This is a genomic window from Streptomyces sp. NPDC054047 (assembly GCF_055585065.1).
Genome location: NZ_JBVJKV010000001.1, coordinates 1,010,049 through 1,066,501 on the forward strand (window position 1 = coordinate 1,010,049; position 56,453 = coordinate 1,066,501).

General features: G+C 70.5%; 47 protein-coding genes and 2 tRNA genes (1 of these 49 only partly in view). 20 read left to right on the top strand and 29 right to left on the bottom strand.

Annotation, left to right across the window (positions count from 1 at the left end):
• Positions 1-584 precede the first annotated feature (584 nt).
• A complete protein-coding gene (locus ACZ6ZP_RS04595; protein WP_351160546.1) occupies positions 585-1,745 on the bottom strand; it encodes a sensor histidine kinase in 1,161 nt (386 codons plus the stop codon).
• A 130-nt stretch (positions 1,746-1,875) separates the two neighbouring features.
• Between ACZ6ZP_RS04595 and ACZ6ZP_RS04600 the strand changes: the two genes are divergently transcribed.
• Entirely contained in the window at positions 1,876-2,541 is a 666-nt protein-coding gene (locus tag ACZ6ZP_RS04600) for a hypothetical protein (RefSeq protein WP_399977416.1), read from the top strand.
• Positions 2,542-2,549: 8 nt separating this feature from the next.
• Here the strand turns inward: ACZ6ZP_RS04600 and ACZ6ZP_RS04605 are convergent, their stop codons facing one another.
• On the bottom strand, positions 2,550-5,174 hold the full coding sequence (locus ACZ6ZP_RS04605; protein WP_351160550.1) for a valine--tRNA ligase: 2,625 nt from the start codon (positions 5,172-5,174) through the stop codon (positions 2,550-2,552).
• 136 nt (positions 5,175-5,310) lie between these two features.
• Here ACZ6ZP_RS04605 and ACZ6ZP_RS04610 point away from each other — a divergent pair, with 136 nt between their 5' ends.
• The 3 genes from ACZ6ZP_RS04610 to ACZ6ZP_RS04620 all read left to right on the top strand — a co-directional run bounded on the left by ACZ6ZP_RS04610 (position 5,311) and on the right by ACZ6ZP_RS04620 (position 8,277).
• Positions 5,311-6,246 carry a hypothetical protein gene (locus ACZ6ZP_RS04610; RefSeq protein WP_351160552.1) on the top strand — a complete coding sequence of 312 codons (936 nt, stop codon included), beginning with the start codon at positions 5,311-5,313 and terminating at the stop codon, positions 6,244-6,246.
• Between the two features lie 107 nt (positions 6,247-6,353).
• Positions 6,354-7,349, top strand: coding sequence for a hypothetical protein (locus tag ACZ6ZP_RS04615; protein WP_469405512.1), 996 nt, complete (start codon positions 6,354-6,356; stop codon positions 7,347-7,349).
• 37 nt (positions 7,350-7,386) lie between these two features.
• Complete coding sequence (locus tag ACZ6ZP_RS04620) at positions 7,387-8,277, top strand: hypothetical protein (RefSeq protein ID WP_366461953.1); 891 nt, start codon at positions 7,387-7,389, stop codon at positions 8,275-8,277.
• 99 nt (positions 8,278-8,376) lie between these two features.
• On the opposite strand, the gene clpX is transcribed toward ACZ6ZP_RS04620, so the two are convergent.
• The 5 genes from clpX to ACZ6ZP_RS04645 form a co-directional block, all read right to left on the bottom strand.
• On the bottom strand, positions 8,377-9,666 hold the full coding sequence (gene clpX / locus ACZ6ZP_RS04625) for an ATP-dependent Clp protease ATP-binding subunit ClpX (RefSeq protein WP_351160558.1): 1,290 nt from the start codon (positions 9,664-9,666) through the stop codon (positions 8,377-8,379).
• Between the two features lie 156 nt (positions 9,667-9,822).
• Entirely contained in the window at positions 9,823-10,503 is a 681-nt protein-coding gene (locus ACZ6ZP_RS04630) for an ATP-dependent Clp protease proteolytic subunit (protein ID WP_351160561.1), read from the bottom strand.
• 60 nt (positions 10,504-10,563) lie between these two features.
• On the bottom strand, positions 10,564-11,169 hold the full coding sequence (locus ACZ6ZP_RS04635; RefSeq protein WP_202122057.1) for an ATP-dependent Clp protease proteolytic subunit: 606 nt from the start codon (positions 11,167-11,169) through the stop codon (positions 10,564-10,566).
• Between the two features lie 432 nt (positions 11,170-11,601).
• Entirely contained in the window at positions 11,602-12,999 is a 1,398-nt protein-coding gene (gene tig / locus ACZ6ZP_RS04640; protein WP_351160564.1) for a trigger factor, read from the bottom strand.
• A gap of 126 nt (positions 13,000-13,125) precedes the next feature.
• A tRNA-Pro gene (locus ACZ6ZP_RS04645) sits at positions 13,126-13,202 on the bottom strand.
• A 171-nt stretch (positions 13,203-13,373) separates the two neighbouring features.
• Here ACZ6ZP_RS04645 and ACZ6ZP_RS04650 point away from each other — a divergent pair.
• Positions 13,374-13,444 (top strand) — tRNA-Gly (locus ACZ6ZP_RS04650).
• 180 nt (positions 13,445-13,624) lie between these two features.
• Here the strand turns inward: ACZ6ZP_RS04650 and ACZ6ZP_RS04655 are convergent.
• Positions 13,625-13,819: a hypothetical protein gene (locus tag ACZ6ZP_RS04655; RefSeq protein WP_351160566.1), complete on the bottom strand. Its 195-nt coding sequence runs from the start codon at positions 13,817-13,819 to the stop codon at positions 13,625-13,627.
• A gap of 641 nt (positions 13,820-14,460) precedes the next feature.
• Between ACZ6ZP_RS04655 and ACZ6ZP_RS04660 the strand changes: the two genes are divergently transcribed.
• Complete coding sequence (locus ACZ6ZP_RS04660; protein WP_469405515.1) at positions 14,461-15,726, top strand: acyltransferase family protein; 1,266 nt, start codon at positions 14,461-14,463, stop codon at positions 15,724-15,726.
• Positions 15,727-15,735: 9 nt separating this feature from the next.
• Here the strand turns inward: ACZ6ZP_RS04660 and ACZ6ZP_RS04665 are convergent, their stop codons facing one another.
• Genes ACZ6ZP_RS04665 through ACZ6ZP_RS04675 form a run of 3 tightly spaced genes read right to left on the bottom strand, consistent with a single transcriptional unit; the run spans position 15,736 to position 19,569 of the window.
• The gene (locus tag ACZ6ZP_RS04665; RefSeq protein ID WP_351160570.1) at positions 15,736-16,185 is read right to left on the bottom strand and encodes an HD domain-containing protein; all 450 of its coding nucleotides are present in this window, start codon (positions 16,183-16,185) and stop codon (positions 15,736-15,738) included.
• 36 nt (positions 16,186-16,221) lie between these two features.
• Complete coding sequence (locus ACZ6ZP_RS04670; RefSeq protein ID WP_469405516.1) at positions 16,222-18,687, bottom strand: ABC transporter permease; 2,466 nt, start codon at positions 18,685-18,687, stop codon at positions 16,222-16,224.
• A gap of 45 nt (positions 18,688-18,732) precedes the next feature.
• Positions 18,733-19,569: an ABC transporter ATP-binding protein gene (locus ACZ6ZP_RS04675; protein WP_469405517.1), complete on the bottom strand. Its 837-nt coding sequence runs from the start codon at positions 19,567-19,569 to the stop codon at positions 18,733-18,735.
• A gap of 259 nt (positions 19,570-19,828) precedes the next feature.
• Between ACZ6ZP_RS04675 and ACZ6ZP_RS04680 the strand changes: the two genes are divergently transcribed.
• Entirely contained in the window at positions 19,829-21,010 is a 1,182-nt protein-coding gene (locus ACZ6ZP_RS04680) for a cation:proton antiporter (protein WP_351160577.1), read from the top strand.
• Here the strand turns inward: ACZ6ZP_RS04680 and ACZ6ZP_RS04685 are convergent.
• Entirely contained in the window at positions 20,996-22,156 is a 1,161-nt protein-coding gene (locus ACZ6ZP_RS04685; protein WP_351160580.1) for a PP2C family protein-serine/threonine phosphatase, read from the bottom strand. The two genes, ACZ6ZP_RS04680 and ACZ6ZP_RS04685, sit on opposite strands and share 15 nt — an antisense overlap.
• A 129-nt stretch (positions 22,157-22,285) precedes the next feature.
• On the opposite strand from ACZ6ZP_RS04685, the gene ACZ6ZP_RS04690 reads away from it, so the two are divergent.
• Positions 22,286-23,515: a GNAT family N-acetyltransferase gene (locus ACZ6ZP_RS04690; protein WP_469405520.1), complete on the top strand. Its 1,230-nt coding sequence runs from the start codon at positions 22,286-22,288 to the stop codon at positions 23,513-23,515.
• A 9-nt stretch (positions 23,516-23,524) separates the two neighbouring features.
• On the opposite strand, the gene ACZ6ZP_RS04695 is transcribed toward ACZ6ZP_RS04690, so the two are convergent.
• The 3 genes from ACZ6ZP_RS04695 to ACZ6ZP_RS04705 form a co-directional block, all read right to left on the bottom strand.
• On the bottom strand, positions 23,525-23,758 hold the full coding sequence (locus tag ACZ6ZP_RS04695) for a superinfection immunity protein (RefSeq protein WP_351160586.1): 234 nt from the start codon (positions 23,756-23,758) through the stop codon (positions 23,525-23,527).
• Positions 23,759-23,824: 66 nt separating this feature from the next.
• Entirely contained in the window at positions 23,825-24,646 is an 822-nt protein-coding gene (locus ACZ6ZP_RS04700; protein ID WP_351160589.1) for an Fpg/Nei family DNA glycosylase, read from the bottom strand.
• Positions 24,647-24,794: 148 nt separating this feature from the next.
• Positions 24,795-25,280, bottom strand: coding sequence for a ribose-5-phosphate isomerase (locus ACZ6ZP_RS04705; RefSeq protein ID WP_351160591.1), 486 nt, complete (start codon positions 25,278-25,280; stop codon positions 24,795-24,797).
• 174 nt (positions 25,281-25,454) lie between these two features.
• On the opposite strand from ACZ6ZP_RS04705, the gene ACZ6ZP_RS04710 reads away from it, so the two are divergent.
• Positions 25,455-26,945, top strand: coding sequence for an amino acid permease (locus ACZ6ZP_RS04710; protein ID WP_469405523.1), 1,491 nt, complete (start codon positions 25,455-25,457; stop codon positions 26,943-26,945).
• On the opposite strand, the gene ACZ6ZP_RS04715 is transcribed toward ACZ6ZP_RS04710, so the two are convergent.
• Positions 26,942-27,991 carry a serine/threonine-protein kinase gene (locus tag ACZ6ZP_RS04715; protein WP_469405525.1) on the bottom strand — a complete coding sequence of 350 codons (1,050 nt, stop codon included), beginning with the start codon at positions 27,989-27,991 and terminating at the stop codon, positions 26,942-26,944. The two genes, ACZ6ZP_RS04710 and ACZ6ZP_RS04715, sit on opposite strands and share 4 nt — an antisense overlap.
• A gap of 142 nt (positions 27,992-28,133) precedes the next feature.
• Between ACZ6ZP_RS04715 and ACZ6ZP_RS04720 the strand changes: the two genes are divergently transcribed.
• On the top strand, positions 28,134-29,495 hold the full coding sequence (locus ACZ6ZP_RS04720; RefSeq protein ID WP_383818891.1) for an FAD-binding oxidoreductase: 1,362 nt from the start codon (positions 28,134-28,136) through the stop codon (positions 29,493-29,495).
• Positions 29,496-29,501: 6 nt separating this feature from the next.
• Here ACZ6ZP_RS04720 and ACZ6ZP_RS04725 read toward each other — a convergent pair whose 3' ends face one another.
• Positions 29,502-30,080: a biotin transporter BioY gene (locus ACZ6ZP_RS04725; protein ID WP_351160597.1), complete on the bottom strand. Its 579-nt coding sequence runs from the start codon at positions 30,078-30,080 to the stop codon at positions 29,502-29,504.
• A 268-nt stretch (positions 30,081-30,348) separates the two neighbouring features.
• Here ACZ6ZP_RS04725 and ACZ6ZP_RS04730 point away from each other — a divergent pair, with 268 nt between their 5' ends.
• The 4 genes from ACZ6ZP_RS04730 to ACZ6ZP_RS04745 all read left to right on the top strand — a co-directional run bounded on the left by ACZ6ZP_RS04730 (position 30,349) and on the right by ACZ6ZP_RS04745 (position 34,502).
• Positions 30,349-31,767: an amino acid permease gene (locus ACZ6ZP_RS04730; protein WP_383818894.1), complete on the top strand. Its 1,419-nt coding sequence runs from the start codon at positions 30,349-30,351 to the stop codon at positions 31,765-31,767.
• Positions 31,768-31,902: 135 nt separating this feature from the next.
• Positions 31,903-33,339, top strand: coding sequence for an amino acid permease (locus ACZ6ZP_RS04735; protein ID WP_351160602.1), 1,437 nt, complete (start codon positions 31,903-31,905; stop codon positions 33,337-33,339).
• A gap of 177 nt (positions 33,340-33,516) precedes the next feature.
• Positions 33,517-34,167, top strand: a complete 651-nt coding sequence (locus ACZ6ZP_RS04740) for a superoxide dismutase (RefSeq protein WP_361462309.1) — start codon at positions 33,517-33,519, stop codon at positions 34,165-34,167.
• A gap of 125 nt (positions 34,168-34,292) precedes the next feature.
• The gene (locus tag ACZ6ZP_RS04745; protein ID WP_351160608.1) at positions 34,293-34,502 is read left to right on the top strand and encodes a hypothetical protein; all 210 of its coding nucleotides are present in this window, start codon (positions 34,293-34,295) and stop codon (positions 34,500-34,502) included.
• A gap of 1 nt (position 34,503) precedes the next feature.
• Here ACZ6ZP_RS04745 and ACZ6ZP_RS04750 read toward each other — a convergent pair whose 3' ends face one another.
• Positions 34,504-35,142, bottom strand: coding sequence for a mycothiol-dependent nitroreductase Rv2466c family protein (locus ACZ6ZP_RS04750; RefSeq protein ID WP_351160611.1), 639 nt, complete (start codon positions 35,140-35,142; stop codon positions 34,504-34,506).
• A gap of 163 nt (positions 35,143-35,305) precedes the next feature.
• Between ACZ6ZP_RS04750 and pepN the strand changes: the two genes are divergently transcribed.
• Together pepN and ACZ6ZP_RS04760 are read left to right on the top strand one after the other, a co-directional pair.
• Positions 35,306-37,879 (top strand): aminopeptidase N, encoded by a 2,574-nt coding sequence (pepN, locus tag ACZ6ZP_RS04755; protein WP_351160614.1) that lies wholly within the window; start codon positions 35,306-35,308, stop codon positions 37,877-37,879.
• A gap of 189 nt (positions 37,880-38,068) precedes the next feature.
• Positions 38,069-39,124: a hypothetical protein gene (locus tag ACZ6ZP_RS04760; RefSeq protein ID WP_383818899.1), complete on the top strand. Its 1,056-nt coding sequence runs from the start codon at positions 38,069-38,071 to the stop codon at positions 39,122-39,124.
• A 49-nt stretch (positions 39,125-39,173) separates the two neighbouring features.
• Here the strand turns inward: ACZ6ZP_RS04760 and ACZ6ZP_RS04765 are convergent, their stop codons facing one another.
• The 5 genes from ACZ6ZP_RS04765 to ACZ6ZP_RS04785 form a co-directional block, all read right to left on the bottom strand.
• Positions 39,174-40,337, bottom strand: coding sequence for a serine hydrolase domain-containing protein (locus ACZ6ZP_RS04765; RefSeq protein WP_469405526.1), 1,164 nt, complete (start codon positions 40,335-40,337; stop codon positions 39,174-39,176).
• Positions 40,338-40,428: 91 nt separating this feature from the next.
• Entirely contained in the window at positions 40,429-42,219 is a 1,791-nt protein-coding gene (locus tag ACZ6ZP_RS04770) for a TIGR03767 family metallophosphoesterase (RefSeq protein WP_469405528.1), read from the bottom strand.
• Between the two features lie 248 nt (positions 42,220-42,467).
• Entirely contained in the window at positions 42,468-42,935 is a 468-nt protein-coding gene (locus ACZ6ZP_RS04775; protein ID WP_351160626.1) for an NUDIX hydrolase, read from the bottom strand.
• Between the two features lie 9 nt (positions 42,936-42,944).
• Positions 42,945-43,841, bottom strand: coding sequence for a pyridoxamine 5'-phosphate oxidase family protein (locus ACZ6ZP_RS04780; protein ID WP_469405529.1), 897 nt, complete (start codon positions 43,839-43,841; stop codon positions 42,945-42,947).
• Between the two features lie 51 nt (positions 43,842-43,892).
• A complete protein-coding gene (locus ACZ6ZP_RS04785; protein ID WP_399977367.1) occupies positions 43,893-44,351 on the bottom strand; it encodes a VOC family protein in 459 nt (152 codons plus the stop codon).
• Positions 44,352-44,493: 142 nt separating this feature from the next.
• Here ACZ6ZP_RS04785 and ACZ6ZP_RS04790 point away from each other — a divergent pair, with 142 nt between their 5' ends.
• Entirely contained in the window at positions 44,494-45,042 is a 549-nt protein-coding gene (locus ACZ6ZP_RS04790; RefSeq protein WP_361474542.1) for a CGNR zinc finger domain-containing protein, read from the top strand.
• Between the two features lie 165 nt (positions 45,043-45,207).
• On the top strand, positions 45,208-48,498 hold the full coding sequence (locus ACZ6ZP_RS04795; protein WP_469405531.1) for a S8 family serine peptidase: 3,291 nt from the start codon (positions 45,208-45,210) through the stop codon (positions 48,496-48,498).
• 131 nt (positions 48,499-48,629) lie between these two features.
• Here ACZ6ZP_RS04795 and ACZ6ZP_RS04800 read toward each other — a convergent pair whose 3' ends face one another.
• From ACZ6ZP_RS04800 to ACZ6ZP_RS04810, 3 genes are all read right to left on the bottom strand, one after another.
• Entirely contained in the window at positions 48,630-49,565 is a 936-nt protein-coding gene (locus ACZ6ZP_RS04800) for a molybdopterin-dependent oxidoreductase (RefSeq protein WP_351164497.1), read from the bottom strand.
• A gap of 107 nt (positions 49,566-49,672) precedes the next feature.
• On the bottom strand, positions 49,673-50,413 hold the full coding sequence (locus ACZ6ZP_RS04805) for a hypothetical protein (protein WP_351164499.1): 741 nt from the start codon (positions 50,411-50,413) through the stop codon (positions 49,673-49,675).
• A gap of 2 nt (positions 50,414-50,415) precedes the next feature.
• Positions 50,416-50,961 (bottom strand): sigma-70 family RNA polymerase sigma factor, encoded by a 546-nt coding sequence (locus tag ACZ6ZP_RS04810; protein WP_383826976.1) that lies wholly within the window; start codon positions 50,959-50,961, stop codon positions 50,416-50,418.
• Between the two features lie 195 nt (positions 50,962-51,156).
• Between ACZ6ZP_RS04810 and ACZ6ZP_RS04815 the strand changes: the two genes are divergently transcribed.
• Positions 51,157-52,173: an aspartate-semialdehyde dehydrogenase gene (locus tag ACZ6ZP_RS04815; protein ID WP_351164501.1), complete on the top strand. Its 1,017-nt coding sequence runs from the start codon at positions 51,157-51,159 to the stop codon at positions 52,171-52,173.
• Positions 52,174-52,225: 52 nt separating this feature from the next.
• Here ACZ6ZP_RS04815 and ACZ6ZP_RS04820 read toward each other — a convergent pair whose 3' ends face one another.
• The gene (locus ACZ6ZP_RS04820) at positions 52,226-53,416 is read right to left on the bottom strand and encodes an MFS transporter (protein WP_361470182.1); all 1,191 of its coding nucleotides are present in this window, start codon (positions 53,414-53,416) and stop codon (positions 52,226-52,228) included.
• A gap of 163 nt (positions 53,417-53,579) precedes the next feature.
• Between ACZ6ZP_RS04820 and ACZ6ZP_RS04825 the strand changes: the two genes are divergently transcribed.
• On the top strand, positions 53,580-54,482 hold the full coding sequence (locus ACZ6ZP_RS04825; protein WP_469405533.1) for a LysR family transcriptional regulator: 903 nt from the start codon (positions 53,580-53,582) through the stop codon (positions 54,480-54,482).
• Here ACZ6ZP_RS04825 and ACZ6ZP_RS04830 read toward each other — a convergent pair.
• Both ACZ6ZP_RS04830 and ACZ6ZP_RS04835 read right to left on the bottom strand, forming a co-directional pair.
• Positions 54,479-54,991: a DUF1203 domain-containing protein gene (locus tag ACZ6ZP_RS04830; protein WP_469405534.1), complete on the bottom strand. Its 513-nt coding sequence runs from the start codon at positions 54,989-54,991 to the stop codon at positions 54,479-54,481. The two genes, ACZ6ZP_RS04825 and ACZ6ZP_RS04830, sit on opposite strands and share 4 nt — an antisense overlap.
• 374 nt (positions 54,992-55,365) lie before the next feature.
• Positions 55,366-56,453: the 3' portion of a flavin-dependent oxidoreductase gene (locus ACZ6ZP_RS04835; protein ID WP_351164505.1), read on the bottom strand. Its footprint extends 160 nt past the window's final position; only the last 1,088 of its 1,248 coding nucleotides appear in the window; the start codon falls outside the window, past its right edge; it ends in the stop codon at positions 55,366-55,368.

Sequence of the window (56,453 nt, forward strand, 5' to 3'; positions counted from 1 at the left end):
CCCGCCATCGTCCGGTGGCCACGGGGCTGCTGCGAAACCGAAGCCGCCCCCTCGCGCGCGCTCCCGACTGCGGGTCGCGGGGCAGGCTGCGGGTCCCATCCGGCTGTGAATGCGGTGCCACGCCGGTATGTCCATCCTCGCCATCGTCCGGTGGCCACGGGGCTGCTGCGAAACCGAAGCCGCCCCCTCGCGCGCGCTCCCGACTGCGGGTCGCGGGGCAGGCTGCGGGTCCCGTCCGGCTGTGGGTGCGGTGCCACGCCGGTATGTTCGTCCTCGCCATCGTCCGGTGGCCCCATGGGTACTTCGGCACCGGAGCGCCGCGAACCGTGCTCCGGGCGGACATACCGGCACGTCCCCTCACGCGCGCTCCCGACTGCGGCTGCCGGGGCCATTCCCCACCAACCCCTAGGTTCTTCACCCACCCCGGTCCGTACGTCCCCCACCCACCCGCCCATCCCTTGGCACGCGGGGCAATCGGGCGGGTGGGCGGGAAAGGTCTGTTCGTCGCGGGCGAGGCTGCGGGGTGATCGGGCGCGTGGGTGGGAGAGGTTGTTCGTCCCGAGTGCCGCAGGGGGCGGTGGGGCTCAGGCCAGGTCCCCCGCGGGGAGCGTGGCCAGGACCTCGTACGCACCGGCCCGCGGGCCGGAGGCGAAGGTGCCGCCCACCGTGTGGACCCGCTCCGCCATACCGGCCGTGCCGGTCCCCGCGGAGACCGGTGACGGGGCGGAGCCTGCGGCGGGCAGCGCGTTGCGTACGGACACCCGCAGGCGCCCCGCGGCCACCTCCACCCGCACATCCACCCGCTCCCCCGGCGCATGCTTCGCCGCGTTCGTCAGACACTCCTGCACCACCCGGTGCACCGCCGCCTGGCGGATGGGCGACAGCCGGTGGGCCGCCCCGTCGATCAGGAGATCGACCGGCGTACCCGCCCGCTCGCTGCGCTCGGCCAGTTCGGGAAGCGCGTCGAGCCCCGGCGTGGGGGCGCCGTCCACGCCCCGCCGCACGATGATCTCGTTCAGCATCCGGTGCGCCGAGCGCGCCGTCTCGGAGAGCTCCTCGAAGCCGTCCTCGAAGGCCCCGCCCGTCGCCCGGCGAGCCAGCACCTGCGAGCGCACGCTCAGCAGCGTCAGCTCGCGCCCGACGAAGTCGTGCACGTCCCGCGCGATACGGGACCGCTCCTGCTGCACCGCGTGCAACGCGTCCGTCTCCGCCCGCTGCGCCTGCAGCGCACGGACCAGGTCCTGGCGGTTGGCCGCCACCCCCACCCCCGCGGCCAGCACCCCGATCGGCACGACCAGGCTGAGGAAGGAACTCAGGGTGTCCCCGCGGTGCACCGGCCAGCCGGGCAGGGTGAACATCACGTACGCGAAGGCCACATAGCCGATCACGCCGACCGTGCCGGCCAGACGGCCGCGGTACCTGCCCAGGGAGTACAGCGCGAACTGGGCCAGCGTCAGGTCGTGCAGCCATCCCACGAGCACGAGAGCCACCGCGTACGTCACCCAGGGAGCCCCGCGGCGCAGCAGCAGGGTCGCGGCGCCGCAGGTGAGGACCAGGGCCGCGAGCGGGCCGTTCAGGGAGTTGTCCGCCTCGGCCAGGCCGGGGATCTCCAGGCTCATCAGGGCCAGGCAGCTCAGGGCGGTGAGCGCGTCCTGTGCCCGGGGCGCACGTGCGCAGCGCCCGGCCAGCCGACGGCCCGCGGCCGTCGCCTCGCGGATCGCCTGGGCGACGGGCAGGTCGTGCATGCCCTCCATCATCCAAGGTCTTTCTGCCCGAATCATCGGACTTATGACCTTTATTTCGTGAAGTGTGACACGTCGACGCCCGTCGGCGTGGCTACCCCCGAAAGGCGGACTCCAGGGGTCAAATCAGACCATGTGGTATGCCCAGAACCCCGGCCGACGGACCCGCCAGCTCCTCGGCGACGGCGCGGTCCTGCTCTGGACCGCGCTGTGGACCGCCGCCGCCGTCGTCGCCTACCGGCTGGCCTGTCTGCTCACCCGCCCCGCACCGGAGACCCCCGCCCCGCCCCTGGGCGACCCGTCACGGCTGCCCCTGGTCGGTGAACGCGTCGACTCCGCGCTGCGGGCCGCCGCGGACGTCGCCGGAGCCGGGGACCCGGTGACCGTCCGCGCGGCGGTGATCGTGGGCGCCGTCGTCGTCTTCCTCGTACCCGTCGGTCTCCTGCTCAGCAGCTGGCTCCCCCGCCGCCTGCGCTGGATCCGGCAGGCGGCAGCCGCCCAGGAGCTCGCCGCGAGCGACGACGGCCGCGAACTGCTCGCCCTGCGCGCCCTGCTGCGTCCCCTGGACGAGGTCGCGCGGACCGCGTACGAACTCCCCGGCGCCACCGCGGGCAGCCTCGCCGAGGGCTGGCGCGGCGGCGACCCCGTCGTCATCGACGCGCTCGCCGAGGCGGAGCTGGTGCGCCTGGGGCTGCACATCCCCGAGCAGGTGTACATCCCCGTACAGGAGACGGGACCGGAAAACGGGGCAGGGCCCATGGAACCGGTCGGTTCCATGGGCCCTGTCTCCACCGCGTGACCAGCTGACTAGGCCGCCGGCAGCCCGTCCAGCTGGGCCTGCAGCCGGGTGATGTCGGCGTCCGCCTTGGTGAGGCGGCCGCGGATCTTGTCGACCACGTTGTCCGGCGCCTTCGCCAGGAACGCTTCGTTGCCGAGCTTCGCCGTGGCCTGCGCCTTCTCCTTCTCGGCCGCCGCGAGGTCCTTGGCGAGGCGCTTGCGCTCCGCCGCGACGTCGATCGTGCCGGACAGGTCGAGCGCCACCGTGGCGCCCGAGACCGGCAGCGTGGCGGTGGCCGCGAAGCTCTCGCCCTCAGGCTGGAGGCGCAGGAGCTGACGGATGGCCGCCTCGTGCGGGGCGAGTGCCGTGCCGTCCAGGGAGAGACGGGCCGGGACCTTCTGGCCCGGCTGAAGCCCCTGGTCGGCGCGGAAGCGGCGGACCTCGGTGATGACCTGCTGGAGGGTCTCGATCTCCCGCTCGGCTCCGGCGTCGCGGAAGCCACTGTCCTTCGGCCACTCGGCGATCACGAGGGACTCGCGGCCGGTGAGCGTCGTCCAGAGCGTCTCCGTCACGAACGGGACGATCGGGTGCAGCAGGCGCAGCGTCACGTCGAGGACCTCGCCCAGGACACGGCCCGAGACCTTCGCCGCGTCGCCGCCGCCCATGAACGTCGTCTTGGACAGCTCGACGTACCAGTCGAAGACCTCGTCCCACGCGAAGTGGAAGAGGGCGTCCGACAACTTGGCGAACTGGTAGTCGTCGTAGAGCGCGTCGACCTCGGCGACCGTCGCGTTCAGCCGGGACAGGATCCAGCGGTCCGTCGCCGAGAGCTGCTCCACGGGCGGCAGATCGCCCTCGATCGTGGCGCCGTTCATCAGCGCGAAGCGCGTGGCGTTCCAGATCTTGTTGGCGAAGTTCCGCGAGCCCTGGACCCAGTCCTCGCCGATCGGCACGTCCGTGCCGGGGTTGGCGCCGCGGGCCAGCGTGAAGCGGACGGCGTCCGAGCCGTACTTGTCCATCCAGTCCAGCGGGTTGACCGCGTTGCCGAACGACTTCGACATCTTCTTGCCGAACTGGTCGCGGACCATGCCGTGCAGCACGATCGTGTGGAACGGCGGGGTGCCGTCCATCGCGTACAGACCGAACATCATCATCCGGGCGACCCAGAAGAAGAGGATGTCGTAGCCGGTGACCAGGACGGAGTTCGGATAGAACTTCGCCAGGCTGTCGGTCTGCTCCGGCCAGCCGAGCGTGGAGAACGGCCACAGGCCGGAGGAGAACCACGTGTCGAGGACGTCGCTGTCCTGCGTCCAGCCCTCGCCGGTGGGCGCCTCGTCGTCCGGTCCGACGCAGACGACCTCGCCGTTCGGCCCGTACCAGACCGGGATGCGGTGGCCCCACCAGAGCTGACGCGAGATGCACCAGTCGTGGAGGTTGTCGACCCAGTCGAAGTAGCGCTTCTCCATCTCCTGCGGGTGGATCTTGACCTTGCCGTCGCGGACCGCGTCACCGGCGGCCTTGGCGAGCGGGCCGACCTTGACCCACCACTGCATCGACAGGCGCGGCTCGATGGTGGTCTTGCAGCGCGAGCAGTGGCCGACCGAGTGCGCGTACGGACGCTTCTCGGCGACGATGCGGCCCTCGGCGCGCAGCGCGCCGACGATGGCGCTGCGGGCCTCCAGGCGGTCCAGGCCCTGGAAGGGGCCGGGCACGGTGATCACGGCGTGCTCGTCCATGACCGCGATGTTCGGCAGGTCGTGGCGCTGGCCGATCTCGAAGTCGTTCGGGTCGTGCGCCGGGGTCACCTTGACGGCGCCGGTGCCGAACTCGGGGTCGACGTGCTCGTCGGCGACGACGGGGATCGTGCGGTCGGTCAGCGGCAGCTTGATCTGCTTGCCGACCAGGTGCTTGTACCGCTCGTCGTCGGGGTGGACCGCGACGGCGGTGTCACCGAGCATCGTCTCGGCACGGGTCGTGGCGACGACGATGGTCTCGTCCCCCTCGCCGTACTTCATCGAGACGAGCTCGCCGTCGTCGTCCTGGTACTCGACCTCGATGTCCGAGATCGCGGTCAGGCAGCGCGGGCACCAGTTGATGATGCGCTCGGCGCGGTAGATCAGCTCGTCGTCGTAGAGCTTCTTGAAGATGGTCTGGACGGACTGCGAGAGCCCCTCGTCCATCGTGAACCGCTCGCGGTCCCAGTCGACGCCGTCGCCGAGGCGGCGCATCTGCCCGGAGATCTGGCCGCCGGACTCGCCCTTCCACTTCCAGACGCGCTCGATGAACTCCTCGCGCCCCAGGTCGTGGCGGGACTTGCCCTCCTTGGCGAGCTCGCGCTCCACGACGTTCTGCGTGGCGATGCCGGCGTGGTCCATGCCCGGCTGCCACAGCGTCTCGAAGCCCTGCATGCGCTTGCGGCGGGTGAGGGCGTCGATGAGCGTGTGCTCGAAGGCGTGGCCCAGGTGCAGGGAGCCGGTGACGTTCGGCGGCGGGATGACGACGGTGTACGGGGGCTTCTCGCCGGCCGCGTCGGCGGAGAAGTAGCCGCGTTCTACCCAGCGCTCGTACAGCGTCCCCTCTACCTCGGCCGGCGCGTACTGGGTCGGCAGTTCGGTGATGGGCGCTGGATTCTGCTGCTGAGTGTTCTCGGTCACCGGGTCAGTTTAGAGGTGTCACAGACCCGTCCCGAAACCGGATTCTTCAGTAACGGTTGCGGCCCGACGCCCCATGGGGCTCCGCCTTCGGTCAGGATGTCGGCATCACATAAGCGTTCGGAGGGGAACCCACGCGATGAGCTACAACCAGCCTGGCCCGTACGGCGGGCAGCAGCCCCAGCAGCCCGGTCCCTACGGGCAGCAGCCGGGCCAGCCTGGACCCTACGGCCAGCCGCCGCAGGCACCCCAGCCCGGCTACGGCTATCCCCAGCAGGCTCCGCAGGGCGTCCCTCCGCAGCAGGGCGGCTACAGCCAGCCGCAGCAGCCGGGTCCGTACGACCACAACCAGCCGGGCGGCCCGTACGGGCAGGTGCCGCCGCCCCCGCCCGCAGGTGGCGGCAGCGGCAAGAAGACCGGGATCATCATCGGCGCGGTCGTGGCGCTCGTCGCGATCGGCGGCGGCATCTGGTGGTTCACGGCGGGCAAGGACGACAGCTCGTCGGCGGGCAACTCGGCCGTGGCGGACGACGGGGCGCACAAGCTGGTCACGCCCGAGACGGTGCTCTCCGATTACAAGAAGGGCGCGTCGACCGGCGAGGGCTTCGACGACGAGGACATGAAGAAGGCCGAGAAGGACGGCGTCAAGAACGGCACGCCCGTGGACGCCGAGTACCAGTCGGGCGACAAGAGCAACCCGCTGGCCCAGAAGATGATCAAGTTCATGGGCGTCTACGGCGAGATCGACGACCCGTCCAAGGTGGTCGACGGCATGTTCGACAAGATGAAGGAGCAGTCGACGACCGAGAAGACCGACACGGGGAAGCTCATCGGCAGCCCGAAGAGCTTCAACGCGGACGGCGCGGTCGTCAAGTGCCAGGAGACGGAGATCAAGAGCAACGGCGCCGGGCCGAAGTCGATCCGCATGCCGGTCTGCATCTGGGGCGACAACAGCACCGTCGGTGTCGTGATCCCGGTCGACATGGCGAGCGCCATGACCGGCAAGAGCGCCTCGCTCCAGGACGCCGCGGACACGACGACGAAGTTCCGCAAGGAAGTCCGCGTCAAGGCCTGATCGCCCTACGGCGTCACCTGGCACTCAGCAGCCCCGGTCGCTTCGGCCGGGGCTGCTTCCGTCAGGATGTCGGAATCACATAAGCGCACTCACGGGGGAACCCACTCATGAGCTACAACCAGCCCGGCCCGTACGGCGGCCAGCAGCCGCAGCAGCCAGGCCCGTACGGCCAGCAGCCCGGCCCCTACGGTCAGCAGCCGCCTGCCCCGCAGCCCGGCTACGGCTACCCTCCGCAGGCCCCGCAGGGCGTGCCCCCGCAGCAGGCCCCGTACGGCCAGCCCCAACAGCCGGGACCGTACGGCCAGCAGCCGCAGGCGCCCTACGGCCAGGTCCCGCCGCCTCCGCCCCCGCAGGGCGGCGGCAAGAAGACCGGCATCATCATCGCCGCGGTGGTCGCGGTCGCCGCGGTCGCGGTCGGTGGCTACTTCGTGCTCGCGGGCGGTGACGACAAGGACAGCGGCAAGAAGGGCGGCTCCTCGTCCGTTGCGGGCGGCGGCGACGACGCGGGCGTCAAGGACGACGGCGCGCACAAGCTGACGACGCCGGCGACGGTCCTCTCCGAGTACAAGCTCAGCAAGGAGGCCGGCAGCGGGAGCGGCATGACCTCGAACGACATCAGGGAAGCCGAGAAGCACGGCGTGAGCAACGCCAAGGACGTCGAGGGCCAGTACCAGTCGGGGACCGAGGACAACCCGCTGTCGCAGAAGATCCTGCAGTTCAACGGCGTCTACGGCGACATCGCGGACCCGGAGAAGGTCGTCGACGCGATGTTCGTCGAGGCGGAGAAGAACGCCAAGGAGGGCGACAGCGGCGGCGAGCCGATGACGATGGTCGGCAGCCCCCAGTCGTACAGCCCCGCCGGTCTCGACGGCGCGGTGATGAAGTGCCAGGAGATGAAGTTCGACCTGGGCTCGTCGACGGGCGGCAGCAGCGCGGGCCCGAGCAACATGTCGATGGCGACCTGCATCTGGGGCGACAAGAGCACGCTCGGCATCGTGATCACCACGGACGTGGCGAACGCGATGGCCGGCAAGAGCGCCGACCTCGACGAGGCCGCAGAGAAGACGGCCAAGTTCCGCAAGGAAGTCCGCGTCAAGCTCTGACCGTCAGCCCGACATCTTGCGGAGGGGAACCCGCTCAATGAGTTACAACCAGCCTGGCCCGTACGGCGGTCAGCCGCAGCAGCCACCGGCCCCGCAGCCCGGATACGGCTACCCCCAGCAGCCCCAGGGCCCGTACGGGCAGCAGCCCCAAGGGCCGTACGGGCAGCAGCCCCAGGGGCCGTACGGACAGATGCCCCAGGGCCCGTACGGGCAGATGCCGCCCTCGGCGCCGCCCGGCGGTGGTGGCAAGAAGGCCGGGGTCATCGTCGGTGTCGTCGTTGCCGTCGCCGCGATAGGCGCCGGCGTGTGGTGGTTCACCGCGGGCAACGGCAGCGGCTCCGTCGCCGATGACGGCAAGACGTACAAGCTGACGGCGCCCGCCTCCGTCCTCGGCGGTGAGTACAAGAAGGCCGACTCGTCCGGCGGCGGTGGCGGTATGTCGTCCAGCGACCTCAAGGACCTGGAGAAGCAGGGCGTCAGCAACCCCAAGGACGTCTTCGCCGCGTACAACTACGGCGAGGGATCGACCATGAAGTCCCTCAACTACTCCGGTGTGTACGGGGAGATCGACGACCCGGAGAAGGTCGTCGACGCCATGTTCGCCGAGATGGAGAAGAACGCCGCGAAGAACTCGGGCACCGGCATGAAGCTCATCGGCAGCCCCGAGGAGTTCACTCCGGACGGCTTCGAGAACGGCATCATGAAGTGCCAGGAGGCCGAGTTCAAGATGGGCGAGGTCGGCCCGGAGGACGAAGGCGTGCCGAACAGCTTCAAGACGCCCATGTGCGTCTGGGGCGACCACAGCACGGTCGCGTACGCCGCGTACTCCGATGTCGCCGCGACCGCGAGCGGCGCGGACATCAAGCTGGAGAACGTGGCCAGCCTGGTGACCAATCTCCGCGACGACGTGCGCGTCGAGGTCAAGTAGACGGCACCGCAAGGCCGTTCAGCGTAAGAGGCCGTTCAACGAGAAGGGGGGCCCGGCGATCACATCGCCGGGCGCCCCTCTCACGTACGTACTACATGCCTACGCCGACTTCTGCTCGCCGCCGGACCCCGGACCCCGCACATCGCGCGGCACCAGCGTCGGGTTGACGTTCGAGTGGACGACGTCCGCCGTGATGACCACGCGGGCCACGTCCTTGCGGGACGGGACCTCGTACATCACCGACTGGAGGACTTCCTCCATGATGGCGCGCAGGCCACGCGCGCCGGTCTGGCGCAGGATCGCCTGGTCGGCGATGGCCTCGAGCGCCTCGCGCTCGAAGTCAAGCTCCACGCCGTCGAGTTCGAACAGGCGCTGGTACTGCTTCACCAGTGCGTTGCGCGGCTCCACCAGGATCTGGAGCAGGGCCTCGCGGTCCAGGTTGTGGACCGAGGTGATCACGGGGAGGCGGCCGATGAACTCCGGGATCATCCCGAACTTCACCAGGTCCTCCGGCATGATGTCCTCGAACCGGTCCTTCTCCTGGAGCTCGCGCTTGGAGTGGATCGTGGCGCCGAAGCCGATGCCCTTGGCGCCCGCCCGCGACTCGATGATCTTCTCGAGGCCGGCGAAGGCGCCGCCCACGATGAAGAGCACGTTCGTCGTGTCGATCTGGATGAACTCCTGGTGCGGATGCTTGCGGCCGCCCTGCGGGGGAACCGACGCCGTCGTGCCTTCCAGGATCTTGAGCAGGGCCTGCTGGACGCCCTCGCCCGAGACATCGCGCGTGATCGAAGGATTCTCGCTCTTGCGGGCGACCTTGTCGATCTCGTCGATGTAGATGATGCCCGTCTCGGCCTTCTTGACGTCGTAGTCAGCGGCCTGGATGAGCTTCAGGAGGATGTTCTCGACGTCCTCGCCGACATAGCCCGCCTCCGTGAGCGCCGTCGCATCCGCGATGGCGAACGGGACGTTCAGCATGCGCGCGAGCGTCTGCGCGAGCAGCGTCTTGCCGGAGCCGGTCGGGCCGAGCAGCAGGATGTTGGACTTGGCGAGTTCGATCGCGTCGTCACGGCCCTGCGCGCCGCCGGTCTCGCCGGCCTGGACCCGCTTGTAGTGGTTGTAGACCGCTACCGAGAGGGCTTTCTTCGCGGGCTCCTGGCCCACGACATAGCCCTCGAGGAATTCGTAGATCTCGCGAGGCTTGGGGAGTTCCTCCCACCGCACCTCGCTCGTCTCCGCGAGCTCTTCCTCGATGATCTCGTTGCAGAGGTCGATGCACTCATCGCAGATGTACACACCGGGACCTGCGATGAGCTTCTTGACCTGCTTCTGACTCTTCCCGCAGAACGAGCACTTGAGCAGATCGCCGCCGTCACCGATGCGTGCCACGAGGTGCTTCCCCTTCGCCTGGGAGACGCCACGTTCAGCGACTCCTGGTGCCTCATATCCGACGGTACCTTGCCTGGCCCCCCGTTCGGGCCCCCCTTGGCACGGTTCACTTTGTCGTGGACCGTGCCAAGGAACGGCAGATGCTACAGCGCTGCGTCAGACGACCGACGAATTGTTCATCTTCCGGGTGGAGATGATCTGGTCGACCAGGCCGTACGCGAGCGCGTCCTCGGCCGTGAGGATCTTGTCGCGCTCGATGTCGTCGCGGATCTTCTCGATCGGCGTCGTGGAGTGCTTGGCCAGCATCTCCTCCAGCTGCGCACGCATCCGGAGGATCTCGTTCGCGGCGATCTCCAGGTCGGAGACCTGACCGCGGCCCGTCTCGCTGTAGGGCTGGTGGATCAGGACGCGCGCGTTCGGGAGCGCCATGCGCTTGCCCGGCGTACCGGCCGCGAGGAGCACGGCGGCGGCGGACGCGGCCTGGCCCATGCAGACCGTCTGCACGTCGGGCTTCACGAACTGCATCGTGTCGTAGATGGCCGTGAGCGCCGTGAAGGAGCCACCGGGGCTGTTGATGTAGATCGAGATGTCGCGGTCGGGGTCCATCGACTCCAGGCACAGGAGCTGCGCCATGACGTCGTTGGCGGACGCGTCGTCGATCTGCACGCCGAGGAAGATCACGCGCTCCTCGAAGAGCTTCGCGTACGGGTCGTACTCGCGCACGCCCTGCGAGGTGCGCTCGACGAAGCGCGGGATCACGTAGCGGGATTCGGCGGTCGGGCCGGTGTACTCGGCCTGGGTGGGCTCGTAGAGGCCGCTGCCGGGGTTGTTCTTCATCTCTGTAGGTCTCCTGAGGAGCGTGGGCTGGGTCGGCTTCGGAAGGGCTGAGCGGGCTGCTCAGGCTCCCGTGCCGCCGCCGCCCGGCATGCTGGCCGCGTTGGGCATGATGTCGTCGATGAGGCCGTACTCCTTGGCCTCCTGCGGGTCGAACCAGCGGTCGCGGTCCGAGTCGCGGGTGACCTGCTCGACGGTCTGGCCCGTGTGGAACGCGGTGAGGTCCGCCATCTTCTTCTTGGTGAGAAGCAGCCGCTCGGCGTGGATCTTGATGTCCGACGCGGAGCCCGCGAGTCCGGCGGAGGGCTGGTGGATCAGGATCTCGGCGTTCGGCAGCGCGAAGCGCTTGCCGGGGGTGCCGGCGCTGAGCAGGAACTGGCCCATCGAGGCCGCCATGCCCATCGCGATCGTCACCACGTCGTTCTGGATGTACTGCATGGTGTCGTAGATCGCCATGCCGGCCGTGATGGATCCACCAGGGCTGTTGATGTAAAGGAAGATGTCCTTGTCCGGCTCTGCGGCAAGGAGCAGCAACTGCGCGGTGATCTTGTTGGCGATGTCGTCGTCCACGGCCTGGCCGAGGAAGATGATCCGCTCGCCGAGCAGCCGGTTGTAGACCTGGTCGCCGAGGCCACCACCGATGGAGGGGTCGCCGGCGGCGGAGGGCATCAGATTCGTCACGTATCCACCTGCTCGTCTTACGACGGCGCCGGGCCGTCTCACGTCTTCTTCTGAGGCTTGGGACCCCGCGTGCTCGCCGCTCCGGGGCGGCTTCGGGGACTCCCCTGCCCTCGTATTCATGGACCCTAACGCTCAGCCCCGTCCGGGGAATCCCGCAAAGGTGACTGTTCGCTGTGAGCGCAGGTTCTGGCGGGGGCGCCTTGTCAGCTGACGGGGCGCCCCGTCAGGGGCGCGGGGTACTGCGCGAGCAACCCCCACAAGCCGCGGACGCGGCTGCCACCGGCGGTCGCACGGCGGGTGCGGCCCGTCGGGGGCTGGCCGCGCAGTTCCCCGCGCCCCTTTAGGGGCGCCCCTAAAGGGCCGGGCCCCGGGGACATGCGTCCCCGGGGCCCGGTCATGCGCTCAATGAAGCGAGGCTGCTCAGGCCTCGGTCTTCTTCTCCTCGGCCTCGGCCGGCTCGGCGGCCGCTTCCTCGGAGGAGGCCTCGACCGTCTCGGCGGTCTCGTCCTCGTCGTCGAGGTCCACGACCTCGCCGTTCGTGTCCTTGACCGTCGCGGCCTCCACGACGACCGCGAGGGCCTTGCCGCGGGCGACCTCGCCGACCAGCATCGGGACCTGGCCGCCTTCGACGACGGCCTGGGCGAACTGGTCCGGGCTCATGCCGGAGGACTGCGCGCGACGCATGAGGTGCTCGGTGAGCTCCTCCTGGTTCACGTTCAGCTTCTCCTTGTTGACGAGCTCGTCGAGGACGAACTGCGTCTTGATGCCCTTCTCGGCCTGCTCCTTGGTCTCGGCGTCGAACTCTTCCTCGGTCTTGCCCTGGATCTCCAGGTACTTCGCGAGGTCGAGGCCCATCTGGCCGAGCTGGTGGTTCACCAGGTTGTGCTTGCGGGTCTCGATCTCGTCCGCGAGGAGCTTCTCGGGGACGGGGACCTCGACCAGCTCGAGCAGCTTCTCCAGGACGCGCTCCTGGGCCTGCGTCGCCTGGTCGTACTGCTTCATGTTCTCGAGGCGCTTGCGGCTGTCCGCCTTGACCTCGTCCAGGGTGTCGAACTCCGACGCGAGCTGCGCGAAGTCGTCGTCCAGGGACGGGAGTTCACGGGCGGCGACCTGGGTGACCTTGACGGTCACCTCGGACTCCTTGCCCGCGGCGGAGCCGCCCTTGAGCTCGGAGGTGAAGGTGGCCTCGCCACCGGCCTCCAGGCCCTTGACGGCCTCGTCGATGCCCTCGAGGAGCTCGCCGGAGCCGATCGTGTAGGAGACGCCGGACGCGACGCCGTCCTCCAGGACCTCTCCGTCGACCTTGGCCTCCAGGTCGAGCGTCACGACGTCGCCGTCTTCGGCGGCGCGCTCGACCGGCGAGGTGGACGCGAAGCGCTCACGGAGCTCCTCGACGGCCTTCTCGACGTCTTCGTCGCTGACCTCGACCGCGTCGACCTCGACCTCGATGCCGGAGTAGTCCGGGATCTCGATCGCGGGACGGATGTCGACCTCAGCGGTGAAGTTGAGGGTCTCGTTGTCCTTCAGCTCGGTGATGTCCACCTCGGGCTGGCCCAGGACGTTGAGCTCGGCCTCGTTCACGGCCTCGGTGTAGAACTTCGGGAGCGCGTCGTTGACGGCCTCTTCGAGGACGGCGCCGCGGCCGAACCGCTGGTCGATGACTCGGGCAGGGATCTTGCCCTTGCGGAAGCCCTTCACCGTGACCTGCTGGTTGATCTTCTTGTAGGCCGCGTCGAGGCTGTCCTTGAGCTCCTCGAAGGGCACCTCAACAGTGAGCCGAACCCGGGTCGGGTTCAGGGTCTCCACGGCGCTCTTCACGGTTCGGTCTCCTTGGGGCTGACTTCTTGGGATTGAGCCCGGCTCAGAGACACACGGGCACACAGCTTGCATAGTAACGGCAAGCGGGAGCCGACCCACAATGCGATCTTGTGAGGGAGATCTTGCTGGTCGGGGTGGCGGGATTTGAACCCACGGCCTTCCGCTCCCAAAGCGGACGCGCTACCAAGCTGCGCCACACCCCGTCGGTGCGACACGTAGGGTACATGCCCGCAGGCAGTGCGGCGCCCGCTGAATCGCGAGTACGTACGGGGTGTGCGGCGAGGGGCTCCAACCCGCTACGATGCTTGCCGTGCCGCGGTCGCCGACCAGCAGCGTCCCCGATGTATTGCGGGATGTACCGCGGCGCATGCTGTGCGGGTGTAGCTCAATGGTAGAGCCCTAGTCTTCCAAACTAGCTACGCGGGTTCGATTCCCGTCACCCGCTCTGTGGCCTCCGGCCCGGTTCCTCGGAACCGGGCCGGAGGCTTGTGCGTTCATGGACCGCCCGAGCGGACATCTCGGCCCGCCGCCGGAGCCGCACCGGGCGTCGATCGGATGGACGCCTGTCTCCGGTGTCTCCGGCGGGGCCGAGTCGCGTGACGGTGCCCCTGGCTTCGTAGGCCGCTCAGAAGCTGATCGAGTTGATCGTCTCGGCCACTTCGTTGAGGAAGCGGTTTATGGAAGGCGCCATTCCAGTTGAGGCGAGGAAGAACCCGAACAACACCGCGACGATCGCGGGCCCCGTTTTGATCGATCCTCCGCGGATCAGCACGATGAGGATGATCGCCAACAGCAACACCACTGACAGCGAAATGGCCACACTGATCACACCCTAGGTCGGTCTCTCCCCGGCCCGGGGGGTACGACCCCGCACACCCCCGCCAGAACCATCGTGCCACCAACGCGCCGTCCGTATGCGGCCGGTGACACATCGTCGGCCAACGCCGCACGTGCCCGGCGGGGGCCCGGCGCACGGGGGCGCCCTTGGGGCGTATGAACACCGCGCCCCCGCACGGCAATTCGAAGCCCGCGCACGGCCACTAATTCGGCTTGATCGTTTCCATTGCCACACAACTCGTTCGCCAGAAATTCGAATTGTTGCCGGCCACACATCACCGGCTTCACAAGGAGCTGATCAATCGGACATTTCACCAGAGTCGCCTGCGGGCGTTATGCAACGTTTAAGGGGGATGAGATGCGACGTAATGGACATACGGGCCTGTGTATCGCCCGTGTCATCGAGGGTGACAGGAGTTGAATCTCCATGTCGACTTCGGTCATTCCCGGGTACTCGGACCTCAATAGCCCTGAACCGTCTGTGATTGAGCTGACAGCCGAGTTGAGGGTTTTACGAATACACGCAAGCGACGCTAGGGTGCCTCAGATGTTCCACGCTGCCACCATCCCCGCAAGCGCAGTGCGGTCCCGGATCGTCTCACCGAGCTCTTGGTGGGAGGGCCTGTGACGAACTCGGTTCACCCGCACGGCCGCCACCGGGCGCCGCTCCCCCCGGCACATGTGCCGGCGGACGGAGTACCTGGCCCCCGCGCCCCCCAGTCCACCATGGCCGCGACTCTTCCCCACGCCCCGGCCGGCACCACCGCTCGACCCGGCTCCCTGGGCCACGCAGGCTCCACGGGCCACCCCGGTTCCACCACCGGCAAGCCCGTCTCCACGGGTCAACCCGCCAAGCAGCGCGACTCGTTCTTCGACAACGCCAAGTATCTGGCGATCGTCCTGGTCGCCATGGCGCACGCCTGGGAGCCGTTGACGGACGGCAGCCGCGCCGCAGAGGCGCTGTACATGACCGTCTACACGTTCCACATGCCGGCGTTCATCCTCATCTCCGGCTACTTCTCGCGCAGCTTCGACATGCGGTCCGACCGCCTCAAGCGCCTGGTGACCGGCATCGCCGTGCCGTACGTCATCTTCGAAGTCGCGTACACCTTCTTCAAGCGCTACGCGGACGACGATCCGACGCAGCCGATCAGTCTGCTCGACCCCTGGTACCTCACCTGGTTCCTGGTCGCGCTCTTCGTCTGGCGTCTGACGACCCCGCTGTGGAAGCTGGTGCGTTGGCCGATTCCGCTCGCGCTCGCCATCGCCGTGCTCGCGTCGATCTCGCCGGACATCGGTGACGACCTCGATCTGCAGCGCGTGCTGCAGTTCCTGCCCTTCTTCGTGCTCGGTCTGTTCATGAAGCCCGAGTACTTCCAGCTGGTGCGGCGCCGCGAGGTGCGGCTGCTCTCCATCCCGATCTTCGCGAGCGCACTGCTCCTCGCGTACTGGGCCGGGCCGCGGATGACCTCGGCCTGGTTCTACCGCCGGGACAGCGCGCAGGAGTTGGGCGCGCCGTGGTGGGCCGGTGTCGTGATGACGCTGGCACTGTTCGGCTGCTCCGCCATCCTGACCGCCTGCTTCTTCGCGTGGGTTCCGCGCCGGAAGATGTGGTTCACGGTGCTGGGCGCGGGCACGCTGTACGGCTACCTGCTGCACGGCTTCCTCGCCAAGGGCTCGCGCTTCTGGGGCTGGTTCGAGAACTACGAGTGGATGCACACGCCTGCCGGCGAGGTACTCGTCTCGCTGGTGGCCGCGGCTGTGGTGACGCTCCTCTGTACGCCTCCGGTGCAGCGGATGTTCCGCTTCGCCATGGAGCCGAAGATGGAGTGGGCGTTCAAGCGGGACGCCGCGGCGCTGGCCAGGGAGCGGGCCAAGTCCTCGGCTTGACCGCTCGGTTCACAGGCCCAGCAGGGCGCGCATGTTGGTGTACTTCGCCGTGAGGCGAGTGCGGGTCGGCCCGTCTAGCTCTGCTAGACGGGCCGGATTCGCGTTGTGGGCCAGGTCCGCCTCCTTCACCAGGCGGGCGCCGGGGGTTTCGAGGATGCGGGCGGCGTACGCCTGCGGGGACTCGCCCGGTTGTTTGGTGAGGGCGCGGACGATGGCCTTCGTGTACGGGGTGAGGGGCGCGGCCTCCAGCCACTCCTCGGTGAGGGCGTCGTCCTCGATGGCGTCGTGGAGCCAGGCGGCGGCGATCTGTTCCGGCGAACCGCCTCGGGCCTCGACCCCGTCCGCCACGGCTCGCAGATGCTCCGTGTAGGGGCGGCCCGCTTTGTCCTTCTGGGTGGCGTGGGCCTGGCGAGCGATGGCCTCCACCTCGGGCAGGGAGAGGGCGGGGTCGGGATTCATACGGGGATTGTCTCCCCGACCCCGCACAAGACGGCCTCAAACGCCGGACGGGCCGGATTCCCTCAACGCCGCCCTCGCCGGCAAGGCCGTCGCCGCCAGGCCCAGCGCCAGTGCCGCTCCCGCGAAGGACCCGTACAGCAGCGGTGGGATGTACGGGGATTCGCCCGTCAGGCCCCTCATCATCGGGACCAGTGTCGCCAGGGCGATCGCCGAGCCGATCACGATGCCCGCGCCGGCGACCAGGAGCGCCTCCCACCGCACCATGAGCATCACCTGGCGCCGGGTGGAGCCGATCAGGCGCAGGGTGTCGAGCTCGCGGCGGCGGTCCAGGACCGTCATCACCAGGGTGTTGGCCGCGGCGATCGCGGCGAAGCCGCCGAGTACGGCCGCCATCACCGTGTTCGCCCAGGCGTTGACCGCGCGTTCGGTGGACTGCGCCCTGGCGTAGCCGTCGCGGTCCTGGAGCGTGCCGAGGGCGGTGAGGGCCTGCGGTGCCTCGCCCTTCGTCCAGATCTCCGAGGAGAAGGACGACGTCACGTGGGGTTTCAAGTCCGCGGCGGGGAGCGTCACTTGGGAGAGGCCCAGGCCCCTGCCGTACGTGGCCACCACCTTCGGTGACGCCTTCGTGCCGTCGGGCAGCCGCAGCGCGATCCGCTCGCCCGTCTTCACGTGCGCGGAGTCCGCCAGCTTCGCGTCCACGGCGATCTCGCCCTTGCCGAGCGAGGCCATCGTGCCGCTCCTGACGTCCAGGTCCTGGACCGTGGCCAGGTCACGGGACGAGCCCGTCACGCCCTGCGTCGACGCCGTCTCCAGCCAGCGGTCGCCGCCGGAGCCCACCGGCACCAGGACGGAGGTCTTCAGGAGGCCCACGGCCGAGGTGACGCCCGGCGCCCGTCCGGCCTTCGTCACGCCGTCCGGGGTCGCTCCCGCCCCCGACACGGAGAGGATGTGGTCCGCCGTGATGCCCTCGCGCTGCTGGTCGGCGGCGACGCGGTCCTCGCTGGTGTGCATGAAGACGAGGGTCGACGAGAACGCCATCGCGAGGACGATCGGGGTGATCGCGGAGGCCAGACGGCGGGCGTTCGTACGGGAGTTGGCCGCCGCGAGCTGGGCGGAGGCGCCCGCACCGCGCAGCGGAAGTCCGAAAAGGGCCGCACAGCCGCGGGCGACCAGCGGGCCGAGCAGGGCCACGGCGAGCATGAACAGCATGACGATGCCGAGCGCCACGTTGGCCGCGTCGTCGCCCGTCAGGGAGGAGGCGACGCCGGACAGGACGCAGCCTCCGACGGCTGCCGCGATCCCCAGCGGCGTACGGATCCAGCCGAAGCGCAGGCGTTCCACGGAGGACTCGCTCAGGGCCTGGCCCGGCCTGATGCGGGAGGGCCGGCGGGCGGCCAGGTAGCCGGAGAGCAGCGCGGCGAGCACGGCGGCGCCGATGGCCGAGACGAGGGGGATGAAGGAGACCGAGAGGTCCAGGGTCTGCGGGAGGGCGCCCTTCTCCTTGAGCTGGCCGAACCACCACCTGGCCAGGGCGATTCCGGGCAGGACGCCGACCGCTCCCGCGAGGGGTGCGACGAGCAGGGACTCCGTGGCGATGGTGCGGCGGATCTGGCGGGGCGTCGTGCCGATGGCCCGCAGGAGCGCGTACTCACGGGCGCGCTGGCCTACGGAGAGCGCCACCGTGCCCGCGGCGGTGAACATGGCGACCATGGTGGCGATGCCGCCGAAGGAGCCGCCGATCCCGGTGAGCAGTTCCTTGGCGTAGGCGAGCTCGGAGCCCTCGGCCTCGCTGCGGTCGTCGCCGGTGTGGACGGCGGCCTTGCCGCCGACGGCGTGCGCCACCTGGGACTTGAGGGCGTCGTCGGTGACGCCCTTCTTGGGCAGGACGGCGATGGCGTCGATGCGGTCGGGGTGGCCGGAGAGGCGTACGGCCTCGGAGTCGGCGAACCAGGCGGTGGGTGCGCCCTGCCGGGACTCGACGGTGCCGGAGACGCGGAAGTCGCGCGGTCCGTCCGCCGTGGTGAGCGTGGTGCGCTCGCCGACGGCCGCGCCGGGCGCGGCGAGGACGACCTCGCCGGGCTGCGGGGCGCGGCCCGCGGTCAGTTTCTCGCCGGTGAAGGACGTGGAGCCCCAGCCGTGTGCGGTGACGCCCTTGCCGCCGGACTGCACCGGGAAGGTGACGTCCGGGACGGCGGTGCGCGCGCCGGGCACCGAACGTGCCTTCGCCAGGAGGGAGTTGTCGATGCGGGCCCGGTCGGGCAGCGGGGTGTTCGACTCGGACCGGCTGTCTCCGCTGCCCGTGACGAAGCGGGCCGTCTGCTCGGCCGCGGCCACCACGGGGGCACCCGCGTACCGGGTGGGCGGCACCGATGCCCGCGCCCCGGTCTCCAGGAGGATGCCGCAGGCGGACACGATCATCGCGGCCATCATCAGCGCGACGAACGTGCCCACGAAGGCGGCGGGTTTGAAGCGGACGGCGGCGCGGGCGAGGCCGTTGGGCATGGGGATTCTCCGGAGTCCGTGGAAGGGCGGGGCCGTGGTGCGGGGCTAGGCCGCCGCTGTCGCGTACGCCGGAGCCGTCAGGGTCGTCATGCGCCGCGCGATCTGCTCGGCGGAGGCTCGCTCCAGGCGGTCCACGATCGCGCCGTCGGCGAGGAAGAGGACGCGGTCCGCGTAGGCGGCCGCGCCCGGGTCGTGGGTGACCATGACGACCGTGGCGCCCATGCCGTCGACGGCCGAGCGGAGCAGGGTGAGGATCTCGGTGGCCGTGGTGGTGTCCAGGGCTCCGGTCGGCTCGTCCGCGAAGATCACGTCCGGGTTCGTGACCAGGGCGCGGGCGATCGCGACGCGCTGCTGCTGGCCGCCGGAGAGCTCGCCGGGGCGGCGCTTGTGCTTGTCGGCGCCGAGGCCGACGCGGGCGAGCATGTCGGAGGCCTTGCGGCGGTCGGGGCGGTGGCCCGCGAGGCGCATCGGCAGGACCACGTTCTGCTCGACGGTCAGCGAGGGCAGCAGGTTGAAGGCCTGGAAGACGAAGCCGAGGCGGGTGCGGCGCAGCGCGGTCAGCTTGTTCTCGCTCATGGAGGTGATCTCCGTGCCGCCCAGCCTCACCGTCCCCTCGCTGGGCCGGTCGAGCCCCGCCGCGCACTGCAGGAAGGTGGACTTGCCGGAGCCCGATGGGCCCATGACGGCGGTGAAGCTGCCGCGCTCCAGGGCGAGGTCGATGCCGCTGAGGGCGTGCACGGCGCCGGAGCCCCTGCCGTACTTGCGGCGTACACCGTGCAGTTCGACGGCCCAGTCGGTGCCGCGCGGTGCCGCGCCGGGCATCGAGGGCACCGTCGGGGACCCCGGTCCTTCGACTGCTTCCTTCTTGCGCCGCAGCCCCATGGCTCTCTCCGCCTTCCGTAGGTGATGCCTCGAACGTACGGATTCGGGGGTGGTGTGGACCATGAGGTCCCCCGGCGAATCGGGGGTGGGGATAGCCCCCGCAGCGAGCGGATGTACGCCATACAGAGTTGCCGCGTAAACCCTTTGGTAAGCTAACTATTGACGCGTTCTTGACGCTCCCTTTGCCATCGACGTGCGGAGTGTGCGTCTTCGGATCACCAGGAGGAACGGCATCGGACACGCAGACACCCTGATAGCCATGGGCGGCGCCTTTCTCGCCGCCGCCGTGCTCGCCCGCGTGGGCGGCCGCATCGGACTCCCCACCATTCCGCTCTTCATCCTGGCCGGGATACTCCTCGGCCCTCACACCCCCGGCGTGGTCCTGGTCTCCGACCCCCACGACCTGGAGATGCTCTCGGCGCTCGGCCTGGTGCTGCTGCTCTTCTACCTGGGCCTCGAGTTCCACATGGACGACCTCAAGACGGGCGGCCGCAAGATGGCCCTCGCCGGAGGGACGTATCTCGCGCTGAACGTCGGCGCGGGCCTGGGCTTCGGATTCGCCCTCGGCTGGGGCACCTCCGAAGCGCTGGTCCTCGCCGGAGTGCTCGGCATCTCGTCCTCGGCGATCGTCACCAAGGTGCTCGTCGACACCGGCCGGCTCGGCAACCCCGAGACGAAGCCGATCCTCGGCATCATCGTCGTCGAGGACATCTTCCTCGCGCTCTATCTGGCCGCGCTGCAACCCGTCCTGTCCGGCGCCGACAGCCTCGCGGCGGCCGTCATGGACGGCGGCAAGGCGTTCGGCTTCCTGCTCCTTCTCGCCCTCGTGGCGCGCTTCGGCACGAAGGTCGTCGGGCGGCTCATGGACACCCGTGACGACGAGCTGCTCGTCATCTCCTTCCTCGGCGCCGCGGTCTTCGTGGCCGGGGTCTCGGAGTGGTTCGGGGTCGCGGACGCGATCGGCGCGTTCATGGTCGGTCTGATGGTGGGCAGTACGGCGTCCGGCGAGCGCGTCCGCAAGCTCGTGCACCCCCTGCGGGACGCGTTCGGGGCGATCTTCTTCTTCGCCTTCGGCCTCTCGATCGACCCCGGCGACCTGCCCGTGGTCCTCTGGCCGGTGCTCGCCGCCGTGGCCGTGACGCTGCTCATGAACGTCCTGGCGGGAATCGGTGCGGCGCGTGTGTACGGCTTCGGGGCGGGCCCCGCGGCGAACATCTCCACCACCCTGCTCGCACGCGGCGAGTTCGCCCTGATCCTGGCGACGATGGCGGCCACCGCGGGCCTCGACGAGCGGCTTTCGCCCTTCATCGCGGGGTACGTGCTGCTGCTCGCGGTGCTCGGCCCGCTGGCGGCGACCCGGGCCCACTGGCTGGCCCGGATCCTGCCGGGCGGGCGCGATCCCGCCCCCGATCCCGAGCCGGAGATGTCAGGCGCCCACTGACGGCTCCCGGCAGATCAGCAGCAGCGCCCGGTCGTCGTTGACGTCCTTCGCGACCGCCTCGATCAGGTGCCACGCGGCGCCGTGGAAGCCGCCCGCCACATAGCGGTCGGCTTCCCCGGTGAGCCGGTCGATGCCCTCGCTGATGTCGCGGTCGGAGGTCTCGACGATGCCGTCGGTGAACAGCATCAGTACGTCGCCGGGCTGCAGGGAGCCCTTCACCGGGTCGAACTGGGCCCCGTCGTAGACCCCCAGGAGGGGGCCGTCGGCGACCTTCTCCTCCCAGCGGCCGCTGCCCGCGCTGAGCTGCAGGCCCGGCGGGTGGCCCGCCGAGAAGAGTTCGTAGTCGCCGGTCTCCAGGTCCAGGACCAGATGGATGGAGGTCGCGAAGCCCTCGTCCCAGTCCTGGCGCAGGAGATAGCCGTTGGCCGCGGTCAGGAACGCGTGCGGCGGCAGCGAGCCGAGCAGACCGCCGAAGGCGCCCGACAGGAGCAGCGCGCGGGAGCCCGCGTCCATGCCCTTGCCCGAGACGTCCGTGAGGACGACCTCCAGGGTGCGGCCGCCGTTCGTGCGGGCCGCGACCACGAAGTCCCCCGAGAAGGACTGGCCGCCCGCGGGGCGCAGGGCCATCTCGCGGTGCCAGCCCCGGGGCAGCTTCGGCAGCTTGCTCTGTACGCGGATGCGTTCGCGCAGGTCGAAGAGCATCGTTCCGCCGCCGCGCCACGGCACCCCGACCCGGCTGCGGAACTGGGCGATGATCAGCCCGAAGAAGCCGCAGGCCGCGACGACCAGGACCACGCCGGGCGTGACCCGCGACGGCCCCTGCGTGTACGGGCCGAGCTGGACGGACTCCACGATGAGCGCGGCGGCTGCCGTCGCGTACAGGCCGAGCAGGCTGGAGGGCCGCAGCAGCAGGCCGCCGGCCACGATGGGCAGGACCAGCGCGGAGGGCGCGAACCAGACGTTGTTGACGATGGTGCAGAAGGTGATCACCGGGATGGTGACGAGCAGGCCCGCCAGCGCGATCCAGTCCGAGCCGTCGCCTCTGAAGTAGTCGACCCCGGATTTGCGCAGCCCTATGCGCGCCCGGTGGATCCGCTTCTTCATCCGGGCTGTGAACGTCTCGGCTTCCGCTCGCCTGCCTGCCATTGCTCCCGGACCCTATCCACCGGGCCAGGCACTTCGCACGGGAGGTGCCGGTTGTCCCCCGTCAGAGGCATGCGGCGGCCACGCGAAAATCCTGTCGCTCCGCCCGCTTCACCCTGGTAGGCATGGCATATGACGACGGAATTGCGGGAGTTGCGCCAGGAAGACTGGGACGAGTACTACGGGACGCTGGAGCTCGCCTTCGGCGGCGTCGCCGAGGCGAAGGAGGAGCACGAGCTCTGGAACGCACTGACCGAGTTCGACCGCTTCTTCGGCACCTGGGAGGGCGAGACCTGCGTCGGCACGACGGGAGCGTTCAGCTTCCGCCTCTCCGTGCCGGGGGGCTCACTGGTGGACGCGGCCGGTGTGACGATGGTCAGCGTCGCGGCCACGCACCGGCGGCGCGGGATCCTCACGTCGATGATGCGGCGCCAGCTCGACGACGTACGCGCGAAGGGCGAGTGCCTGGCCGTGCTCACGGCCTCCGAACCCGCCATCTACGGACGGTTCGGGTACGGCGCGGCGACCCTGCAGATGAAGGCCGAGATCGACACGGCACGCGTGCGCCTGTCGCTCCCGGCCGGCACCGATGACGTACGCCTTCGGTACGCCAAGCCCGCCGACGTCCACGCGGCGTGCGAGGCGCTGTACGCACGACGGGTGAGCGAGCGGCCCGGAATGCTGGCCAGGCAGCCGGGCTGGGAGCGGCTCGGGCTGCTCGACCCGGAGAGCGAGCGGCACGGCGCGTCACCGCTCCAGTGCGTGCTCGCCGAGCGCGACGGGGAGCTCGTGGGGTACGCGCGCTTCCACGTGAAGCCCGAGTGGGACGCGGCGGGCCCCAAGGGCACGGTCAAGCTGCGCGACCTGGAGTCCCTCGACCCGGCGGCGAACGCGGCGCTGTGGCAGTTCCTCTTCGGCATCGACCTGACGTCGACGGTGGAGGCGCACAGCCGCCCGGTGGACGACGCGGTGCTCCACCTCGTCTCGGACGTGCGGCGCTGCGGGCTCCAGGTGAAGGACTCGCTCCACGTACGTCTGGTGGACGTGGGGGCCGCCCTGGAGGCACGCGCCTACCGGACGCCGGTGAACCTGGTGTTGGAGGTCGACGACGCCTTCTGCCCCTGGAACACGGGCCGTTGGCGGCTCAAGGGCGACGTGAAGGGCGCGACCTGCGAGCGCACCGAGGACGACGCCGATCTCGCCCTGTCCGTACGGGACTTGGGGTCGGCCTATCTCGGCGGCATCTCCCTGACGTCACTGGCGGCCGCGGGCCGGGTGCGGGAACTGCGCCCGGGCGCACTGGCCGAGGCGACGCCGGCCTTCGGGTCGGACGTCGCGCCGTGGCTGCCGCACGGGTTCTAGCCGGGGGCTTCAGAGGAGCTGGGGCGTCGGGACGCTCTTCGGCTTGCGGGTCGCCAGATAGAGGGCGACCAGCCAGCCGATGAGCGAGGCGCCGAGGAAGAGGTTGATGACGAGGATCACCCAGCGGAGTTCGACGTCCCGGTTGAAGGCGATGAGGGACGGCAACAGGAAGACGGCGACGAAGAGCACGCCGACCGCGATGGCCAGCGGCCCGTCCATCCAGCTTGCTTCGAACCCGAACATGAGATCCCCCGTTGAACTGGCGTTTCGGTCAAGCGGTGATCTTATGCGAGCCGCCCGTCCGCGGGCTCAGGACACCGTTCCCTGACAGGAGGGGCACCAGAACAGATTGCGGGCGGCGAGATCGGCGGTGCGGATCTCGCCGCCACAGATGTGGCAGGGCATCGTGGCCCTGCGGTACACGTACACCTCGCCGCCGTGGTCGTCCACGCGCGGCGGGCGGCCCATCGCCTCGGGCGTGTGCTCGGGCCGCACGGTGTCGATGCGGTTGAGGCGCACGCCCTCGCGCATCAGGCCGACCAGGTCGTCCCAGATCGCCGTCCACTGGGCGGGGCGGATGTCCTTGCCCGGGGTGTACGGGTCGATGCGGTGCCGGAAGAGGACCTCGGCGCGGTAGACGTTGCCGACGCCCGCGATGACCTTCTGGTCCATGAGGAGCGCGGCGATGGTGGTGCGGCTGCGGGAGACGCGGGCGTAGGCCTTGTCCGGGTCGTCGGCTTCCCGGAGCGGGTCCGGGCCGAGGCGGGCGTGTATCGCCTGCTTCTCCTCGTCCGTGATGAGGGCGCAGGTCGTGGGGCCGCGGAGGTCGACGTACGCGTCGGTGGTGGCCAGGCGGAGGCGGACGGTGTCCGTGGGCGGGTTCGCGGCGGCCGTGCCGCCGAAGGTGACCTTGCCGAAGAGGCCGAGGTGGATGTGGATCCAGCCGGTTTCGGCGAAGCCGAGGAAGAGGTGCTTGCCGTGGGCCTCGGCGGTGTCCATCTCCTGCCCGTTCAGCAGGGCCGCGCTGTCGGAGAACTTGCCCTGGGGGCTGGTGACGCGGAGGGGGCCTCGGCCCTCGAAGCGGGCGCGGTGGTCGTCCGCGAGGCGGTGAATGGTGTGCCCCTCCGGCACGGTTCCTCCCAAGGGGTGCGGGTTGATCGGAGCCGCCCCTCGGCGCACCGGAAATCACCGGCTTCGCCGGGTTCGTCCTCGAACGCCGGACGGGCTGAGAGTCCAGCCCGTCCGGCGTTCGGAGAGAAGAGAAGAGAAGAGAAGGGTCTCAGCCCTGCGGGTGGTGGGCCGGGATCGGAGGCAGTTCGCCCGTGGACTCGTAGGCCGACAGCATGTCGATGCGGCGGGTGTGGCGCTCCTCGCCCGAGTACGGCGTCGACAGGAAGATCTCGACGAACTTCGTCGCCTCTTCCCGCGAGTGCATCCGGCCGCCGATCGACACCACGTTCGCGTCGTTGTGCTCACGCCCGAGCGCGGCCGTCTGCTCGCTCCAGGCGAGGGCGGCCCGCACCCCCTTCACCTTGTTCGCGGCGATCTGCTCCCCGTTGCCGGAGCCCCCGATCACGATGCCGAGCGACTGGGGGTCCGCCGCCGTCTTCTCCGCGGCGCGGAGGCAGAAGGGGGGGTAGTCGTCCTGGGCGTCATAGATGTGGGGCCCGCAGTCGACGGGCTCGTGGCCGTGGCTCTTGAGCCACTCGACCAGGTGGTTCTTCAGTTCGTAGCCGGCATGATCCGAGCCGAGGTACACGCGCATGCGACTGAGTGTGGCATGTCGCGGGGCGGGTAGCGGCGTCCGGGGGCAGGACCTTGGTCACCAAGGTCTGGGCCTTCGGGCCGGAATATCACGATCCGGAGTCAGGACTTCCGTCACGTACACCGCTGAGTTTGAATGCGTGGGCTCGTGACCCGAGAACTTAAGGATTCGTCCATGACCTCGCAACCCTCCCTTGCGAAGGCAGACCGCAACCCCGTAGACCCTGGGGATTCGCAGTCTGGAGACACCGGTGACGGCCTCAAGGCCGGGCTGAAGAACCGCCACCTCTCCATGATCGCCATCGGTGGCGTCATCGGAGCGGGACTCTTCGTCGGCTCCAGCTCAGGTATCGCCGCCGCAGGGCCCGCCATCCTCGTCTCGTACGCCCTCGTCGGCACGATGGTCGTCCTGGTGATGCGGATGCTCGGCGAGATGGCCGCCGCACGGCCCACGTCGGGCTCCTTCTCCACCTACGCCGACCAGGCCCTCGGCCGCTGGGCCGGTTTCTCCATCGGCTGGCTCTACTGGTTCTTCTGGGTCGTGGTGCTCGCGGTGGAGGCCACCGCCGGAGCCGTCATCCTCAACGGGTGGATACCCGCCGTCCCGCAGTGGGGCTGGGCGCTCATCGTGATGGTGGTGCTCACCGCCACCAACCTCGTCTCGGTCGGCTCCTACGGCGAGTTCGAGTTCTGGTTCGCCGGGATCAAGGTCGTCGCCATCGGCGGGTTCGTGATCATCGGTCTGCTCGCCGTCTTCGGCGTGCTGCCCGGCTCCGACAACCCCGGCGCCGGATTCGCGCACCTCACCGACGCGGGCGGATTCATGCCCAACGGCGCGGGCGCCATCCTCACGGGCGTCCTCATGGTCGTCTTCTCGTTCATGGGCTCCGAGATCGTCACGCTGGCCGCCGGTGAGTCCGAGGACCCGCAGCGCGCCGTCACGAAGGCCACGAACAGCGTCATCTGGCGTATCGGCGTCTTCTACCTGGGCTCGATCTTCGTCGTGATCACGCTGCTCCCGTGGGACGACAAGTCGATCCTCAAGGACGGTTCGTACGTCGCCGCCCTGAACTCGATCGGCATCCCGCACGCCGGTCAGGTCATGAACGTCATCGTCCTGACCGCCGTCCTCTCCTGTCTCAACTCCGGGCTCTACACCGCTTCCCGCATGGCCTTCTCGCTCGGCCAGCGCGGTGACGCGCCCAAGTCCTTCGCGCGCACCAACGCGCGCGGTGTGCCGCAGGCCGCGATCCTCGGGTCCGTCGTGTTCGGCTTCGTCGCCGTCTGGTTCAACTACCAGTGGCAGGACACCGTCTTCGACTTCCTGCTGAACTCCTCGGGCGCGGTGGCCCTCTTCGTCTGGCTGATGATCGCGTTCACGCAGCTGCGGATGCGCGGCATCATCCTGCGCGAGGAGCCGGAGAAGCTGGTCGTGAAGATGTGGCTCTTCCCGTACCTGACCTGGGTCACGATCGCGATGATCTCGTTCGTGCTCGTCTACATGCTGACCGACGAGGCCGGGCGCAAGCAGGTGCTGCTCTCGCTGCTCGCGGCGGCGTTCGTGGTCGCGTTCTCCGTCATCCGGGAGAAGGTGCGGCCCCGCGTCGACGCCGGCACCGGCACTGACGCCGAGACCGACAAGGTCGGCACCGGCGTCGACGCCTAACCGGTGCGGTCCGACGGTGGCGTGGTCGACGTACCCGCCACCGTCGGCGGACGCGTGCTCGGTCCCGGCGAATCGCTGCCGCCGGGACCGCGCGCGGTGAAGAACATGACGGCTGCCACGGCGGCCGCGACCAGCAGGACCACGGCGGTCAGGACGTGGGGCCGCCAGCCGGCCCCTGCCCGATCGCCGTCCGGCTTTCGGGGCGGCCGCGGGGGCGGTGCCGTGAGCGCCGCCCGCAGCGCCTCCTCCACCTCGTCCAGGTCCGGCCGCCGCGCCGGGTCCTTGACCAGGAGCGCCGACAGAAGAGGACGCAACCCGCTCGGTTCGGGCGGCAGTTCGGGCGCGTCGTGCAGGACGGCCACCAGCGTGGTCAGGGCCTCCTCGCGAGCGAAGGGCGAACTGCCCCGCAACGCCGTGCAGAGCGTCGCGCCCAGGGACCAGAGGTCGGACGGCGGGCCCTGCGGAGCCCCCGAGACCCGCTCGGGCGCCATGTACTCGGGCGAGCCCACCAGCAGTCCCGTCTGCGTGAGCCGCCCGGAGTCCTGGAGCGCGGCGATGCCGAAATCGGTGAGGACGATCCGTCCGGCGGGCCCCCCGGCACCCATCAGGACGTTCTCGGGCTTGATGTCGCGGTGCAGTACGCCCGCCGCGTGCACCCGGCGCAGCGCCGCGACCAGGGCCAGGCCGACCCGGGCCGCGTCGCGCTCGTCCAGCGGCCCCTCCTCGTCGACGTACCGGGCCAGGGAACGCGCCTCGACGAGCTCCATGACGATCCAGAGCCGGCCGTCCTCCTCGGCGACGTCATAGACGCGTACGACACCGGGGTGATCGATCCGCGCGCTGGCCCGCGCCTCGCGCAGCGCACGCTCCCTGCGGACGCGGGCGTCCTCGGCGTCCAGGCCGTCCGCGATGTCGATCCGCATCTCCTTGACCGCCACGCGGCGGTCGAGGAGCTCGTCGGCCGCGCGCCACACGCGCCCCATGCCGCCCTGGCCGACCACGTCGATCAGGCGATAGCGGCCCGCGACCACTGAAAGCTCCGGCATGGGCGCTCACCCCCGAGTCCCCTTTCATGACAGCACAGTTCGCCCGGTTCCCGAAGAGCCGGAAAACTTGACGGCGGATGTCAGGTTTTCCGGGGAGGCTCTGACGCGTCAGCCAGCACCGCGCACTCCTTGGAGGACCACCGTGGACTTCACCGACGGGCAACCCGACCAGCGACTCGACCAGCGCCTTGTGTTCCGGCCCGGCGACGACGGGTACGCCGAGGAGATCGCCGGATTCCAGACCGGCTTCACCCAGCGGCCCGCCATCGTGTTCGGGGCCGAGAGCGCCGATGACGTCGTCGCCGCCGTGTCGTACGCCGCCGATGCGGGGCTGCCCATCGGTGTGCAGGCCACCGGGCACGGTCTTCCCGGGGCCTCGGAGGGCGGCGTACTGATCAGCACCCGGCGAATGGATTCCGTCCGGATCGATGCCGACGCGCGCACGGTCACCGTGGGCGCGGGCGTCCGCTGGGGCCAGGTCGTCGAGGCCGCGGCGGCGCACGGACTCGCGCCGCTGAACGGTTCGGCGCCGGGCGTGGGCGCCGTCTCGTACACGCTGGGCGGCGGGCTCGGCATCCTGGCCCGGGAGTTCGGGTACGCGGCCGACCACGTCCGGTGGCTCGACGTCGTCACGGCGGACGGCACGCTGCGCCGCGTCACGGCGCGGGCCGAGCCCGAGCTCTTCTGGGGCCTGCTCGGCGGCGGGGCGAACCTGGGGGTGGTGACGGCCCTGGAGATCGGCCTGGTGCCGGTGGCGCGGCTGTACGGCGGGGCGATCGAGTTCGACGGCGGGGAGGTCGACCCGGCGGACGTGCTGCGGGCGTACGAGGCGTGGACGCGGACCGTGCCGCGGGAGCTGACCTCGTCGGTGGCGGCGCTGGTCTATCCGGACATCCCGCAGCTGCCGCCGCATCTGCGGGGCCGCTATCTGGTGACGGTCCGGGTCGCGTACACCGGCTCCGAGGCGTCGGGCGAGCGGCTGGTGGCGCCGTTGCGGGAGATCGGGCCCACGGTCTCGGACTCGCTGCGGGAGATGCCGTACACCGACAGCCACACGATCCACAGCGACCCGGACTTCCCGCACTCCTACTACGGGGACAGCGTGGTGGTGCGCGAGCTGGACGTCGCGGCGGCGTGCGAGCTGCTCGCGCTGACCGGTCCGGCCGCCGAGCAGATGCACGTCGTCCAGATCAACCAGCTGGGCGGGGCCCTTGCGAAGCCCGCGGGGAACGCGGTGCCTTACCGGGACGCGGGGTGGCTGGTGCGGGTGCTCTCACCCTTCGAAGCCGGTGACGACGCGGGTCTCGACGCGGTGCGGGCCGTGCAGGCGCGGGCGTTCGGACTTTTCGCGCCGGAGGTCGAGGGGCGGCTGCTCAACTTCGCCTTCGCCGCCGGGGACCGGCCCGAGGGGCTGTACGACGCCGGGACGCGAAAGAGGCTCGCCGGGCTGAAGGCCACGTACGACCCGGCGAACCTCTTCAGGCGGAACTACGACGTCGGTTGACCGGCGTCAGCGGTCGAGGAGCTTCCACGCCGTGGGCAGCGCGCCCATCGCGAGCGCGGCCTTCAGGGCGTCGCCGATCAGGAAGGGCGTGAGCCCGGCGGCGACGGCCTGGGTCATCGACATGCCGGTCGCGGCGGCGAGGTACGGGACACCGACCGCGTAGATGATCGCGGAGCCGAGCACCATCGTGCCCGCGGTGCGCAGGACGGAGCGGTCGCCGCCGCGGCGGGCGAGGGCGCCGACCACGGTGGCGGCGAGCAGCATGCCGAGCACGTAGCCGAGGGACGGGGCGGCGACGCCGGAGCCCGCCTCCGCGAACCACGGCATGCCGGCCATGCCGACGAGGGCGTACACGGCGAGGGCGAGGAAGCCGCGGCGGGCGCCGAGGGCGGTGCCGACGAGGAGGGCGGCGAAGGTCTGTCCCGTCACCGGTACGGGGGAGCCCGGGACGGGCACGGCGATCTGGGCCGCTATGCCGGTCAGGGCGGCGCCCCCGAGGACGAAGGCCGCGTCCTTCGCGCGGGACGCGGGGAGCAGGTCCGCGAGGACCTGGCCGGGACGGGAAGAGACGGCGGCGATGCTCATCGGGACTCCGCGGGTTCTGGGACGGGCAGGTGGGACCCCGCGACGCTATCTCAGGCGGGGGCGCCTCTCACGGTGTACGGGTGACAAGGTGCGGGGCACCTTGTTGGTGGGCACTGTACAAAGCGATGGGCGTACCCCTGCGGGGAGCGTGACGCTCGTCACTGAGGTGGGCGGCGCGAGGGTCCCGTTTTGCGTACGGGGATGCCGCCCGGGGAGACTGTAGGTTCCCGCCAATTTCTTTGTGAGCCCGAGAGCAGCGCTAAGCACCATGCACGACGCAACCCCCGATTCATCGGCGCCCGGCAGTGGGGGCACGACGGCGACGGAGCCCGAACCTCTCGGCGGAGGTCTCAAGCAGCGCCATCTCACCATGCTCGGGCTCGGTGGGGTCATCGGGGCGGGGCTCTTCGTCGGGTCCGGGGCCGGGATCGCCGTGGCCGGGCCGGGCATCGTCGTCTCGTACCTCATCGCCGGTGCGCTCGCGATGTGCGTGATGCGGATGCTCGGCGAGATGTCGGCCGCGATGCCCGCGTCCGGGTCCTTCTCCGTGCACGCCGAGCGCGCGCTCGGCCGCTGGGCGGGGTTCAGCGTCGGGTGGCTCTACTGGTTCCTGCTCGTGGTCGTGCTCGCCGTGGAGGCGACCGGCGCCGCGCAGATCGCCAACGGCTGGGCGCCGGGGGTCCCGCAGTGGGCCTGGGTGCTGATCTTCATGCTGGTGTTCACCGCCGCCAATCTCGCCTCCGTGAAGAACTTCGGCGAGTTCGAGTTCTGGTTCGCCGCCCTGAAGGTCTTCGCGATCGTCGCGTTCCTGGTCCTCGGGCTGCTCGCGATCTTCGGGGTGCTGCCCGACACGGACCCCGTGGGCCTCACCAACCTCACCGGACACGGCGGCTTCCTGCCCAACGGCTGGGAGGGCGTCACCTCCGGTGTGCTCGCCGTCGTCTTCGCCTTCGGCGGCCTGGAGGTCGTGACGATCGCGGCAGCCGAGTCCGACGACCCGGTGCGCTCGGTCGCCCGCGCCGTGCGCAGCGCCGTCTACCGCATCCTCTTCTTCTACGTCGGCTCGATGCTGGTCATCGTGACGGTGCTGCCGTGGACGGCGGAGAAGGCGGGCGTCAGTCCGTATGTGACGGTCCTGGACTCGATCGGGGTGCCGTCCGCCGGCACGATCATGAACATCGTGGTGTTCGTCGCGCTGCTCTCGGCGCTGAACGCCAACCTCTACGGCTCGTCCCGGATGGTCTTCTCGCTCGCCGAGCGCGGCGAGGCCCCCAAGGCCCTCCTGAAGGTGTCGGGCGGCGGGGTGCCGCGCCGGGCGGTCCTCGCGTCCGTCGCCTTCGGCTTCGTGTCCGTCGTACTCAATCTGAAGTGGCCCGACTCGGTCTTCCTCTACATGCTCAACTCGGTCGGCGCGGTGCTCCTGTTCGTGTGGGCGCTGATCGCGGTCTCGCAGCTGCGCCTGCGCCGCCGCATCGAGCGCGAGGCGCCGGAGCGGCTCGTCCTGCGGATGTGGGCGTTCCCCTACCTGACGTGGGCGGCGCTCGCGGCGATGGCGGCCGTGATCGGGCTGATGCTGACCGACGACGGGGCACGGCCGCAGCTGCTGTGGTCGGCGGGCGCGACGGGCCTGGTCCTCGCGGTCGCGGGGCTGCGGGAGTGGCGCGAGAAGCGCATGAAACGGGCGTGAACAACTTGTGTCCGCTTCTTCACAACGTGTGAGCGTCGTGTCCGTATAGCGGTCAGGTGTTCCCTGTCAGCGGTACCGGACTTCAGACTGTGGGCCGCTCGCTCCCCCGTCTCGGCTACTGAACAGGGCACGCCCATGTCTCGGATGTCCACCCCCCAGGACACCCCCAAGGACGCAGCACCCGACGCGGCTCCCCAGGCCGATTCCCCGCTCGTCCACGGTCTCAAGCAGCGGCATCTCTCCATGATCGCCCTCGGCGGCGTCATCGGAGCCGGCCTCTTCGTGGGCTCCGGAGCGGGCATCGCCGCGGCGGGCCCCTCGATCGTCCTCGCCTACGCGATATCCGGCGCGCTCGTCATGCTCGTGATGCGGATGCTGGGCGAGATGTCGGCGGCGAACCCGGCGTCCGGCTCCTTCTCGGTCCACGCCGAGCGGGCGATCGGCCCCTGGGCGGGCTTCACCGCCGGCTGGGGCTTCTGGTTCCTGCTCTGCGTCGCCGTCGGCCTGGAGGGCATCGGCGCCGCGAAGATCATGGTGGGCTGGTTCCCCGACAGCCCCGAGTGGGCCTGGGTCGCCCTCTTCATGCTGGTGTTCTGCGGGGCCAACCTGACGGCCGTGAAGAACTTCGGCGAGTTCGAGTTCTGGTTCGCCGCCCTCAAGGTCGGCGCGATCGCGCTCTTCCTGGGCATCGGCGTCCTGGCCATCCTCGGCATCCTGCCCGGCTCGGACGCCTCCGCGCCCGGCACGGCCAACCTCACCGGTGAGGGCGGGTTCATGCCGAACGGCACGGACGGCCTGATCATCGGCCTCCTCGCGTCCGTGTTCGCGTACGGCGGTCTGGAGACCGTCACGATCGCGGCCGCGGAGTCCGAGAACCCGGTCCAGAGCGTCGCCAAGGCCGTGCGCACGGCGATGTGGCGCATCGCCCTCTTCTACGTCGGTTCGATGCTCGTCGTCGTCACGCTGCTGCCGTGGGACAACAAGGAGGTCGTGGCGAAGGGCCCGTACGTCGCCACGCTCGACCACCTGGGCATCCCGGGCGCGGGCCAGATCATGAACGTCATCGTCCTGATCGCCCTGCTCTCCGCGATGAACGCCAACATCTACGGCGCGTCGCGCATGTCGTACTCCCTGATCGCGCGCGGCCAGGGCCCCAAGGCGCTCGGCCGCGTCTACAGCGGCGTCCCGCGCCTCGCGGTCCTCGCCTCCTCGGTCTTCGGCTTCGTCTGCGTCCTGCTCAGCTACTGGCGCCCGGACGACGTCTTCCCCTGGCTCCTGAACATGATCGGCGCGATGATCCTGGTCGTCTGGATCTTCATCGCCGCCTCGCAGCTGATCCTGCGCCGCAGGACGGAGCGCGACGAGCCGCAGAAGCTGGTCGTGAAGATGTGGGCCTACCCGTTCCTGACCTGGGTCGCCCTGGCCGCGATGGCGTACATCTTCTACCTGATGACGGAACAGCCCGACACGCGCAAGCAGCTCCTGGCCACGGGCACGCTGACGCTGATTCTGGCCGTGATCGGTTTCGCGCGGCAGAAGAGGGCCGAACGCGCGGCGGTCGCCGCCGAGTAGCGACACACCTCTGCGCGAGAGGGCCCCGGGTCGACGGACTCGGGGCCCTCTCGCGTTTCCCCGGACCTAGGACCAAGGGCTGATCAACTCCGACCCACTCCTGCTGCTAGCCTGCACTTGCATATAGGTTGCAATAAGCGTTGCACTACAGCAGAGCAGCAGTCGGAGGGCTCGGACATGGCCATTTACACGCTTCCTGAACTTCCGTACGACTACGCGGCGCTCGAGCCGGTCATCAATCCCCAGATCGTCGAGCTGCACCACGACAAGCACCACGCGGCGTACGTGAAGGGCGCGAACGACACCCTTGAGCAGCTGGAGGAGGCGCGCGACAAGGAGACGTGGGGCGCCATCAACGGCCTGGAGAAGAACCTGGCCTTCCACCTCTCCGGCCACATCCTGCACAGCATCTACTGGCACAACATGAACAGCCCGAAGGACGGTGGCGGCGGTGAGCCGCTGGCCGCGGACGGTGTCGGCGACCTCGCGGACGCGATCACCGAGTCCTTCGGCTCCTTTGCCAAGTTCAAGGCCCAGCTGACCAAGGCCTCGGCGACCACGCAGGGTTCGGGCTGGGGCGTGCTCGCCTACGAGCCGCTCAGCAACCGCCTCATCGTCGAACAGGTCTACGACCACCAGGGCAACGTCGGCCAGGGCTCGACGCCGATCCTGGTCTTCGACGCCTGGGAGCACGCCTTCTACCTCCAGTACAAGAACCAGAAGGTGGACTTCATCGAGGCCATGTGGCAGGTCGTCAACTGGCAGGACGTCTCCAAGCGTTACGCGGCCGCCAAGCAACGCGTGAACAGCCTGCTGCTGGCCCCCTGAGAACGCCCTGCCTCGTGATCGTCTTCTCAACCTTCGCCGAGGCAGGCGGATGGACGAAGGACCCCCGTGAGGACATGGCTCACGGGGGTCTTTCGGTATGCCGGGTTCCGGGGGACGGTAAGGCCATGTCAGATCCCTGGAGGCGCTGCCTGAACTGTGGCGACAGCCACCAAAACTTCCAGAAGCCCACGGGAGACGCACTGGACGTCGTCATCGCCCGGGTGGGCCCCGCCGACGCGGGCAAATACTGGCGGTGCGGCCGCCAGGGCTGCCTGCGGGTACAGAACTACTGGGCCCACCGGGACGGTTTCGACCTCCCCCCGTCCTTCGGCTAGCTCAGTCGAAGATCGGGCCCTGCGTACGCGTGCGCTTGATCTCGTAGAAGCCCGGCGTGGACGCCACGAGCAGCGTGCCGTCCCACAGCTTCGCCGCCGCCTCGCCCTTCGGTGCGGGCGTCACGACGGGACCGAAGAAGGCGACCTGCTCGCCGTCCGCGCCGGGGACGGCGATGACGGGCGTGCCCACGTCCTGGCCGACCTTGTCGATGCCCTCCTGGTGGGAGGCGCGCAGCTGGGTGTCGTACTCGTCCGAGTCCGCGTAGTCCGCGAGCTCCTCGGGCAGGCCGACGTCCTTGAGCGCGGACACGACCGCCTCGCGGGTCGGGCCCTCGCCGAGGTTGTGGAAGCGGGTGCCAAGGGCGGTGTAGAGCTTCCCGGTGTAGTCGTCGCCGTGCTTCTGCTGGGCGGCGATGACCACGCGGACCGGGCCCCAGGCCTTCGTCTCGAGCATGTCCCGGTACTCCTCGGGCAGCTCGTCGAGCCGGTCCTCGTTCAGTACGGCGAGGCTCATGACATGCCAGCGGACCTCTACGTCGCGGACCTTCTCCACCTCGAGCATCCAGCGCGAGGTCATCCAGGCCCACGGGCACAGCGGGTCGAACCAGAAGTCAACAGGGGTCTTGCCGTTCTCGGACATGTCTCTCCCTAGGGAATGCTTGCGCGCTTGGCCAGGGGAACGTCAGTGATCTGCCCAGGCATTCCCGGATACCGCCCGCTGAGGCCACATGCGAGGATCGTAGACATTCGTACAGGTCGTGCGATCCACGACTTCCCCCTGCGAGTACAAGGGAGTACCGCCCGTGCCCGGTGAGAATCTTTCCCGCGACGAGGCCCAGGAGAGGGCCGCGCTGTTGTCCGTCGACGGGTACGAGGTCTTTCTCGACCTGCGCTCCGCGATCGGCGAGAGCGTCCAGGAGCCGCGCACGTTCCGCTCCGTCACCACGATCCGCTTCCGCTCCGCCGAACCCGGCGCCGCGAGCTTCGCGGACCTGATCGCCCCGAGCGTCACGGCACTCTCGCTCAACGGCAAGGACCTGGATCCCTCCGAGGTCTTCGACGGCACCCGCATCACCCTGGAGGACCTGGCCGCGGAGAACGAACTGGTGGTGGACGCCCAGTGCGCCTACAGCCGCACCGGGGAGGGCATGCACCGCTTCGTCGACCCGGAGGACGGCGAGGTCTACCTCTACACGCAGTACGAGCCCGCGGACTCACGGCGCGTCTTCGCCAACTTCGAGCAGCCCGATCTGAAGGCACCCTTCCGGTTCGAGGTGCGGGCCCCCGAGGGCTGGACCGCCTGGTCGAACGGCTCCGGTGAACTGGTCGACGGGGTATGGAAGTTCGCCGAGACGAAGCCGATCTCGACGTACATCACGGCGGTCGTCGCGGGTCCGTACCACTACGTGACGGACTCCTACAGCCGCACGTTCGACGACGGCACGACGCTGGACATCCCGCTCGGCGCCCTGTGCAGGAAGGGCCTCGCCAAGCACTTCGACGCGGACGACGTCTTCCTGGTCACCAAGCAGGGGCTCGACTTCTTCCACGACAACTTCGACTACCCCTACCCCTTCGGGAAGTACGACCAGGCCTTCGTCCCCGAGTACAACCTGGGCGCGATGGAGAACCCCGGCTGTGTGACCTTCCGCGAGGAGTACATCTTCCGCGGCAAGGTGACCCAGGCGTCGTACGAGCGCCGGGCCAACGTCATCCTGCACGAGATGGCGCACATGTGGTTCGGCGACCTCGTCACCATGCGCTGGTGGGACGACCTGTGGCTCAAGGAGTCCTTCGCCGACTTCATGGGCACCTTCTCGATGGTCGAGGCGACGCGCTTCACCAACGGCTGGATCACCTTCGCCAACAACCGCAAGGCGTGGGCCTACCGCGCCGACCAACTGCCCTCCACGCACCCGGTCACGGCCGACATCCGCGACCTGGAGGACGCCAAGCTCAACTTCGACGGGATCACGTACGCGAAGGGCGCGTCGGTACTGAAGCAGCTCGTCGCCTACGCGGGACGCGACGCGTTCCTCGAAGGCGCCCGCCGCTACTTCAAGCGGCACGCGTACGGGAACACCCGCCTCGGCGACCTCCTCTCGGTCCTGGAGGAGACCTCCGGGCGCGACATGGCCTCGTGGTCGCGGTCGTGGCTGCAGACGGCGGGCGTCAACTCCCTGACCCCGCAGGTCATCCTGAACGCGGAGGGCCGGATCACGGAGCTCTCCGTGGTGCAGGAGGCCGCCGAGTCGCACCCCGAACTGCGGCCGCACCGCGTGGCGGTGGGCCTGTACCGCCGCACGCCCGAGGGCGAGCTCACGCGGTACGCACGCGCGGAGGTGGACGTCGCCGGGCCGCGCACGGTGGTGTCCGAGCTGGCCGGCGAGGATGCTCCCGAGCTGGTCCTGGTCAACGACGACGACCTGACGTACTGCAAGATCCGCTTCGACGAGACCTCCCTCGACACCCTGCGGGCACACCTGGGCGACATCACCGACCCGCTCGCCCGCGCGCTGTGCTGGTCCGCGCTGTGGAGCCTCACCCGGGACGCGCTCATGCCCGCGCGGGACTTCATCGGCCTCGTGCTGCGGTTCGCGGGGCGCGAGAGCGACATCGGGGTCCTCCAGATGCTGCACACCTGGGCGGACTCGGCCCTCACCTTCTACGCGGCCCCCGAGTGGCGCGAGGAGGGCGGGCGCGCGCTCGCCGAGGGCGCGCTGCGGGAGCTGCGGAACGCGGAGCCCGGCAGCCAGCACCAGCTGACGTGGGCGAGGTTCTTCGCGGCGGTCGCCTCTTCGGAGGCCGACCTGCAGCTGCTGCGGGGCCTGCTGGCGGGGACGGCGAAGATCGACGGCCTGGACGTCGACCAGGAGCTGCGCTGGGCCTTCCTCGGCCCGCTGGCCGCGCACGGCGTCGCCGACGAGCAGGTGCTCGCCGCCGAGCTGGCTCGGGACGACACGGCTTCGGGCAAGCGGCACCAGGTGCGGTGCCTGGCCGCGCGGCCCTCCGAGGCGGTCAAGGCGCAGGCGTGGGCCGCCGTGGTGGAGTCCGACTCCCTGTCCAACGCGTTGGTGGGGGCGACGATCTCGGGGTTCGCACAGACGTCGCAGCGGGACCTCGTCGCTTCGTACGCGCCCAAGTACTTCGCCGCCATCGAGCGGGTGTGGGCCGAGCGGTCCATCCAGATCGGGATGGACGTGGTGAAGGGGCTGTTCCCGCACCTCCAGGACAGCCAGGCCACCGTGGACGCGACCGATGCGTGGCTCGCCGCCCACGAGACGGCCGCTCCCGCCCTGCGGCGGCTTGTGATCGAGGCCCGGGACGACCTCGCGCGGTCGTTGCGGGCGCAGGCCTGCGACGCCGCTGCCGCGTAGGCCTGCGGCCGGGACGGCCCCCTCGCCGAGCCGCTCGGCGGCTCGGCGAGGGGGCCGTCGGAACGTAACCCGCGCAACCAGACCTTTTCGGCAGTCGAACGTCTGCACTTTAGTGCGGGGTTGTCCGGTTATGTCGACGGGGCTGTAACAGCGGTTAGGGGGCGGAGCGGCAGCGGGAATGGCCCGGTCATGAACCACAACACCCCGCTCTCCCCCCGCCCCCTCCGTCACCTCGCCGACGTCCAGCGTCGCGTGATGAGCACCGCCCAGCTCCGCGCCCACGGCATCTCCGCCGCCGACGTCTCGTCCCACTGCCGCCCGGAAGGGCCCTGGCAGCAGCTGCTCCCGGGGGTCTGCCTGCTGCACCCGGGGCCGCCGACCAGTGAAGAGCGCCTGCACGGGGCCCTGTTGTTCGCGGGGCGGCCGCCGGCCCGGGCGGCGAAGACCGTGCCCGCGCAGCCCGGCGCGGGCGAGCCCCATGCCCCGTACGCCGACGCCCTGATCACCGGACTCGCGGCGCTCGCCCTGCACCGCTTCTCGTCGGCTCCCCCACTGCTGTCCCTGGACCGCATCGACGTCCTCGTCCCGCGCACCCGGCGACTGCGCTCCACCGGGTTCGTCCGGCTCGTGCGGACCCCGGCGCTGCCGACCGCCGTACAGGTCACCGGAGTTCCGGTGGCGCCGGTGCCGCGCGCGCTCGCCGACGCCGTGGCGGGGCTCACCGATGCGGGCGCGGTGCGCAGGCTGCTCACCGAGGCGGTGCGCGGCGGACACTGCGAACCGGCCGCCATCGTGCGGGAGTTGAACTCCGCGCGGCTGCTGACCCGCCCGCATGTCGTGGACGCGGTGGACTCGCTGCTCGCCGAGGGGCGGGCGATCGCCGAGGACCGGCTCTACCAGATGGTCGTCGAGCACGGTCTGCCCGATCCGCTGTGGAACGTCGACCTGCGATTGCCCGGTGGGCCGCATCTCGGGGGCGTCGACGCCTACTGGCCCGATCTGGCCGTCGCCGTCGAGCTGGACACGCGGGCGCCCCGGCAGGGATTCCGGCAGGACGACGACGCCCTGTGGTCCGAATACGCCCGCAAGCGCGAGCACTTGGAGCGCCTCGGCATCACCGTCGTGCATCTGACGCCCAGGAAACTGCGCGAGTCGCTCGAACAGCAGGCGACCGTCGTGCGGACCGCCCTGATGGCGTCGGCCGACCGGGACCCGGCCGCGTACGTGGTGGTGCTGCCGCGGTAGCCGCCGCGGGAGAGGGGCGGGACCCGCACGCCGGGCCCCGCCGGACACGTCACTTCCCGCAGAACTCCGCGTCCCGGACGGCGAACAGGTCGCCGTCCAGGCTGTTGAAGTTGGCGGAGAGCGCATGGCCGCCGCGCTCGGTCACCAGGGTCATCGACGTCGAGCCCTGGATGTCGCCACCGTTGCCCCAGACGACGGTGGAGCAGGAGGTCTCGCGGCTCACCAGGCCGAGCCCGTACCCGTCGTTGGGCCTGTCCGGGTCCCGCACCACGGTCTTCTTCATCTCGGCGAGTTGCTTCTTGGGCAGGAGCTTGCCGCGCAGCAGGGCCGTGTAGAAGCGGTTCAGGTCCGCCGCGTCGGAGATCATCCCGCCCGACGAGCCCGCCATGGACGGATTGAGCTCCGTGACGTCGTGGAACGCGGCGCCCGGGGCCTTGGAGAGCTTCATGTACGCCCGTGAACTCGGCTCCGGCATCGAGGGGTCCGTCCGCGGCACGCTGGTGGCGTGCAGGCCGAGCGGCTCGATGATGCGGCGCTTGATCTCGTCCGCGTACGACTCCCCCGTCACCTTCTTGATGATCATGCCTGCGAGGAGGTAGTTGGTGTTGGAGTAGTTCCAGCCCTCACCGGGATCGAAGTCCGGCTCGTGGCGCATGGCGATGGCGACCTGCTGCTCGGGGGTCCAGGTGTCGTAGCGGTGCGCGAGGAACTTCTCGGTGAACATCTTCTCCTGGTAGCCGGGGTCGCTCAGTACGTCGTAGATGCCGCTCGTGTGGTTGAGGAGCTGGCGCACCGTGATGCGGTCGCCGTCGTGGCCGTTGCCCTCGACCACGCCCGGCAGCCACCGCCCCACCTTGTCGTCCAGGCGCAACTCCCCCTCGGCGACGAGCTGGAGCACCACCGTCGAGACGAAGGTCTTGGTGATGCTGCCGACGCGGTAGCGGTCGTGGGCGCCACGCGGGGTCCGCCGTTCGAGGTCGCCGATGCCCGCGGCGGAGTTCCAGGTTCCGTGCTTGTCCCTGGCCTGGGCGGTCACGCCGGGGGCGTTCTCGTTGACGGCGGCCTCCATCGCCTTCTGTGTCGCCCGGTGCCGGTCGCCGTGCCCGCCACCACCGGACTCCCCCGCGAGCGCCGGCGCCGCGAACGCTCCCGCCGTCACCGTCATCGCCATCACCGCGGCCACACCCGTCAGGCGTCTCTTGCGCGCTGCCATCTCTCCCCCATCTGTTCACGACGTACGGACGGCGGGAGGGACTCACGGGTCCGGGGACGAGGTTGAGGTCGACGCGCGGGTTGGGCGGGTTTCAGCCCTTCCTGAGGATCAGTTCCGTGTTCCGGTCGCCCGGCTCGCCGCCGAGCGCGGGCTTCGCACCAGGGGCGTTGAAGGAGAGTTCGCGGTAGAGCGCGGCGAGGCCGGTCTGCGAGAGGTCGGCGTAATCCGTGCGGTGCGGGGCCGACGACTCGATGAGGGTGGTGAAGAGGGAGATCGTGCCGTCGTGGTTGTCGCTCAGCTCCACCACGCGGGCCAGCTGCGGGAAGTCGATGTGCGAGGCCGTGGAGACCTCCCAGAAGGAGCCGCGCGGGGTCTGGTGCGCGGTGATCCTGTTCTTGTGGCTGTGTCCGTTGACCCAGGCCAGGACGGAACGGTGGCGGCCGAGCAGGGCGACGATCTCGTCGCCCCCGTGCCTGCCCTCGCTCGGGCGGTCCGGGTCCTGGCGCAGATTGCGCATGGTCCTGCTGGTGTGGTGGCTGAAGACGATGACGTACGAACCGCCGCCGTCCTTCTCCTCGTTCGCCTTCAGCTCCCGCGTCAGCCAGTCCATCTGGGCCGTGCCGAGCGAGCCTTCGTAGTGGCCGCCGGGGTCGGTCGAGTCCAGGCTGATGCCCAGGACGTCGTCGCTGATGCGGAAGGAGTAGTACTGGGTTCCGGAGTCGAGGTTCTCCTGCGTGTAGCCGTGGCCCGCGGGACCGTGGCCCTTGTACGCCGGGTCGAGGTGGGCCTTGACGTACTCGGCGGGGGTGAAGGGCGCGCGGCTCTCGTCCGGGGTGACCGAGCGCATCCGCCGCGCCTCGCTCTTCAGGAGCTCCTTGAACTGGGCGCCCTTGGGGTCGCGGCCCTTCTTGACGGCCTTCCACAGGGCGGCGCCGCGCGGCTCGTCGAGGGACATCAGCTTCCGCCCGCCGACGGCGAATTCGGAGAAGTACGAGTCCCCGGGGCCCCAGCAGCCGCCGGGCAGCGCGTCGTGGTTGCCGACGGTCGAGTACCAAGGAAGGCCGAGGCCGGGGCTGTTGACCTCGCGCAGCGCGGCGTCCAGGAAGCCGTCGACCCGTGGGAAGCCGAGCGCCTTGTCGGAGTCGCGCAGGTCGTCGTCCGGGTGCCAGTACAGCTTCAGGCCGCTGTCCTGGACGCCTTCGTAGCGGCGCGGGTCACCGGTGTTGGGGGTGATGCGCCCGCCGCTCATGGTCTTGAGGAACCAGTCGAGTTCGGAGCGGGAGTTGTTGTCCGTGTTGTCGCCCGTCGTCACGACGCAGTGCAGCGGCGATCCGGTGGCGGGCGCGCCGCGCAGTGCGTTGACCCGCTCGACGAGCGCGACCGCGCCGGCCACCGAGAGGGCCTCCTGCGGGCGCCAGGCGCTCGCGGTCTGGGCGCGCAGGTACTCGTACCGCAGCGGGTGCTGTACGTCGACCAGGTGCAGGTCGGTGAACTGGACGAACGCGGCGAGCGGGGTGCGCCGCCCTTCGCGGCCGTTCTTGGGGTCGGCCAGGTCGCCGCGGACCACGCGGTCCCAGGCGGGCCCGTCCCCCAGCCGCCGGTAGCCGGACGTGCCGCGCGGCGTCGCGACGGCGCCCAGCGTGGTGCCGCCCAGGTAGGGCATCAGGGGCGCGGCGGGCGCCTGCCGGGAGAGCGCGACGGGGGCGGGTCCGCTGGCGGCGGCGTGGCTGGTGCCGGGCCGCAGGGCGTAGCCGATGCCCGCGGAGAGGGAGACGGCTCCGGTGGTCGCCAGGAAGGCGCGGCGGTCCACGGAGGAGACGGCGGAGGCGGCGGCGTGGGCGGCGGACTGGGCGGCGGTGGCGACAGAGCGTGTGCGCGACATGGCGCGGTCTCCCCGATTGCAAACGCGTCGGCAGTGGTCGCGGGCAGCTCCGCAGTGGGCGAAATTCCCGCTCGTACTGGATCGTTGACATCCGGGATGACCTGCACGTTAACGAGACCGCAACGGGCAGCGCCGATCACCGTACGTGGATCATCGGGCACCCTGCGCGGTCATGAACCCCTCTCCGGGCGGAGAGGAGGCCGTCACTCCACGTTCACCTTTCGGGGAAGGGAAGGCTCCGCGTGGGCTCAGGAGGGCGGCTCGGAGGGCGTCGCGAGGTGACCGTCGCCGGGGCGGGTCCGCCACAGGTCGAGCCCGATGTCGACGAGCCCGACCCGGTCGAGGCCGGCGACGGCGTCCAGCGTGTGCCAGGCCGCGAGATCGGTGGAACCGTCCCGCTCGTGGCGCAGCTCGCCGCCGGTGACGCGCGCCTCGTAGACGATCCGCAGGCCGTGGAAGTCGGCGACGGCGCCGAGCTTGCGCGGATAGCGGCGGCGCAGCGAGTCGACGCCGAGCAGCGCGACGGGCTCGATGACGTACCCCGTCTCCTCATCGGCCTCGCGGATCACCGTGTCGTACGGGTCCTCCCCGTGGTCCATCCCGCCGCCGGGCAGCGTCCAGCGCTTGCTGCCGTCGCCCGCCACCCAGCGGGCGAGCAGCAGCTGCCCGTCCTGTACGCATACGGCGTAGGCCGCCACCCGAAGCTCTTTGTTCACAGAGTGACGCTAGTCCTCCTCGGTCGGATTGGCAGGGGAGTACTCCGGAGCCGTCCAGCTCCAGGGGCTCGCGCCGAGGGTCTGGACCGCCTCGGTGAGGGTGAAGCGGACCGTGCGGGAGCCGTCGTCGCCGTGTTCGGTGCCGGCCGTGCCGGTGAGCTGGAGGGTGGTGCCGGTCGTCCAGTCGAGGAAGAGCAGGCCCGCGCGGGGGTCCGTGGCGAGGTTGCCGAGGGTCAGGAACATCGCGTTGCCCGGGTAGTCCCGCCAGGTGAGTTCGGTGGCTGACGCGACCCGGACGAAGCCGGGGTTGCCGCCCCGGTGGCTGGCGTCGGCGCCGTGCGCGTGGACGGAGGCGAGGAAGAAGGTGTCGGCGGCGGCGATGAGCGTGCGCTGTTCGGCGGTGAGTTCCGGCGTGCGGGTGGGGGTGGAGGGGCCGCCTGGATCGCGGTCGGGGTCGAGTTGGCGCTTCTGGAGGTACTTGGGGCAGTTCGAGAAGACCTGGTCGGCCTCGATCGCCAGGCCGCGGGGGGTCGGGCGGGCCCGTCCGTTCAGGCGCATGCGGCGCCGGGTGCGGGGGTCCAGGGCGATGGTGCCCACGGGGGTGCCCTCCTGGGCGAGGGCCCGCGCCAGGGGGTCGGCCCGGTGCGGGCCGCCCGCGATCGATGCCTGGCGCGGCCCCGTGGCCCGCACGAACCCGGGTTCGCCGGTGAGCAGCGAGGCCCAGACCGCGCCCGCCTGGTCCGCGGCGCCGATCACCAGCATGGGCTGGAGTTCGAGGAAGGCGGCGGCGACGGGGCGGATGCCGTCGCCGATGGACCGGCCCACGTGGTCGGCCAGTTCCCGCACACCGACGAGGTCCTGAACGGCTCGGGAGCCGTGGTGGTACGGGGTGTGCGGGGTGGTCATGTCACTCCCTGCCGGGTCAATGGGTGAATGGGTGAGCGGGTCAGGGCGCGGTCAGAAGAAGCCGCAGGTCGGCGCCGCCGCCACCGGAGCAGTGTCCGAGGCTGCCACGCCGGACCCCGCATAGATCTCCAGGCGCGTTCCGTCCGGGTCGTGGAAGAAGATCCCGCCGGACGCCGCGCCCTCGCCGTGCGGGACGACTCCCTCGTAGGCGAATTCCACCCCGTACGCCCGCAGGGCGCTCTCGTACGCGCGGACCTCCTCGATGGTGTCCACCTCGAACGCCAGGTGGTGCAGTCCGGCGTTCGAAGCCGCGTACGACGCGTCCGCCTGCTGCCAGAGCGTGAGCGCGGGGATTCCGCTCTCCCCCAGGAAGGCGAATCTGCGGCCCTCTTCCTTGCCCTCGCTGATCACGCCGTACCCGATGACGTCGCGGTAGAAGGCGAGCGAGCGCTCGATGTCGGTGACGTTCAGGCCGATGTGGCCGGTGCGGAGTGTGCCGGTCGAGGTCATGACTCTCCCCTTGTCAGCGCGTCAGCGGTTGCCCGCCCGACCCGCGTGGGCTGGCTAACCTTTCAACACCACTTTAAGAGTTAGAATCAGCGAGCGTCAACCAGTCACGTACCCTTTGCTGGTTAGTCCTGAAGGGAGCCCCATGTCCGCCGCCCCCCGCGATCCGCGCCCGCTCGTCGGCGAGCCGCTCTCCCTCGACCTGCTCAACACCCGGTGGATGATGGACGGCGCGCGCCAGGATCTGCTGACCCATGTCGACGGGCTCGCCGTCTGGCTCGCCGCCCATGGGCTCGACGACAGGTTCACTGCGGACGAGGCGACGCTGGAGCACGTGCTGCGGGCACGCGACGCGCTCGCGTCCACCGTGGACAGCCCCGACGACCCCGCCGGCATCGCCCGCGTCGACACGATCCTCGGGCACGGGCGCATCCGGGCGACCCTGACCGCGCAAGGGCCGGGCGAGGAGCCCGAGTTCAAGGACCCGACCTGGGGTGCGGCATGGCTGGCGGCCCGTGACTACCTGACGCTCCTCGCCACCGCCCCGGACCGGATCCGCCCCTGCGCGCACGAGGCGTGCATCCTGCACTTCTACGACACCTCGCGGAACGGGACCCGGCGCTGGTGCTCCATGTCCGGGTGCGGCAACCGGGCCAAGGCCTCGCGGCACTACGCGCGGGCGCGTGAGGCGTAGAGAGGTAGAGGCGTAATCATCCGCTATGTCACCGGTGGCGCATGGCGGGATTACGCCAGCCTCTGATCCTCTCCGGACAACTCTCCCCAAACAGCAGTCACTTACGTAAGGCTGAGCGGTCATCCGGTTCCGGATTCCGGACCTTTTCGACCTTTACGTACAGGGATGCTGATGCACAGATCCAGTGCTAGACGCACGACCCGTCTCGCGATAGCCGTCGGCCTCACCGCCGCGCTCTCCGCCGCCGGGCCCATACCCATGGCCCTCGCGGCCGACGGAGACCCCGGGGGCCAGACCACCCCCAAGTCCGCCGAGAAGAAGCTCGGTTCGGCCGATGCCGATCTCCTCGCGGACGCGAAGGCGGACGGCGAGAAGACCGTCACGATGATGGTCGCCACCGCGCCCGGCGCCACCGAGCAGGTCGCCGACCAGCTCGACGCCGTCAAGGGCGGCTCGGTCGGCCGGACGTACGACAAGCTCGGCTACGTACGCGCCACCGTGCCCACCGCGAAGGCCGAGGCCGCCATCGAGGCCGCCGGCAAGCTGTCGTCGGTGCACGGCATCGACCTGCGGCACGAGATCGAGCTGGACGACCCGACGCCGGCCGCCGACCGCGCCAAGGGCGCGAAGACCGCGGCCGAGGGGACGTTCGCCGGACCCGGCAAGAACACCCCGGCGAAGAACCCGTACAACCCGTCCTTCGAGACGGGCGCCGTCGACTTCGTGAAGAAGCACCCGAAGGCGGACGGCCGGGGCACCACCATCGGCATCCTCGACTCCGGCGTCGACCTGGGCCACCCCGCGCTCCAGAAGACCACCACGGGCGAGCGGAAGATCACCGACTGGGTGACCGCGACGGACCCGATCGTGGACGCGGACGCCACCTGGCGCCGGATGACCAACCCCGTCACGGGCCCCGTCTTCACCTGGGACAGCGAGACGTGGAAGGCCCCCGCGGGCTCCTTCCAGGTCAACCGCTTCCGCGAGTCGGCCACCACCGGCGGCGACGCCAAGGGCGACATCAACCGTGACGGCGACACCACCGACAGCTGGGGCGTGCTCTACGACCCGGCGGCCGGGACGGTCCGGGTCGACCTGAACGACAACAACGACTTCACCGACGACGAGACGATGAAGCCGTACAAGGACGGCCACCAGGTCGCCTACTTCGGCAAGGACGACCCGGCGACCGACGTCGTCGAGCGCGTCCCGTTCGTCGTCGAGATCCGCAAGGACGTGCCGACCGACCCGTACGGCGGCGACTGGGTCGGCAAGAAGGCCGACTTCGTCAACATCGGCGTCATCGAGTCCGAGCACGGCACGCACGTCGCGGGCATCACCGCGGCCAACAGCCTGTTCGGCGGCAAGATGAACGGCGCGGCGCCCGGCGCCAAACTGGTCTCCTCGCGCGCCTGCACCTGGACCGGCGGCTGCACGAACGTCGCGCTCACCGAGGGCATGATCGACCTCGTCACGAAGCGCGGCGTCGACATCGTGAACATGTCGATCGGCGGCCTCCCGGCGCTGAACGACGGCAACAACGCGCGCGCCGAGCTCTACACGCGCCTCATCGACACCTACGGCGTCCAGCTGGTGATCTCCGCGGGCAACTCCGGCCCCGGCGCGAACACCATCGGCGACCCGAGCCTGGCCGACAAGGTCATCTCGGTCGGCGCCTCCATCTCCAAGGAGACGTGGGCCGCCAACTACGGCTCCGCCGTGGAGAAGAAGTACGCGATGATGAACTTCTCCTCGCGCGGTCCGCGTGAGGACGGCGGCTTCGCGCCGGTCATCTCCGCGCCCGGCTCGGCCATCAACACCACGCAGACCTGGCTGCCGGGCTCCCCGGTCGCCGAGGCGGGCTACCAACTGCCCGCCGGTTACTCGATGCTGCAGGGTACGTCGATGGCGTCCCCGCAGGCCGCGGGCGCATCCGCGCTGCTGCTGTCCGCCGCCAAGCGCGAGGACGTCGACCTGACCCCGGCGAAGCTGCGCACGGCGCTGACCTCGACCGCGGACCGCATCAGCGGCGAGCAGGCGTACGCGCAGGGCACCGGCCTGATCAACGTGGTCGACGCCTGGAACGCCATCGAGGACGACGCGAAGGCGCACACGTACACGGTGAAGGCCCCGGTCGACACCGCCCTGGAGCAGGAGCTGAAGAAGCCCGGCACCGGCATCTACGACCGTGAGGGCGGCCTGAAGACCGGCCAGAAGCGGACGTACGACGTCGAGGTCACCCGCACCTCGGGCCCCGACCGCTCCATCCGCCACGAGCTGGACCTGGTCAACAACCACGAGGGCACGTTCAAGCTGCTCGGCAAGGGCGCGGTGACGCTGCCGCTGAACAAGCCGGTCACGGTCAAGGTGCAGGCGAAGGCCAAGTCGGCCGGTGTGCACAGCGCGATCCTGACGGTCGACGACGAGCGCAGCGAGGGCATCGACCAGCAGATCATGTCGACGGTCGTCGTCTCGGCGCCGCTCGCCAAGCCCGCGTACACGTTCTCGGGGTCCGGCTCGGTGCAGCGCAACAGCACCAAGTCGTACTTCGTGACGGTCCCCAAGGGCGCCAAGTCCCTCGAAGTGGCGCTCGGCGGCCTGAAGGACAAGAGCCAGACGCGGTTCATCGCGGTGCACCCGTACGGTGTCCCGGTCGACTCGACGTCGTCGCTCGTCTGCTACCCGAACTACGAGAACCCGGCCAACACCTGCCGCCCCGACCTGCGTTCGTACGCGGACCCGCAGCCGGGCGTGTGGGAGATCGAGGTCGAGTCGCGCAGGACGTCGCCGCTCCTGGACAACCCCTACAAGCTGGACGTCTCGGCTCTGGGTGTCGCCTTCGACCCCGCCGTGCAGACGGTTCCGGAGGCGAAGGTCGGCACGCCGGCGCCCGTCTCCTGGAAGGGGACGAACAACTTCGCCGCGGTGGACGGGAAGCTGAAGGGCGGCCCGCTCGGCTCCGCGAAGGCGGCGAAGCCGTCGATCAAGCAGGGTGAGACGCAGAAGACGACCGTGGTCGTGCCCCAGGGCGCGGAGCGGCTCGACGTCGCGATCGGCTCGACGGCGGACACCGCCGCCGACCTGGACCTGTCGGTCTCGAAGGACGGCGCGGTCGTGGGCTCGTCGGCGGACGGCGACTCGGAGGAGTCGGTCAGCCTCACCAAGCCCGCCGCGGGCACGTACGAGATCCAGGTGGTGGGCTACTCGATCCCGTCCGGCACCACGGCGTACGACTACCGGGACGTTTTCTTCTCGGCCGCGCTCGGCTCGGTGAAGGTCGACGAGTCGGCGTCGGTGAAGCTGGCGAACGGGGCTTCCGCCCAGGTCTCCGCGGAGGTCGCGGCGGACGCGCCCACGATGGAGGGACGTCAGCTGTTCGGTGAGGTCTCGCTCCTGAACGGTCGCGGCACGGTCGCCGGTACCGGCAGCGTGATCATCGAGAAGGTCGCCTCGTAGGGGTCTCTCTGTGAGAGGACGTCTGTGACAGGACGTCTGCGACAGGGCATCTGTGCCAGGACGTCGGCCGGGCTGGTCCTCCAGCCCGGCCGACGTGCGTCCGGCCGACGTGCGAAGGGGGCGCCGGGCCGCTATCCGGCCTCGACCGCCACCTCGTGCACCGCGTTCCGCGCCCCCGCGAGCGGCTGCACGCGCCCCGCGAGATCCCGCGCCCGGCAGCGGACGCGATGCGGGCCGGGCGCCAACTCTCTGGTGAGACAGAAGCGTTGCCACGTCGGGCCCGGGCCCGGCGCATCCACCACGGCCGCCTCCCAGGCACCCCCGTCGACCGAGATCTCGACGCCCACGATCTCCGTCGCGCTCCACGCCCGGCCGCTCAACTCCACCTTCCCCGCGGCCAGTTCGGCCCCCTCCCCCGGCGCGAACAGCTTGCTGCTCACATCCACCTCCCGCACGGGGCTCGGGGACGCCTCCCCCGGCAGGACGCGGTTGTAGAACCGCGTGGTGAAGACGCCGTCCGACCGCCGGTCCGCCAGGACGATCCGGGTCAGCCACTTCACCGAGTTCGTCCCGAACATCCGCGGCACCACCGCCCGCAGCGGAAACCCGTGCTCGGCTCGGAGCGGCTCGCCGTTCATCCGGTGCGCGAGGAAGACGTCGCCGCGGGCCGTCGGCAGGGGCAGGTCCTTGACGTACGTCAGACCGTCCTGCCCGTGGAAGGACCCCGTGTCCGCGCCCTCGAACCACACGTGCCGCGCCGCGGCCTGTGGCACCGCACGGTCCAGGAGCGCGGCGAGCGGCACCCCCGCCCACTCCACCTGCGCCACCGCCCGCGTCGGCACGTCCGGAGCGAACGGACTCCCGAAGCATTCGTGGAAGGCGGCCAGCCGCTCCGTCCCGAGCGCGAGGACGGCGGCCATGTCCAGGCGCAGCGGCCGCTCGACGAGCCCCTCCACCACCAGGGTCCAGTCCGTGACGTCGATGTCCGGCACGCCCATGTGCTTCCTGACGAAGACGTCGTCGGTCGGCGTGAAGTCGGGTGCGGGGGCGGGCACTTGGGTGGTCATGTAGTAACCATAGGGGCACTTAGACCCTTACATCCAGCGCATTTACTCCTCCATCTGCACAGCCCTCCCCCCTCGGCACCGCCCGTGCCCCGAACCGCCCGTGCCCCTCAGCACCGCATCCCCTCCGCGCGCGGCAGCGCCCGCTCGATCCATGCCCGGTCCTTGGCGATGTCCTTCGCGGTCGTGGACCAGATGTCCGGCGACGCCTCGCCCTTCGCGATGCCGATCAGGGTCCGGTCGCCGGGGCGCAGGCGCGGGTCCACGTCCACGTCCATCACGAACGTGATCTGCTTCTCGCCCCGGCCCGGCTTGTAGTAGCGGGACACGTCCAGGACGATCCGGTCCTGGACGCCGCCGGGGACCGGCTCGACCCGCCTGACCGTGCCCTCCGCGATGAGCCGCGCGCACGCCACGTACCCCTCGGGCGACCGGTCCGCCGAGCCCCCGCTGTCCTCGTCACCCGCGTCCGGCGCTACCCCCTTCGCCGCGTCGGAGTCGCTCCTGGTCATCTCACCCCCGCCCTCCAGCGCCAGCCAGGCGAGACCGCCCACGAGCGAGGCGGCCGCGGCGGCCGCCGCCACACCGAGCGACATCGCGAGGCGCCGCCGCCGGACACCGCCGGGCCGCACCGGGACCACCCGCACCGGCTCCCGCTCCGGAGCCGACAGGGTCCGCCCCACCACCCCCAGGTGCTCCCGGAGCAGTGCGACGTCCGCCACAGCCGCGGCATGCTCCGCCACGGCCTCCGGGTCCCGCCGGGACGCCTCGGGCAGGGGCTCGTCCGTGAGGGCGAGCATCAGGGCGTCGTGGTCGCCGTCGTACTCGTACGCGTACTCGTCCTTGGCCACCGTCACACCACCTCGCCCTCGTGCAGCCGCGTCCGCAGCACCCGTACCGCCGTATGCAGCCTGCTCTTGACCGTGCCCTCCGGAATGCCCAGCTCGTCGGCTATCGCCCGCACCGGCAGATCGGCGTAGAAACGCAGGACGACGACCTGCCGCTGGGTGTCGGGCAGCGCGTCCAGGCCCTGCGTCACGGCCATCGAGAGGGCCCGTGACTCCGCCCCGTCCTCGTCCGTCGCCTCCCGCCACAGGACCGCGAGCCGCTCGCCGAGCCGCTCCTGCCTGCGGCGTGCCCGGTGCCAGTCCATGGCGAGGTTCGAGGCGACGACCGCCGCCCACGCGGAGACGTCACGGGGCGCGTCGCGGCCGTCCGCCGCCCGCTCCAGGAGCTTGAGCCTGACCTGCTGGACGCCGTCGGGCAGGTCCGCGTGCGGCACCCCGCCCAGCGCGAGCACCGCCCGCACCCGGTCCTCCTGGGCCGCGTCGAGCGGATCGGACCCTCCCCGTCGGTCCCGTCGGTCCCGTCGGTCCCGTCGCATTCTTCCGCGCAGCAAGACACCCCTCCCGTCCCCGCGTTTCCCCTAGGACGCCGGGGCGGCCCGAAACGTTCGACCGAGGCGGCAGGAATGTGCGCGGGAATGTGACATCCCGAACTTCGGACAATGGATTGGACAAGGCGCCCGTGGACAGACGCATGATGGAACGCACAGGCCAATGCCTATGCCCATGCACATACGGAGGAAGTCCCTGTGAAGGTCGGAATCGTCGGAGCCACCGGTCAGGTCGGCACGGTCATGCGCAAGATCCTCGTCGAGCGGAAGTTCCCGATCGACGAGCTGCGCCTGTTCGCATCGGCCCGCTCGGCCGGCACGGTCCTCGACGGTGTGACGGTCGAGGACGCCTCCACGGCCGACTACAGCGGCCTTGACATCGTCCTGTTCTCGGCGGGCGGCGCCACCTCGAAGGCGCTGGCCGAGAAGGTCGCGTCGCAGGGCCCCGTCGTGATCGACAACTCCTCGGCCTGGCGCATGGACCCCCAGGTCCCGCTGGTCGTCTCCGAGGTCAACCCGCACGCGATCGCGGACCGCCCCAAGGGCATCATCGCCAACCCGAACTGCACGACGATGGCCGCCATGCCGGTCCTGAAGCCGCTGCACCGGGAGGCCGGTCTCACCGCGCTCGTCGTGGCGACCTACCAGGCCGTGTCCGGTTCGGGCGTCGCCGGTGTCGAGGAGCTCTTCGACCAGGTCAAGAAGGTCGGCGACGAAGCGCCGAACCTCACGCACGACGGCTCGGCCGCGGAGTTCCCGGCCCCGAACAAGTACGTCGCGCCGATCGCGTACAACGTCCTGCCGATGGCGGGCTCCATCGTGGACGACGGTCTGAACGAGACCGACGAGGAGCAGAAGCTCCGCAACGAATCCCGCAAGATCCTGGAGATCCCGGCCCTCAAGGTCTCCGGCACCTGCGTCCGCGTGCCGGTCTTCACCGGCCACTCGCTCCAGGTCAACGCCCGCTTCGAGCGTCCGCTGAGCGCCGAGCGCGCCACCGAGATCCTCGCGTCGGCCGAGGGCGTCGTCCTCACGGACGTGCCGACCCCGCTGGTCGCCGCGGGCAAGGACGACTCCTTCGTGGGCCGCATCCGCAACGACGAGACGGCGGAGAACGGCCTGGCCTTCTTCATCTCCGACGACAACCTCCGCAAGGGCGCCGCGCTGAACGCGGTGCAGATCGCGGAGCTGGTGGCCGCCGAGCTCAAGGGCTGAGTCTCAGCTCTTACCTCGTCATACGTACGCCGCTGGGGGCGGGCACCGATCTCTACTCGGTGCCCGCCCCCTTCGCGCACCCCACGACCAGCAGCGCGAGCGCCGCGAGGCCGCCCCCCAGCCACAGCACCTCCGTCGTCCCGAAGCCGTCCGCGACCAGGCCGCCGGTCAGCGCGCCCAGGGCGATCGCCGCGTTGAACACCCCGGCGAAGAGCGCCGACGCCGCCTCACGGGCGCCGGGGGCCGCGGCGAGCACCCAGTGCTGGGTGGAGACGGAGACCCCGCCGTAGGCCAGGCCCCACGCGACGAGGAGCGCCACCGACGCGACGAGCGAGCCGCCCGCGGGCCCGAGCAGCAGGACCACGGCGGTCAGCCCGGCCGAGATGGCGAGCAGCGCCCGGCGCGGATCGCGGGCCGCGAGCGCGCCGCCCGCGAAATTGCCGACGATGCCCGCGATCCCGTACACGAGGAGCAGCCCGCTGATCAGCCCGGCGCCCAGGTCGGGCACTCGCTCCAGGACGGGCCTGACGTAGGTGTAGGCCGCGAAGTGTCCGGTCACCAGAAGCAGCACCACCAGCAGCCCCGCCCGCAGCCGCGCTCCCCGCAGCAGCCCGGGGAACGTGCCGAGCCGTACGGCCGCCGAAGCGGGCAGCGGCGGAAGCACCGCCGCGAGCAGCCCGGCGACCGCGAGCGCGAACGCCCCCATCACCGCGAACGCCCAGCGCCAGCCCGCGAGTTCACCGAGGAACGTACCGGCGGGGACGCCGAGCACGGACGCCACCGCGATCCCGCTGAAGATCACCGTGGTGGCCCGCCCCGCGGCCTCCTCCCGCACGAGCCGTACGCCGAGCCCGGCCGCGATCGCCCACACGCCCCCGATGCAGACCCCCACGAGCACCCGCGCGGCGAGCAGCACGCCGAAGGCGGGCGCGAGCGCGGCCAGGAGGTTGGCGGCGGCGAGCAGGACCATCAGCGCGCACAGCACCGTCCGCCGGTCGGCACGCCGCACGGCCACCGGCAGGAGGAGAGCGGCGAGCGCCGCGACGACGCCGGGCAGCGTGACGGTCAGGCCCGCGGTCCCGTCGGAGACGCCGAGCCCGGAGGAGAGGGAGGTGAGGAGGCCGACCGGCAGCATTTCCGTGGTGACGACGGAGAAGGTGGTGGCGGCGACGGTGAGGACGGAGAGCGGCAGGCGGCGCCGCGGCTCGGCGAGTTCAGGGAGTGTGTGCGGGGTGGCGTTCATGGGGTCAAGCCTTCGCCGGGCGCCCGCGGGGAACAACGGCGAAGATCTCATCCTTGAATGAGCGAGGCTCATCGATGCGTGAATGCGTGGATGCGTCGTTGCGTAATTGCGTCGTTGCGTCGTCGCCTCGTTGCGAAGGCTCATGGTCGAGGGAGTGTGCGGGTTGAGCGGGCTTGAGATACGGGAGCTGGAGTGCTTCATCGCGCTCGCCGACGAGCTGCACTTCGGCCGTGCGGGCGAGCGGCTCTACGTGTCGCAGAGCCGCGTCAGCCAGTTGCTGCGCGACCTGGAGCGGCGGATCGGCACGCGGCTCGTGGAGCGGTCGAGCCGGCGGGTGCGCCTGACTCCGGCGGGCGAGCGGTTCCTGGCCGAACTGCGCCCGGCGTACGAGAGGTTGAGCGCCACGGTGGACGCGGCGCGGGAGTCGGCGCGGGGTGTCACGGGGCGGCTGCGGATCGGCTTCCAGGGGACGGCGGACGCGCGCCTGATGGGGGCGATCGCCGACTTCCAGGAGCGGCATCCGGGGTGTGTGACGGAGATCGTGGAGGTGCCGTTCGCGGATCCCTTCGGGGCGGTGCGGCACGGGGACGTGGACACGGCGATCGTGCTGCTGCCGGTCGAGGAGCCGGACCTGGTGCTCGGCCCGCTCTTCTCCCGCCAGCAGCAGACGGTCGCGGTGTCGGTACGCCATCCCTTCGCGGGCCGCGGGTCGCTGGACGCGGCCGAGCTGGCGGGGCTGCCGCTGATCTCCGCGACGGCTCCGGCCCCCGCGTACTGGCGCGCGGCGCAGGCCCCCTCTCCCGTCCCCGCACCGGAGGTGCGCACCCTCCAGGAGGGCCTGACGCTGGTCGCGGCCGAGCGGGGGGCGATGCTGCTGTGCCGCCCCACCGCGGAGTACCACGGCCGGCGTGACGTCACGTTCGTGCCGGTGGAGGGGGTGCCGGACTCGGTGCTCGGGATGGTGTGGCGGCGGGACGAGGAGACGGAGCGGGTGCGGGCGTTCGCGCGGGCGGTGGGGGCAGGGGGCTCGGTGAGGGCAGTGGGCTCGGTCGGGACGCTCGCCTAAGGGCGGCGGACCTCGAAGTGGAAGCAGCCGTACTCGACGGCCCTGACGTGCACGAGGGCTACGTCCGGGTCGGCGAAGGCCTCCGCGAAGGCGGCGTCGAAGCCTTCCGTGGCCGGGTCCGGGATCTCCATCAGGCGACCGCCGACGATGTGGCCTTCGGCGTTGTAGCGGCGCAGGGTGCGGAGGGCTCCGGGGCGGGCGAAGGGGTAACCCTGCCCGGGGGTGGGGCCCTCGCAGTCCTGCGCGTGGATGAAGACGGGGCCCTGCTCGTCGTAGGCACCGGGGGTGGCACCGGTCTCCGCGGCCCAGCGGCGCAGGGGCGCGTACGAGACGAGGGCGACGCGTTCGCCGGGGGCGGTGGGGCGCAGGCAGCAGCGGAGGGGGTCGCCGCCTTCCGTGTCCACGTAGGGGGTGCAGGGGCGGGCGGCGTCGTCTGTGGTGCGGAGTTGGGCGAGGGCGGTGGGGGTGATGGGGAGCGGGGCGTAGGTCGTGGTTGGGGTTGCGTTCATGTTCCGAGGGTCGCGCGTGCGGGTGGGTGGGGGCTGGCGGGTTTCAGACGTTGCTCTTCCCCCACCCCGCCCCTTCCCGAAAACCCGCTCTGGCGCGGGGGCCTTGGTGGCCCTCCATCACCGGCTCCGCCGAGTTCGTCCTCAAACGCCGGACGGGCTGGAGGTCCAGCCCTCCGGCGTTTGAGGAGCGGGGGTCTGGGGGCGGAGTCCCCGGGTCTGTGGCCGGAGCGGGTGCCCACCCAGGGTTTGGCCCCCGGGCTGTATTTCAGCCCCTCCGGCGTGTGAGGAGCGGGGTCTGGGGCGGAGCCCCAGCTAGGCCCCCGCGCCGAGCGGGTTTTCGGGAAGGGGTGGGGTTGGGGATCAAACAAAGACCGCTACCAAAGCCCCCGCATACGCCGATACCCCTCCCCCAAACCCCCCAACTCCTCCCCCGTCAGGACATCCTCCACCCGCACGAACCCCTCCGGCGCCCTCTCCGCCACCGCCCGCAGCACCTCGTCCACCGGCATCGCCCGATTGGCCAGGGCCACGGCGTTGGCGGGGCCCCACCTCTCCGCCTCGTACGCCCGCAGGCCGCTCACCCGGTCCGCCCCGGCATGAGCCACGCACCGCGCGAGCACCCGCGCGTCAAGGACCGCCTCCGAGCCCCCGCTCGACCCCACGGGGTACATCGGATGCGCCGCGTCGCCCAGCAGCGTCACGGGGCCGCGGCCCCACCACGGCAGGGGGTCGCGGTCCACCATCGGGTACTCCAGGATCCGGCTCCTCGCCCCGGTCGCGGCAAGGAGCGCGGGCACGTCCAGGTCCCCGATCCGCCAACCCGAGAAGTGCGGAAGGACATCGGACAGGCGGCCCGAGCGGTTCCAGTCCACCGGGCCCGGCGCCCCGTGGTGATGTCTCGGAAAGCGCACCTCCGCCACCCAGTTGAGCAGCGCACGCCCCCGCGTCTCCGCCTCCCGCGAGATCGGGTAGACGACGAGCTTCACGGTCGCGTTGCTGCCCGCGAACGCCATCGTGCGGCCGCCGAGCACCGGGTCCCACTCGGTGACGCCCCGCCACATCCGGATGCCGTTCCACAGCGGCGGGCCCTCGCCGGGGTGCAGCCGGGCCCGCACCGCCGAGTACAGCCCGTCGGCGCCGATCAGGGCCCGCACCGGCACCGCGAACTCCCGCCCGCGCCGCACGTCCCGCAGGGTCACCCGCAGCGCCCCCGAGCCCTCCGGCTCGGCGTACCGCACGAAGGCCGTACCGGTCTGGACAGCGTTGTCACCGAGGCGGTCGCGCACCGCGTCGAGGAGGATCAGCTGGAGCGCGCCGCGGTGCAGGGAGTACTGCGGCCAGTGGTGGCCGCGGGCGAGGCCGAGGGGCTCGCCCCAGATGTGGTTGCCGTGCCGGTCGAAGTGGACCGTCTCGGCGGTCGGCACGGCCGTGGCCGCCAGCTCGGCGCCCAGGCCCAGGTCCG

What these genes read in the sequence shown, in the direction of transcription:
- ACZ6ZP_RS04785 (WP_399977367.1), bottom strand. Translation starts at nt 44,351, where the DNA reads ATGACCTCGACCGGCACACTCCGCACCGGCCACATCGGCCTGAACGTC.
- ACZ6ZP_RS04715 (WP_469405525.1), bottom strand. Translation starts at nt 27,991, where the DNA reads ATGCCGGAGCTTTCAGTGGTCGCGGGCCGCTATCGCCTGATCGACGTG.
- ACZ6ZP_RS04620 (WP_366461953.1), top strand. Translation starts at nt 7,387, where the DNA reads ATGAGTTACAACCAGCCTGGCCCGTACGGCGGTCAGCCGCAGCAGCCA.
- ACZ6ZP_RS04735 (WP_351160602.1), top strand. Translation starts at nt 31,903, where the DNA reads ATGTCTCGGATGTCCACCCCCCAGGACACCCCCAAGGACGCAGCACCC.
- ACZ6ZP_RS04760 (WP_383818899.1), top strand. Translation starts at nt 38,069, where the DNA reads ATGAACCACAACACCCCGCTCTCCCCCCGCCCCCTCCGTCACCTCGCC.
- ACZ6ZP_RS04670 (WP_469405516.1), bottom strand. Translation starts at nt 18,687, where the DNA reads ATGCCCAACGGCCTCGCCCGCGCCGCCGTCCGCTTCAAACCCGCCGCC.
- ACZ6ZP_RS04745 (WP_351160608.1), top strand. Translation starts at nt 34,293, where the DNA reads ATGTCAGATCCCTGGAGGCGCTGCCTGAACTGTGGCGACAGCCACCAA.
- ACZ6ZP_RS04595 (WP_351160546.1), bottom strand. Translation starts at nt 1,745, where the DNA reads ATGCACGACCTGCCCGTCGCCCAGGCGATCCGCGAGGCGACGGCCGCG.
- ACZ6ZP_RS04635 (WP_202122057.1), bottom strand. Translation starts at nt 11,169, where the DNA reads ATGCCCTCCGCCGCCGGCGACCCCTCCATCGGTGGTGGCCTCGGCGAC.
- ACZ6ZP_RS04790 (WP_361474542.1), top strand. Translation starts at nt 44,494, where the DNA reads ATGTCCGCCGCCCCCCGCGATCCGCGCCCGCTCGTCGGCGAGCCGCTC.
- ACZ6ZP_RS04600 (WP_399977416.1), top strand. Translation starts at nt 1,876, where the DNA reads ATGTGGTATGCCCAGAACCCCGGCCGACGGACCCGCCAGCTCCTCGGC.
- ACZ6ZP_RS04740 (WP_361462309.1), top strand. Translation starts at nt 33,517, where the DNA reads ATGGCCATTTACACGCTTCCTGAACTTCCGTACGACTACGCGGCGCTC.
- ACZ6ZP_RS04675 (WP_469405517.1), bottom strand. Translation starts at nt 19,569, where the DNA reads ATGGGGCTGCGGCGCAAGAAGGAAGCAGTCGAAGGACCGGGGTCCCCG.
- ACZ6ZP_RS04615 (WP_469405512.1), top strand. Translation starts at nt 6,354, where the DNA reads ATGAGCTACAACCAGCCCGGCCCGTACGGCGGCCAGCAGCCGCAGCAG.
- ACZ6ZP_RS04690 (WP_469405520.1), top strand. Translation starts at nt 22,286, where the DNA reads ATGACGACGGAATTGCGGGAGTTGCGCCAGGAAGACTGGGACGAGTAC.
- ACZ6ZP_RS04780 (WP_469405529.1), bottom strand. Translation starts at nt 43,841, where the DNA reads ATGACCACCCCGCACACCCCGTACCACCACGGCTCCCGAGCCGTTCAG.
- ACZ6ZP_RS04695 (WP_351160586.1), bottom strand. Translation starts at nt 23,758, where the DNA reads ATGTTCGGGTTCGAAGCAAGCTGGATGGACGGGCCGCTGGCCATCGCG.
- ACZ6ZP_RS04765 (WP_469405526.1), bottom strand. Translation starts at nt 40,337, where the DNA reads ATGGCAGCGCGCAAGAGACGCCTGACGGGTGTGGCCGCGGTGATGGCG.
- ACZ6ZP_RS04680 (WP_351160577.1), top strand. Translation starts at nt 19,829, where the DNA reads ATGGGCGGCGCCTTTCTCGCCGCCGCCGTGCTCGCCCGCGTGGGCGGC.
- ACZ6ZP_RS04685 (WP_351160580.1), bottom strand. Translation starts at nt 22,156, where the DNA reads ATGGCAGGCAGGCGAGCGGAAGCCGAGACGTTCACAGCCCGGATGAAG.
- ACZ6ZP_RS04705 (WP_351160591.1), bottom strand. Translation starts at nt 25,280, where the DNA reads ATGCGCGTGTACCTCGGCTCGGATCATGCCGGCTACGAACTGAAGAAC.
- ACZ6ZP_RS04725 (WP_351160597.1), bottom strand. Translation starts at nt 30,080, where the DNA reads ATGAGCATCGCCGCCGTCTCTTCCCGTCCCGGCCAGGTCCTCGCGGAC.
- ACZ6ZP_RS04750 (WP_351160611.1), bottom strand. Translation starts at nt 35,142, where the DNA reads ATGTCCGAGAACGGCAAGACCCCTGTTGACTTCTGGTTCGACCCGCTG.
- ACZ6ZP_RS04830 (WP_469405534.1), bottom strand. Translation starts at nt 54,991, where the DNA reads ATGAACGCAACCCCAACCACGACCTACGCCCCGCTCCCCATCACCCCC.
- ACZ6ZP_RS04795 (WP_469405531.1), top strand. Translation starts at nt 45,208, where the DNA reads ATGCTGATGCACAGATCCAGTGCTAGACGCACGACCCGTCTCGCGATA.
- ACZ6ZP_RS04665 (WP_351160570.1), bottom strand. Translation starts at nt 16,185, where the DNA reads ATGAATCCCGACCCCGCCCTCTCCCTGCCCGAGGTGGAGGCCATCGCT.
- ACZ6ZP_RS04820 (WP_361470182.1), bottom strand. Translation starts at nt 53,416, where the DNA reads ATGAACGCCACCCCGCACACACTCCCTGAACTCGCCGAGCCGCGGCGC.
- ACZ6ZP_RS04800 (WP_351164497.1), bottom strand. Translation starts at nt 49,565, where the DNA reads ATGACCACCCAAGTGCCCGCCCCCGCACCCGACTTCACGCCGACCGAC.
- ACZ6ZP_RS04710 (WP_469405523.1), top strand. Translation starts at nt 25,455, where the DNA reads ATGACCTCGCAACCCTCCCTTGCGAAGGCAGACCGCAACCCCGTAGAC.
- ACZ6ZP_RS04610 (WP_351160552.1), top strand. Translation starts at nt 5,311, where the DNA reads ATGAGCTACAACCAGCCTGGCCCGTACGGCGGGCAGCAGCCCCAGCAG.
- ACZ6ZP_RS04730 (WP_383818894.1), top strand. Translation starts at nt 30,349, where the DNA reads ATGCACGACGCAACCCCCGATTCATCGGCGCCCGGCAGTGGGGGCACG.
- ACZ6ZP_RS04770 (WP_469405528.1), bottom strand. Translation starts at nt 42,219, where the DNA reads ATGTCGCGCACACGCTCTGTCGCCACCGCCGCCCAGTCCGCCGCCCAC.
- ACZ6ZP_RS04630 (WP_351160561.1), bottom strand. Translation starts at nt 10,503, where the DNA reads ATGAAGAACAACCCCGGCAGCGGCCTCTACGAGCCCACCCAGGCCGAG.